53 protein-coding genes, 3 tRNA genes and 2 pseudogenes (1 of these 58 running past the window's edge) are annotated in these 54,368 nt (G+C 65.8%); 27 read left to right on the top strand and 31 right to left on the bottom strand.

Features of this window, described 5'->3' with window-relative positions; all coding sequences use genetic code 11:
- Positions 1–123: 123 nt before the first annotated feature.
- A complete protein-coding gene (locus EC839_RS15450; protein WP_007162137.1) occupies positions 124–594 on the bottom strand; it encodes a MaoC family dehydratase in 471 nt (156 codons plus the stop codon).
- A 259-nt stretch (positions 595–853) separates the two neighbouring features.
- Here EC839_RS15450 and EC839_RS15445 point away from each other — a divergent pair, with 259 nt between their 5' ends.
- The 4 genes from EC839_RS15445 (at position 854) to EC839_RS15430 (ending at position 8,417) form a co-directional block, all read left to right on the top strand.
- Positions 854–2,533, top strand: a complete 1,680-nt coding sequence (locus EC839_RS15445) for a long-chain fatty acid--CoA ligase (protein WP_132832737.1) — start codon at positions 854–856, stop codon at positions 2,531–2,533.
- Positions 2,534–2,685: 152 nt separating this feature from the next.
- Positions 2,686–3,465: an SGNH/GDSL hydrolase family protein gene (locus EC839_RS15440; RefSeq protein ID WP_007162139.1), complete on the top strand. Its 780-nt coding sequence runs from the start codon at positions 2,686–2,688 to the stop codon at positions 3,463–3,465.
- A gap of 143 nt (positions 3,466–3,608) precedes the next feature.
- Positions 3,609–7,634, top strand: coding sequence for an ATP-dependent RNA helicase HrpA (gene hrpA / locus EC839_RS15435; protein ID WP_007162140.1), 4,026 nt, complete (start codon positions 3,609–3,611; stop codon positions 7,632–7,634).
- Positions 7,635–7,691: 57 nt separating this feature from the next.
- A complete protein-coding gene (locus EC839_RS15430; protein ID WP_007162141.1) occupies positions 7,692–8,417 on the top strand; it encodes a Mut7-C RNAse domain-containing protein in 726 nt (241 codons plus the stop codon).
- Here the strand turns inward: EC839_RS15430 and EC839_RS15425 are convergent.
- Positions 8,414–9,247: a DUF1206 domain-containing protein gene (locus tag EC839_RS15425; RefSeq protein WP_007162142.1), complete on the bottom strand. Its 834-nt coding sequence runs from the start codon at positions 9,245–9,247 to the stop codon at positions 8,414–8,416. The two genes, EC839_RS15430 and EC839_RS15425, sit on opposite strands and share 4 nt — an antisense overlap.
- Positions 9,248–9,388: 141 nt before the next feature.
- Between EC839_RS15425 and EC839_RS15420 the strand changes: the two genes are divergently transcribed.
- Positions 9,389–9,862 carry a GreA/GreB family elongation factor gene (locus EC839_RS15420; protein ID WP_007162143.1) on the top strand — a complete coding sequence of 158 codons (474 nt, stop codon included), beginning with the start codon at positions 9,389–9,391 and terminating at the stop codon, positions 9,860–9,862.
- A gap of 266 nt (positions 9,863–10,128) precedes the next feature.
- Here EC839_RS15420 and EC839_RS15415 read toward each other — a convergent pair whose 3' ends face one another.
- From EC839_RS15415 to EC839_RS15395, 5 genes are all read right to left on the bottom strand, one after another.
- Positions 10,129–10,416, bottom strand: a complete 288-nt coding sequence (locus EC839_RS15415; protein ID WP_007162144.1) for a hypothetical protein — start codon at positions 10,414–10,416, stop codon at positions 10,129–10,131.
- A gap of 16 nt (positions 10,417–10,432) precedes the next feature.
- On the bottom strand, positions 10,433–11,458 hold the full coding sequence (locus tag EC839_RS15410; protein ID WP_007162145.1) for a TerC family protein: 1,026 nt from the start codon (positions 11,456–11,458) through the stop codon (positions 10,433–10,435).
- A gap of 143 nt (positions 11,459–11,601) precedes the next feature.
- Complete coding sequence (locus EC839_RS15405) at positions 11,602–12,021, bottom strand: DUF4440 domain-containing protein (RefSeq protein ID WP_007162146.1); 420 nt, start codon at positions 12,019–12,021, stop codon at positions 11,602–11,604.
- Positions 12,022–12,180: 159 nt separating this feature from the next.
- Positions 12,181–12,492, bottom strand: coding sequence for a DUF6482 family protein (locus tag EC839_RS15400; protein ID WP_007162147.1), 312 nt, complete (start codon positions 12,490–12,492; stop codon positions 12,181–12,183).
- Between the two features lie 89 nt (positions 12,493–12,581).
- Positions 12,582–13,484, bottom strand: coding sequence for a LysR substrate-binding domain-containing protein (locus tag EC839_RS15395; protein WP_007162148.1), 903 nt, complete (start codon positions 13,482–13,484; stop codon positions 12,582–12,584).
- A 264-nt stretch (positions 13,485–13,748) separates the two neighbouring features.
- Here EC839_RS15395 and EC839_RS15390 point away from each other — a divergent pair, with 264 nt between their 5' ends.
- From EC839_RS15390 to EC839_RS15370, 5 genes are read left to right on the top strand one after another with little or no spacing between them, the layout of a single operon-like run.
- Positions 13,749–14,507 carry a transporter substrate-binding domain-containing protein gene (locus EC839_RS15390; protein ID WP_007162149.1) on the top strand — a complete coding sequence of 253 codons (759 nt, stop codon included), beginning with the start codon at positions 13,749–13,751 and terminating at the stop codon, positions 14,505–14,507.
- Positions 14,508–14,517: 10 nt separating this feature from the next.
- On the top strand, positions 14,518–15,180 hold the full coding sequence (locus EC839_RS15385) for an amino acid ABC transporter permease (RefSeq protein WP_007162150.1): 663 nt from the start codon (positions 14,518–14,520) through the stop codon (positions 15,178–15,180).
- 7 nt (positions 15,181–15,187) lie between these two features.
- Positions 15,188–15,865: an amino acid ABC transporter permease gene (locus tag EC839_RS15380; protein ID WP_007162151.1), complete on the top strand. Its 678-nt coding sequence runs from the start codon at positions 15,188–15,190 to the stop codon at positions 15,863–15,865.
- 11 nt (positions 15,866–15,876) lie between these two features.
- Positions 15,877–17,376 (top strand): argininosuccinate lyase, encoded by a 1,500-nt coding sequence (argH, locus tag EC839_RS15375; RefSeq protein ID WP_007162152.1) that lies wholly within the window; start codon positions 15,877–15,879, stop codon positions 17,374–17,376.
- Positions 17,373–18,110: an amino acid ABC transporter ATP-binding protein gene (locus tag EC839_RS15370; RefSeq protein ID WP_305955932.1), complete on the top strand. Its 738-nt coding sequence runs from the start codon at positions 17,373–17,375 to the stop codon at positions 18,108–18,110. The genes argH and EC839_RS15370 overlap by 4 nt, the downstream gene beginning before the upstream one ends.
- On the opposite strand, the gene EC839_RS15365 is transcribed toward EC839_RS15370, so the two are convergent.
- The 4 genes from EC839_RS15365 to EC839_RS15350 form a co-directional block, all read right to left on the bottom strand.
- Positions 18,107–19,159 (bottom strand): lipocalin-like domain-containing protein, encoded by a 1,053-nt coding sequence (locus tag EC839_RS15365; RefSeq protein ID WP_007162155.1) that lies wholly within the window; start codon positions 19,157–19,159, stop codon positions 18,107–18,109. The two genes, EC839_RS15370 and EC839_RS15365, sit on opposite strands and share 4 nt — an antisense overlap.
- The gene (locus tag EC839_RS15360; RefSeq protein ID WP_007162156.1) at positions 19,149–21,608 is read right to left on the bottom strand and encodes an FtsX-like permease family protein; all 2,460 of its coding nucleotides are present in this window, start codon (positions 21,606–21,608) and stop codon (positions 19,149–19,151) included. The genes EC839_RS15365 and EC839_RS15360 overlap by 11 nt, the downstream gene beginning before the upstream one ends.
- A complete protein-coding gene (locus EC839_RS15355; protein WP_007162157.1) occupies positions 21,605–22,279 on the bottom strand; it encodes an ABC transporter ATP-binding protein in 675 nt (224 codons plus the stop codon). The genes EC839_RS15360 and EC839_RS15355 overlap by 4 nt, the downstream gene beginning before the upstream one ends.
- 63 nt (positions 22,280–22,342) lie before the next feature.
- Positions 22,343–22,633: a hypothetical protein gene (locus EC839_RS15350; protein WP_007162158.1), complete on the bottom strand. Its 291-nt coding sequence runs from the start codon at positions 22,631–22,633 to the stop codon at positions 22,343–22,345.
- A 255-nt stretch (positions 22,634–22,888) separates the two neighbouring features.
- Between EC839_RS15350 and EC839_RS15345 the strand changes: the two genes are divergently transcribed.
- From EC839_RS15345 to EC839_RS15335, 3 genes are all read left to right on the top strand, one after another.
- A complete protein-coding gene (locus EC839_RS15345; RefSeq protein WP_132832736.1) occupies positions 22,889–23,662 on the top strand; it encodes an FKBP-type peptidyl-prolyl cis-trans isomerase in 774 nt (257 codons plus the stop codon).
- A 150-nt stretch (positions 23,663–23,812) separates the two neighbouring features.
- Positions 23,813–24,277 carry a YkvA family protein gene (locus EC839_RS15340; RefSeq protein WP_007162160.1) on the top strand — a complete coding sequence of 155 codons (465 nt, stop codon included), beginning with the start codon at positions 23,813–23,815 and terminating at the stop codon, positions 24,275–24,277.
- A gap of 5 nt (positions 24,278–24,282) precedes the next feature.
- A complete protein-coding gene (locus EC839_RS15335) occupies positions 24,283–24,654 on the top strand; it encodes a hypothetical protein (protein WP_007162161.1) in 372 nt (123 codons plus the stop codon).
- A 3-nt stretch (positions 24,655–24,657) separates the two neighbouring features.
- On the opposite strand, the gene EC839_RS15330 is transcribed toward EC839_RS15335, so the two are convergent.
- Both EC839_RS15330 and EC839_RS15325 read right to left on the bottom strand, forming a co-directional pair.
- Positions 24,658–26,403, bottom strand: coding sequence for a bifunctional diguanylate cyclase/phosphodiesterase (locus EC839_RS15330; protein WP_007162162.1), 1,746 nt, complete (start codon positions 26,401–26,403; stop codon positions 24,658–24,660).
- Positions 26,404–26,495: 92 nt separating this feature from the next.
- Positions 26,496–28,577, bottom strand: coding sequence for a carboxy terminal-processing peptidase (locus EC839_RS15325; protein ID WP_007162163.1), 2,082 nt, complete (start codon positions 28,575–28,577; stop codon positions 26,496–26,498).
- 237 nt (positions 28,578–28,814) lie between these two features.
- On the opposite strand from EC839_RS15325, the gene EC839_RS15320 reads away from it, so the two are divergent.
- Positions 28,815–29,777: an NAD(P)H-quinone oxidoreductase gene (locus tag EC839_RS15320; protein WP_027597662.1), complete on the top strand. Its 963-nt coding sequence runs from the start codon at positions 28,815–28,817 to the stop codon at positions 29,775–29,777.
- A gap of 117 nt (positions 29,778–29,894) precedes the next feature.
- Here the strand turns inward: EC839_RS15320 and EC839_RS15315 are convergent, their stop codons facing one another.
- The 6 genes from EC839_RS15315 to EC839_RS15290 are packed head-to-tail and all read right to left on the bottom strand — an operon-like array spanning position 29,895 to position 34,996.
- Complete coding sequence (locus EC839_RS15315) at positions 29,895–30,548, bottom strand: HAD family phosphatase (protein ID WP_027601263.1); 654 nt, start codon at positions 30,546–30,548, stop codon at positions 29,895–29,897.
- Complete coding sequence (locus EC839_RS15310; RefSeq protein WP_007162166.1) at positions 30,545–31,534, bottom strand: ABC transporter ATP-binding protein; 990 nt, start codon at positions 31,532–31,534, stop codon at positions 30,545–30,547. The genes EC839_RS15315 and EC839_RS15310 overlap by 4 nt, the downstream gene beginning before the upstream one ends.
- A complete protein-coding gene (locus EC839_RS15305; RefSeq protein ID WP_007162167.1) occupies positions 31,531–32,316 on the bottom strand; it encodes an ABC transporter permease in 786 nt (261 codons plus the stop codon). The genes EC839_RS15310 and EC839_RS15305 overlap by 4 nt, the downstream gene beginning before the upstream one ends.
- Positions 32,303–33,136, bottom strand: a complete 834-nt coding sequence (locus EC839_RS15300; protein ID WP_007162168.1) for an ABC transporter permease subunit — start codon at positions 33,134–33,136, stop codon at positions 32,303–32,305. Before EC839_RS15300 ends, EC839_RS15305 begins: the two co-directional genes overlap by 14 nt.
- Positions 33,133–33,930: an alkaline phosphatase family protein gene (locus EC839_RS15295; RefSeq protein ID WP_007162169.1), complete on the bottom strand. Its 798-nt coding sequence runs from the start codon at positions 33,928–33,930 to the stop codon at positions 33,133–33,135. Before EC839_RS15295 ends, EC839_RS15300 begins: the two co-directional genes overlap by 4 nt.
- 4 nt (positions 33,931–33,934) lie before the next feature.
- Positions 33,935–34,996, bottom strand: coding sequence for an ABC transporter substrate-binding protein (locus EC839_RS15290; RefSeq protein ID WP_007162170.1), 1,062 nt, complete (start codon positions 34,994–34,996; stop codon positions 33,935–33,937).
- A 182-nt stretch (positions 34,997–35,178) separates the two neighbouring features.
- Between EC839_RS15290 and EC839_RS15285 the strand changes: the two genes are divergently transcribed.
- Positions 35,179–35,916, top strand: a complete 738-nt coding sequence (locus EC839_RS15285; RefSeq protein WP_044341329.1) for a UTRA domain-containing protein — start codon at positions 35,179–35,181, stop codon at positions 35,914–35,916.
- Positions 35,917–35,923: 7 nt separating this feature from the next.
- On the opposite strand, the gene EC839_RS15280 is transcribed toward EC839_RS15285, so the two are convergent.
- The 6 genes from EC839_RS15280 to minC form a co-directional block, all read right to left on the bottom strand.
- Positions 35,924–37,213, bottom strand: coding sequence for a M18 family aminopeptidase (locus EC839_RS15280; RefSeq protein WP_007162172.1), 1,290 nt, complete (start codon positions 37,211–37,213; stop codon positions 35,924–35,926).
- An 87-nt stretch (positions 37,214–37,300) separates the two neighbouring features.
- Complete coding sequence (locus tag EC839_RS15275) at positions 37,301–37,879, bottom strand: trans-aconitate 2-methyltransferase (protein WP_007162173.1); 579 nt, start codon at positions 37,877–37,879, stop codon at positions 37,301–37,303.
- A gap of 43 nt (positions 37,880–37,922) precedes the next feature.
- Positions 37,923–38,558, bottom strand: a complete 636-nt coding sequence (locus EC839_RS15270; RefSeq protein ID WP_007162174.1) for an RluA family pseudouridine synthase — start codon at positions 38,556–38,558, stop codon at positions 37,923–37,925.
- 116 nt (positions 38,559–38,674) lie between these two features.
- Positions 38,675–38,929 (bottom strand): cell division topological specificity factor MinE, encoded by a 255-nt coding sequence (gene minE, locus EC839_RS15265; RefSeq protein ID WP_007162175.1) that lies wholly within the window; start codon positions 38,927–38,929, stop codon positions 38,675–38,677.
- On the bottom strand, positions 38,926–39,744 hold the full coding sequence (minD, locus tag EC839_RS15260) for a septum site-determining protein MinD (protein WP_007162176.1): 819 nt from the start codon (positions 39,742–39,744) through the stop codon (positions 38,926–38,928). Before minD ends, minE begins: the two co-directional genes overlap by 4 nt.
- A gap of 134 nt (positions 39,745–39,878) precedes the next feature.
- Positions 39,879–40,634, bottom strand: a complete 756-nt coding sequence (gene minC / locus EC839_RS15255; protein WP_007162177.1) for a septum site-determining protein MinC — start codon at positions 40,632–40,634, stop codon at positions 39,879–39,881.
- A gap of 151 nt (positions 40,635–40,785) precedes the next feature.
- Here minC and EC839_RS15250 point away from each other — a divergent pair, with 151 nt between their 5' ends.
- Both EC839_RS15250 and EC839_RS15245 read left to right on the top strand, forming a co-directional pair.
- The gene (locus tag EC839_RS15250) at positions 40,786–41,721 is read left to right on the top strand and encodes a lipid A biosynthesis lauroyl acyltransferase (RefSeq protein WP_007162178.1); all 936 of its coding nucleotides are present in this window, start codon (positions 40,786–40,788) and stop codon (positions 41,719–41,721) included.
- Positions 41,722–42,858 (top strand): patatin-like phospholipase family protein, encoded by a 1,137-nt coding sequence (locus tag EC839_RS15245; protein WP_007162179.1) that lies wholly within the window; start codon positions 41,722–41,724, stop codon positions 42,856–42,858. It abuts the gene before it with no gap.
- Between the two features lie 3 nt (positions 42,859–42,861).
- On the opposite strand, the gene EC839_RS15240 is transcribed toward EC839_RS15245, so the two are convergent.
- Positions 42,862–43,578 (bottom strand): VacJ family lipoprotein, encoded by a 717-nt coding sequence (locus EC839_RS15240; protein WP_223855461.1) that lies wholly within the window; start codon positions 43,576–43,578, stop codon positions 42,862–42,864.
- 97 nt (positions 43,579–43,675) lie between these two features.
- Positions 43,676–44,986, bottom strand: coding sequence for an alpha/beta fold hydrolase (locus EC839_RS15235; RefSeq protein WP_007162181.1), 1,311 nt, complete (start codon positions 44,984–44,986; stop codon positions 43,676–43,678).
- 269 nt (positions 44,987–45,255) lie between these two features.
- Here EC839_RS15235 and EC839_RS15230 point away from each other — a divergent pair, with 269 nt between their 5' ends.
- Entirely contained in the window at positions 45,256–46,101 is an 846-nt protein-coding gene (locus EC839_RS15230; RefSeq protein WP_371099721.1) for a glycine betaine ABC transporter substrate-binding protein, read from the top strand.
- Positions 46,102–46,143: 42 nt separating this feature from the next.
- Here the strand turns inward: EC839_RS15230 and folD are convergent, their stop codons facing one another.
- The gene (folD, locus tag EC839_RS15225) at positions 46,144–46,998 is read right to left on the bottom strand and encodes a bifunctional methylenetetrahydrofolate dehydrogenase/methenyltetrahydrofolate cyclohydrolase FolD (RefSeq protein ID WP_007162183.1); all 855 of its coding nucleotides are present in this window, start codon (positions 46,996–46,998) and stop codon (positions 46,144–46,146) included.
- A 247-nt stretch (positions 46,999–47,245) separates the two neighbouring features.
- On the opposite strand from folD, the gene EC839_RS15220 reads away from it, so the two are divergent.
- The 3 genes from EC839_RS15220 (at position 47,246) to EC839_RS15210 (ending at position 47,569) form a co-directional block, all read left to right on the top strand.
- Positions 47,246–47,322 (top strand) — tRNA-Arg (locus EC839_RS15220).
- Positions 47,323–47,357: 35 nt separating this feature from the next.
- Positions 47,358–47,433, top strand: a tRNA-His gene (locus EC839_RS15215).
- Positions 47,434–47,484: 51 nt separating this feature from the next.
- Positions 47,485–47,569 (top strand) — tRNA-Leu (locus tag EC839_RS15210).
- A 95-nt stretch (positions 47,570–47,664) separates the two neighbouring features.
- On the opposite strand, the gene EC839_RS15205 is transcribed toward EC839_RS15210, so the two are convergent.
- The 3 genes from EC839_RS15205 to EC839_RS15200 form a co-directional block, all read right to left on the bottom strand.
- Positions 47,665–47,847, bottom strand: a complete 183-nt coding sequence (locus EC839_RS15205; protein ID WP_007162184.1) for a hypothetical protein — start codon at positions 47,845–47,847, stop codon at positions 47,665–47,667.
- Between the two features lie 177 nt (positions 47,848–48,024).
- Positions 48,025–48,153: a hypothetical protein gene (locus EC839_RS24560; protein WP_007162185.1), complete on the bottom strand. Its 129-nt coding sequence runs from the start codon at positions 48,151–48,153 to the stop codon at positions 48,025–48,027.
- A 76-nt stretch (positions 48,154–48,229) separates the two neighbouring features.
- Positions 48,230–48,433, bottom strand: coding sequence for a hypothetical protein (locus EC839_RS15200; protein ID WP_007162186.1), 204 nt, complete (start codon positions 48,431–48,433; stop codon positions 48,230–48,232).
- Positions 48,434–48,598: 165 nt separating this feature from the next.
- Between EC839_RS15200 and EC839_RS15195 the strand changes: the two genes are divergently transcribed.
- From EC839_RS15195 to EC839_RS25010, 6 genes and pseudogenes are all read left to right on the top strand, one after another.
- Positions 48,599–48,961 (top strand): hypothetical protein, encoded by a 363-nt coding sequence (locus EC839_RS15195; RefSeq protein ID WP_007162187.1) that lies wholly within the window; start codon positions 48,599–48,601, stop codon positions 48,959–48,961.
- 117 nt (positions 48,962–49,078) lie between these two features.
- Positions 49,079–49,864 carry a sulfite exporter TauE/SafE family protein gene (locus EC839_RS15190; protein ID WP_132832735.1) on the top strand — a complete coding sequence of 262 codons (786 nt, stop codon included), beginning with the start codon at positions 49,079–49,081 and terminating at the stop codon, positions 49,862–49,864.
- 142 nt (positions 49,865–50,006) lie between these two features.
- Positions 50,007–50,393: pseudogene (locus tag EC839_RS25015) on the top strand (PAS domain-containing protein); the annotation flags it as partial.
- Positions 50,394–50,432: 39 nt separating this feature from the next.
- Positions 50,433–52,481 carry a PAS domain-containing methyl-accepting chemotaxis protein gene (locus EC839_RS15185; RefSeq protein WP_372237660.1) on the top strand — a complete coding sequence of 683 codons (2,049 nt, stop codon included), beginning with the start codon at positions 50,433–50,435 and terminating at the stop codon, positions 52,479–52,481.
- Complete coding sequence (locus tag EC839_RS15180; protein WP_132832734.1) at positions 52,478–53,947, top strand: chemotaxis protein CheW; 1,470 nt, start codon at positions 52,478–52,480, stop codon at positions 53,945–53,947. The genes EC839_RS15185 and EC839_RS15180 overlap by 4 nt, the downstream gene beginning before the upstream one ends.
- A 250-nt stretch (positions 53,948–54,197) precedes the next feature.
- Positions 54,198–54,368 (top strand): annotated as a pseudogene (locus EC839_RS25010) (PAS domain-containing protein) (its annotated part continues 600 nt past the right edge of the window); the annotation flags it as partial.

The following is a 54,368-nucleotide window of genomic DNA, read 5'->3' as shown; positions in this document are numbered from 1 at the left end:
CTGAGGAAGCGGATCGGACTCGCGCTCGAGTTTACAAATGGTAAATGAGCATTCCGACGGAGCTGGCCACCCAGGGCATTTTTAACGCAGTTAGGCCGACGCGCAGCAGATCGTTGCTGAACATCAGCCGACGGTGACGGGGGGCAGTTCGACCTGCTGCACCTGCACCGGCTTGCGCGGGGCGACCACCTTGGCGACCCCGTCGACGACCTTGTCACCGTGCTGGTTGAACACCCGGGTGGCCAGGTTCACGCGAAACTTCGGCAGCTTTTCCAGCACCTCGATTTCCACCGTCAGGGTATCGCCCAGCTTGACCGGCTTTTCGAACGTCATGGTCTGGTCGACATAGAGGGTGCCCGGGCCCGGCAGGTTGCAGGCCACCGCGGCGCTGATCAGGGCGCCACTGAGCATGCCGTGGGCGATGGGCTCGCGAAACAGCGTCTTGGCGGCGAATTCGGCGTCCAGGTGCAGCGGGTTGCAGTCCCCGGAGAGGGCGGCGAACAGCAGCACATCGCGCTGCTCGATGGTGCGGGTCACGGTCACCTTCTGGCCGATCTCGAGGGCTTCATAAGGGATGTTTTCGGTCAGGCTCATGACGCGCTCCGGCAGCTGTGACAAGGCGGCGGACGCCGCGAAGCCGGGCATTCTACCCAGGCTCGCCGCCCGAGGCTAATCGACGCCCGGAAAAGCCCCGAGAGAAGGTGACCATAATTGACCATCTGGTCATTAGGTGACGTTCGGGGCGGATATTGATGCTGTTGCGGGCAGGGCAAAGCTGCTAGGCTCGCAGGGCCGGTTCAGCGCTGATCACGGCACTCCAACGAACAATAACCATAGAGCGGGAGCGGGCTGCATGATGCCGAATTTCTGGAGTGACAAATATCCCGAGGGCATCCAGACAGACATAGACCTGGACCGTTATCGCAACGTCCTGGCGGTATTCCGCGAGGCCTGCCAGACCTACGCCGAGCGCCCGGCGTTCAGCAACCTGGGTCGCACCCTGAGCTACCGCGAACTCTATGAGCTGTCCGGTCAGTTCGCTGCCTACCTGCAAAAGCATACCGACCTGCAACCCGGCGATCGCATCGCCGTGCAGATGCCCAATGTGCTGCAGTATCCGGTGGTGGTCTTTGGCGCCATGCGCGCCGGCCTGGTGGTGGTCAACACCAACCCGCTGTACACCGCCCGCGAGATGCAGCACCAGTTCAAGGATTCCGGCGCCCGGGCGCTGGTCTGCCTGGCCAACATGGCGCACCTGGCCGAACAGGTGCTGCCGCAGACCGACATCCGGCACGTCATCATCACCGAGGTCGGCGACCTGCTGCCGACCTTCAAGCGCCTGCTGGTCAACGCCGTGGTCCGCCATGTAAAGAAGATGGTGCCGGCCTATCGCATTCCCCATTCCATCCGCTTCGTCGATGCCATGACCAAGGGCGAGCACGTCGATTTCGTCGACGCCGACCCGGCGGCCGAGGACGTCGCCGTGCTGCAGTACACCGGCGGCACCACCGGCATCGCCAAGGGCGCCATGCTGACCCACCGCAATCTGGTGGCCAACATGCTGCAATGCCAGGTGCTGATGACCAAGTACCTGGGCGGCGGCGCCCAGGTGATGATCGCGCCGCTGCCGCTCTATCACATCTATGCCTTCACCATTCACTGCATGGCCATGCTGATCCAGGGCAACCACAACGTCCTGATCACCAATCCGCGCGACCTGCCGGCGCTGGTCAAGGAACTGCGGCAGTGGCGCTTCAACGGCTTCGTCGGCCTCAACACCTTGTTCGCCGCCCTGTGCAACAACGAGGATTTCCGCCAGCTGGATTTCTCCCAGCTCAAGGTGACCTTTTCCGGTGGCATGGCGCTGCAGCAATCCGTGGCCCTGCGCTGGGAAGAGGTGACCGGCTGCGGCATCTGCGAAGGCTACGGCATGACTGAGACCAGTCCGGTGGTGAGCTTCAATCCGCTGGAGCGGCGCCGGCTGGGCACCATCGGCGTGCCGGTGCCGGGCACCGACTGCAAGGTGGTGGATGCAGATGGCGTGGCCCAGGGCTTCGATACCCCCGGCGAACTGTGCGTCAAGGGCCCCCAGGTCATGAAGGGCTACTGGCTGCGTCCCGAGGCCACCGCCGAGGTGCTGGACGCCGAGGGCTGGCTGCGCACCGGCGACATCGCCGTGATCGAGCCGGATGGCTATCTGCGCATCGTCGATCGCAAGAAGGACATGATCCTGGTGTCCGGCTTCAACGTCTATCCCAACGAGCTGGAAGAGGTACTCTCCCAGTTGCCCGGGGTGCTGCAGTGCGCCGCCATCGGTATCCCCGACGAGGTGGCGGGGGAGAAGATCAAGGTGTTCGTGGTGCTCAAGCCCGGTGCGTCCCTGACCACCGAGCAGGTGCTCAAGCACATGCACGACAACGTCACCGGCTACAAGCGCCCCAAGCTGGTGGAGTTCCGCGACAGCCTGCCGACCACCAACGTCGGCAAGATCCTGCGTCGCGAACTGCGTGACGCCGAACTCAAGAAGGCGTAACAGGACTTCACTATGTCCCCCGCGCCGCTACCTCTCGTCGACTGGTAGCGGTGCCACCGGTTTCCAAGCATGGTTTTCGCTAGAGGTTCGGGTATAAACCGCAGGCGGCATTTTGCCGTCACCTCTCCGACCTCTTTCCTTGAGGACACACCATGCGAATTAGCGTACGCCAGGCCGTGCTGGGCCTTTTCCTGCTGGGCTCCAGCGTGCTCGGTCAGGTCCAGGCCGGTGAACCCATCCGCGTCCTGTTCGTGGGCAACAGCTACACCTTCGTCAACGATCTGCCGGCGATGGTCCGTCAAATGTCCGTTGACGCCGGTCAGTCGCGCCCGCTGGACGTCAAGCATGTGACCTTCAGCGGCGCCAGCCTCGAGGAACACTGGAAGCGCCACGACGTGCAGGACGAGCTGGCCAAGGCCAACTACGACTACGTGGTGATCCAGGACCACAGCATGATGCCGGTGAAGAATCCGGACCTGACCCGTCAGTACGTGCGCCTGATCGCCGACCTGGCGCGCAAGGACGGTGCCCAGCCGATCCTCTACCTGACCTGGGCCCGGCAGAACAACCCGACCATGCAGGCGCAGCTGGACAGCGTCTACACCCCCCTGGCCAAGGAAACCGGCGCGCTGCTGGCCCCGGTGGGCCAGGCCTGGCAGAAGGCCCTGGCCGATCAGCCGCAACCGGGTCTGTTCCTGCCCGACGGCAGCCACCCGTCCTTTACCGGTACCTACCTGACCGCCTCGGTCTTCTATGCGCTGATCTACGGCACCCGTCCGCCGCTGCCGGCCGCCGGCGAAAAGATCAAGTTCGATCACGCCGATCCCGCCGATCTGCAACAGGACGCCTGGAAGGCCCTACAGTCGCTGGACATGGCCCTGCGCACGCCGCCGGCCAAGTTGAACGTGGCCAGCGTCCAGGCCAAGCGCTGATGTGCTACCGCCCCTGCGCGACCAGACGTCGCGCAGGGGCGGGCAACCCGGCGGTTTTCCGCCCGCCGTTCTTGTAAAGCCCCGCCGCACCCCCCAACTCTTTTACACTTACCGGTCCAAGCGACCGCCGTCGAAAGAGTTTCATGACCGATACCCCCTCCGTTGCCCGTCTCGCCGCCAACCTGGATCAGGCCTTCAACGCCGATCGCCATCGCCTGAGGCGCCAGCTCCAGGCCCTGCAGAAACAGCCTGATCCGGCCCGCGAAGCCCAGTGGCTGGAGCGTTTCCAGGCGTCCTGCGCCAAGGTCGAGGCGCGGCGTGCCAGCGTGCCGACCATCCGTTACGACGACGCCCTGCCGATCGCCGCCAAGCGCGAGGAGATCAAGCGCGCCATCGCCGGCCACCAGGTGGTGGTGATCGCCGGTGAGACCGGTTCGGGCAAGACCACCCAGCTGCCCAAGATCTGTCTGGAATTGGGCAGGGGTGTGCAGGGGCTGATCGGCCACACCCAGCCGCGCCGGCTGGCGGCGCGCAGCGTGGGCGCCCGGGTGGCGGAGGAACTGGGTTCGCCGCTGGGCGAACTGGTCGGCTATCAGGTGCGGTTCGAGGATCAGAGCACCGATGCCACCCTGATCAAGCTGATGACCGACGGCATCCTGCTGGCCGAGACCCAGCACGACCGCTTTCTCGAACGCTACGACACCATCATCGTCGACGAGGCCCACGAGCGCAGTCTCAACATCGACTTCCTGCTGGGCTTTCTCAAGACCCTGCTGCCGCGTCGCCCCGATCTCAAGCTGATCATCACCTCGGCCACCATCGACCTGGAGCGCTTCTCCCGGCATTTCGACGGCGCGCCCATCGTCGAGGTGTCCGGGCGGACCTATCCGGTGGAGACCTGGTATCGCCCCCTCAGCGCCGAGGTGGACGAAGACGGCGAACGGCTGGTGGACGATCTCTCGGTGGACCAGGGCATCCTCCAGGCACTGGACGAGATCGAGGCCCACGAGCGCAGCGTTGGTCAGCGCCCGGGTGATGTGCTGGTGTTCCTGCCCGGCGAGCGCGAGATCCGCGACTGCGCCGAGGTCCTGCGCAAGGCCCAGTTGAAATTCACCGAGGTGCTGCCGCTCTATGCGCGCCTGACGCCGGCCGAGCAGCAGAAGATCTTCCAGCCGCGTCCGGGACGCAAGATCGTGCTGGCGACCAACGTCGCCGAGACCTCGCTGACCGTGCCGGGCATCCGCTACGTGATCGACAGCGGCACCGCGCGCATCAGTCGCTACAGCTATAGAGCCAAGGTCCAGCGCCTGCCCATCGAAGCCATCTCCCAGGCCAGCGCCAACCAGCGCAAGGGCCGCTGCGGCCGGGTCGAGCCGGGCATCTGCATCCGCCTCTACAGCGAAGAGGATTTCCTCGGTCGACCGACCTTTACCGATCCGGAGATCCTGCGCACCAACCTGGCGGCGGTGATCCTGCAGATGCTGCATCTGCGCCTGGGTCGCATCGAAGACTTCCCCTTTATCGAGCCGCCGGATGGCAAGGCGATCAAGGACGGCTTCACCCTGTTGCAGGAACTCTCGGCGGTGGACGTCGAGGGGCGCCTGCTGCCCCTGGGGCGGCAACTGGCGCGCCTGCCCGTCGATCCGCGCCTGGGCCGCATGCTGCTCGAAGCGACCGAGCAGGGCAGCCTCGCCGAGGTGCTGATCGTCACCAGCGCCCTGTCGGTGCAGGACCCGCGCGAGCGCCCCGCCGACCGCCAGACCCAGGCCGATCAGGCCCATGCCCAGTGGAAGGACCCGGATTCGGACTTCGCCGCCCTGGTCAATCTCTGGCACGGTTTCGAAGAGCAGCGCCAGGCGCTAGGCTCCAACGCCCTGCGCAGCTGGTGCCGCAAGCACTTCCTCAACTACCTGCGGCTGCGCGAGTGGCGCGATGCCCATCGCCAGCTGACCCTGCTGTGCCGCGAACTGGGGCTCCAGGCGCGTAAGGCCGACAGTCCGGCGCCGGCACCGGCGGAAGTCGGCAACCGACCTGCGCCGACCACCGACAAGCACGTCAACGCCAAGGCCCAGCAACACGCCGAAGCCAGCGAGGCGGCGGTACGCGCCCGTGGCTATGCGGCGCTGCACAAGGCCATTCTCGCCGGCCTGCTCAGCCAGATCGGCCAGAAGAGCGAAGACGGCGACTACCTGGGGGCGCGCCAGCGGCGCTTCTGGATCCATCCCAGCAGCGTCATCGGCCGCAAGAAACCCAACTGGATCATGGCCGCGGAGCTGGTGGAGACCACCAAGCTGTTCGCCCGTATGGTGGCCAAGATCGAGCCGGACTGGATCGAGCCGGTGGCGGGCCACCTGGTCAAGAAGACGCACCTGGAGCCCCACTGGGAGAAGAAGCGCGGCCAGGTGGTGGCCTATGAACAGGTCACCCTCTATGGCCTGATCGTGGTCGGCCGCCGCCCGGTGCATTTCGGCCCCATAGATCCGCCTGCCGCCCGCGAGCTGTTCATCCGCGAAGGCCTGGTACGCGGCGAGATCAACAGCCGCGCCAAGTGCCTGGCCGCCAATCGGGCGCTGCTGGAGCGGCTGGACGAACTGGAAGCCAAGGCCCGCCGCCGCGACATCCTCGCCGATGAGGAAACGCTGTTCGACTACTATGCTGCGCGTCTGCCGGCGGACGTCTACCAGACCGCCACTTTCGATAGCTGGTACCGCCGCGAGAGCGCCAGGCAGCCCGATCTGCTGATTATGCGGGAGGAAGACGTCCTCGCCCGCGAAGCCAGCGAGGTGACCGCTGCCCAGTATCCGGACACCCTGCGCCTGGGCGAGCTGATTCTGCCGCTGTCCTACGAATTCGACCCGACCCATCCGCGCGACGGCGTCACCCTGCGAGTGCCGGCGCCGCTGTTGCCGCAGCTGCCGCCGCAGCGGCTCGACTGGCTGGTGCCGGGATTGCTCTACGACCGCTGCGTGGCCCTGGTGCGCAACCTGCCCAAGGCGCTGCGCAAGAATTTCGTCCCGGTGCCGGATTTCGTTCGCGCGGCGTTGGACAAGATCCCCTTCGGCGAGGGCTCGCTGCACGAGGCCCTGGGGCGCGAATTGCAGCGCATGACCGGCGCCCGTATCCCCGACGAGGCCTGGCCGGAGGCCGAAGCCGGCCTGGATCCGCACCTGCGCATGAATCTCGAGGTGGTCGATGCCCAGGGCAAGCCGCTGGGCGAAGGCCGCGACCTGGCCGAGGTGACGGCGCGCTTCGCCCAGGAGAGCCAGGCGGCTCTGGCCCTGCCGACGCAGAAACGCCAGGAGCAGCGCCCGGTGGAGGCCAAGGCCTTCGCCGAGGTGGCGGCCAAGACCCAGCAGCAGGTGGCCGGCCTTTCCATGACGGTCTATCCGGCGCTGGTGGACGAGCAGGGCACGGTGCGCGAAGGCCGCTTCGCCACCCAGGCCGAAGCGCGCTACCAGCATCGCCGCGCCCTGCAGCGACTGCTGCTGCAGCAACTGGCGGAGCAGGCCAAGTTCCTGCGCGGCAAGCTGCCCGGCCTCACCGAACTGGGCCTGCTGCACCGCGAACTGGGTCGGCCGGAAGCCCTGGTGGAAGACATCCTGCTGGCCAGCCTGGACGCCGCCATCCTTGCCGACGACGCCGAGCTGCCCCGCGATGGCGCAGGCCTGGCTTCACTGGCCGAGCGGCGCAAGGGCGGCTGGACCGAGCAGGCCGAACGGATCGCGCGCCTGACCCTGGAGATCCTCAAGCTCTGGCATGGCCTGCAGAAGAAATTCAAGGGTCGCATCGACCTGGCCCAGGCGGTCGCCTTGAACGACATCAAGGCGCAACTGGCCAGCCTGGTCTATCCCGGTTTCGTCCGGGATACGCCTCTGGAATGGCTCAAGGAGTATCCGCGCTATCTGAAGGCCATCGAGCAGCGCTTCGACAAGCTCGGCAGCCAGGTGCAGCGCGATCGCGTCTGGAGCGGGGAGCTGGCCGGGCTCTGGGAGCAGTATCGCGCCCGCGCCGCCAAGCATGGCCAGGAGGGCAAGCGCGACGCCAATCTGGAGCTCTATCGCTGGATGCTGGAGGAATACCGCGTATCCCTCTGGGCCCAGCAGCTGGGCACGCGGATGCCGGTGTCGGACAAGCGATTGAACAAGCAGTGGAGTCTGGTGGAGGCCTAGCGCGGTCATCCATCGGAACCCTCCCAGGCCCGGGTCGGCCGCTGGCATAGTGAGGCCATGACCCAGGCCAGCTTTCGCTTCCACGGCGCCCTCGAACGCTTTCTGGCCCCGACCCGTCGCGGCCGGGTGATCCGGGTCGAATGCGCCGCGGTGGCGAGCGTCAAGCATCAGATCGAAGCCCTCGGTGTGCCCCATACCGAGGTGGGTCTGCTGCTGATCAACGGCGAGGCGGCTGCGCTGACGCAGCGACTGGACGACGGCGATGAGGTCATCGTTCATCCGGCGCAGGCCGAGAGCTCAGGCGAATCCGCGCCTGGTCATCCAGGGGCAGGGCGTCCGCGCTTTGTCGCCGATGCACACCTCGGCGCGTTGGCGCGGCGTCTGCGCATGGCGGGCTTCGATACCCTGTACGACAACGCCTATGCCGATCCGGCCCTGGCCGATCTCGCCCGGCGCGAGGAACGTATCCTGCTCACCCGGGATCGTGAATTGCTCAAGCGACGGCAGGTGCTGCATGGCTGCTATGTGCATGCCCTGCGTCCGGAGGCGCAGCTGCAGGAGCTCTACCAGCGCCTGGGTCTGCGTCCCTGGGCGTTGCCCTTTTCGCGCTGTCTGGCCTGCAACTCGAGTCTGCAGGCGGTCAGCCTGGCAGAGGTCGCCGACCGCCTGCCTCCGCGCGTGCGGGAACGCCACCGGCATTTCCTGCACTGTCCGCACTGCGACAAGCTGTTCTGGGAAGGCAGCCACTGGCGCGCCATGCGCGAGCGGCTGGCGCTGGTCTAACGCGGCAATACCTGGCGCAGCGAGCCGCCCACGTCCGGCAGGTCCATCTCGATGCGCCGCCACCAGGCTTCCGCGAAGCTGTAGCAGGCGAAGGCGATCAGGCCGAGGCCGACCACGGACAGCACCAGTCCGCCAAAGGGCAGATTCTGCAGGCCGTTCAGGGCGTCCTTCATGCCCGGCGGATGCAGCGCCTGGTAGCGCGAACCGCTGACCACCAGCAGGACGGCGATCTCGACGAAGGCCACGCCCCGAGCGATAAGGCCGAAGCGACCGACGGGCCGGATCAATCGCAGCTGCTCCGGACTGGCTTCGAGATAACGCTCGAAGCTGGCCTTCCAGCCCTTCACGAAATGGGCGAGGCCCACGCCCAGCGGAATCAGCGCGGCGACGTACACCAGCAGGTTGGAATAGCGCCAACCGAGGAGCGTTTGCAGTAGATCGTTGGTTTCCCCACCCGAGCCACCGCCCTGGCGCAGACCACTGACCAGCAGGCCCAGGGCGAAGAAGGCCAGGGCACCATAGGTGATGCCACCCACCAGCAGGCCGGCGCGGATCACCAGGCCCTTGGGCTTGCTGCCATGGTCATCCACATCGCGGATGGCCTGGAGGATGCGCCAGGCCGCGAAGGCGACCAGGCCGACCACCACCAGGCCGACCAGGAAGTGGCCGAAGGGCTGGGCGAGCAGGGCTTCCAGGCTGTCGTGGCTGTCCGCTGGTTGGCCGGAGCCGCGTGCAGCCAGCAGCGCCAGCACGCCGATGATGAGATAGACGAGACCGCGGGCGGCATAGCCGCCGCGGGCCAGGAGAGTGAGTCCGGTACGGGTGCGCATCTGTTATGTCCTGTTACATCCTGCCTTGTACTGACCGGCGGCCCGCGTACGGGTTCTGGCGGGCGGACAGGCGCACCGGGGATGCTGGCGGGACGTGGCGTTAGGCCTTAGGCTCGCACCCTTTGCCTCGGCGACAGTTTCATGGACAAAGCTCGACTGCTCACCCTCATTCTCCAGGCGCTGGAAGCCGACCGCGAGGTCATCAGCCAGCAATTGGCGGCCAGCCATGAAGCGGCCACCCACAGCGAAAGCAAGGCCGAGAACAAGTACGACACCCGCGGTCTGGAAGAGGCCTACCTGGCCGATGGCCAACGCCGCCGTCTGCACGAGATCGAGCTGGCCCTGGCCGCCTACCGCGCGCTAACTCCCATGACCATGAGCGACGGTGTCCGCGTCGGCGCCCTGATTGAACTCACTACCGCCACGGCCAGCCGCTGGCTGTTCCTCGGCCCGGATGCGGCGGGACTCAAGGTCAGGCTGGATGGTCAGGAGGTGCTGGTGATCTCCCCGCGCGCGCCCCTCGGTCAGGCATTGCTCGGGCGGGAGGAGGGCGACGAGGTGGCGGTGACCGTGGAAGGCAAGGTGCACCGGCAGGAGATCCTGGCGGTGTATTAGCGTAGGGCAGAGGTAACGTCCTATCTCCGTCGTGGCCTTGTTCCGCTCCCATGGACTGGGCAATGACGGCGGATCGCAGGCTTGCCGGTGCCAATGGAGATGAATGCCCGCTCGGATAGCTCCCTCTCCCCTCGGGAGAGGGTTGGGGTGAGGGTGCCCTTCCACGAAGCCCCAGTGGAAAAGGCTACGCCGTTTTCCGCGCTACGGCGCCATGAGACGCCGTTGACGGTAGTCGCGGCCATGGGCCGCGCCTACGGACCCCTCTCTCAGGTCTCCACCCCTTCCACCGGCCGGTTGGCCCTGGGCGGTACGGCCTCTTCCTTGTCCTGCTTCGGCCGGTGCTGATCCAGCCAGGCGCGGCTCTGCTGCTGGGCCTCGTCGACCTTCCTGTTCAGCTCGTCGAGAGTCCCGCCCAGGGTTTCCCGGGCCTGTTCGCGGGCGGCTTCTTCCACCTTGGTGGCGAAGCTGTCCGCTGCCTTCTCGGCGCTGTCGCAGCCGCCGAGGCCGAGCAGCAGAAGGATGCCGGCAAGTCCGAGGATGGCTTTGGTGCTCATGTTCGTCCGCTCCTTGTCATGAAGGCCGCTTCAGCGAATCGCGCGGCTCAGGACCGGCGGCGCTGTGCTTGGCTTCGCCGCGGGTCTTGTACAGCGAGACCAGCACGCCACCGGCCAGCAGGCCCAGGGTCACGCTCAGGGAGATCGCCGGCGGAATCTTGCCGATGATGCCCACCAGGAAGATCTTGCAGCCGATGAACACCAGCACTAGCGCCAGGGCGTACTTGAGGTAGGCGAAGCGATGAATCATCGCCGCCAGGGCGAAGTACAGCGCGCGCAGGCCCAGGATGGCGAAGACGTTGGAGGTGTAGACGATGAAGGGGTCCTGGGTGATGGCGAAGATCGCCGGCACGCTGTCCACCGCGAACACCAGGTCGGCGCACTCGATCACGACTAGCGCCAGGAACATCGGGGTCGCCCAGAGCACCGCTTTGCCACTGGCATCGGGCTGGCGCACGAAGAAATGATCGCCATGCAGCTCATCGGTCACCCGCATTTTCTTGCGCAGGAATTTGATGAAGACGTTGTCGTCGAGGTTGGGCTCTTCATCCACCTTGGCGAACAGCATCTTGACCCCGGTGATCACCAGGAAGGCGCCGAAGAGATAGAGGATCCAGTCGAACTGGTGGATGAGGGCCGCGCCCAGGCCGATCATGATGGCGCGCAGCACGATCACCCCGAGGATGCCCCAGAACAGCACCCGGTGCTGGTACTCGCGGGGGATGGCGAAGAAGCCGAAGATCACCGCCATCAGGAAGACGTTGTCCATGGACAGCGACTTTTCGATGAGGAAGCCGGTGACGTAGTCGAGACTGGCGTCGGCGCCCTTGAGCTGCCAGACGAAGAGGGCGAACAGCAGACCCGCACTGATGTAGCCGGCGGACAGCAGCAGGCTCTCCTTGACCTCGATGGGTTTGTTCTCCTTGTGGAGCACACCCAGGTCGAAGGCCAGCAGTGCGATGACGACGGCGAAGAAGGTGAGCCACATCCAGGTGGCGGTGCCGAGGAAGTCGGCGAAGAAGAATGCATGCAGGGCGTTCATGAGCCCCTCCTTAGTCAAGTTTCAAGACTATGACTCGACATGGCGGCACACGCCGTCAGAGGGGCCCGGGTCACCAGGACAGGATTTCGAACTCGCGCACATTCGGCAAGGATTGCAGTTTTACAAAATGCAACCGCTCTAGCTCAGGCTTCTCGGGAGGAGTGGTGGCCGGTGATCAGCCAGCGGCCGTCGATCTGCTCGAAGGTGAAGAGGAAGCGCGCGGGCACGCTGATGGCCTGCTCGCCTTCCCGATAGTGGAAGACATAGAGCCCGCCGACCACCACGGTGCCGAGCTTGCTGCTGACCCTCTTCTTGAAGATCTGCACATCGCACACCAGCCCGTCGTTGGCGAGGAAGTTGCGGAAGTACTCGCGGCGGCTTTCCTCGTTGTCGCGTACCTCGTTGGAGAGCGTGGGCACCAGGATGGCGTCCGCGGCATAGAGCGCAAGGATGGCCTCCACGTCGCGGGTGGCAACGGTCGCGGCCCAGGTGTACAGCGCGGCCTTGGCGCCGGCCAGGCAGGCGATCTCTTCGTTGGAGCGGGCAGGAGCGGCGATCGACATGACGGAATCCTCGGGCTGATAGGCGACTGTTATAATATAACAATCAATCCCGGGTGGTTGCGCCGTGGCGACCTATCGCTCGAGGGTGACGCCTGCGCGAGGCGTCCGGGGCACGGAGGTGTCGCCGCCGGTTGCCGGCGACGGCGGGGGCGAGGTGGATCAGCGGTTGTCGATCGTCGACCGCAGCGGGATCTCTTCGCGCGAATCGGTCTGGCTCACCGGCTGGCCGACCATCTCTTCATAGACCGCCGGCTGGGCGATGAACAGGCGTACGTCCTTGACGTCATCGAGGATGCGCCGGGCTTCTTCCACCGAGGCCACGTGCAGGGTGGCGCCCTTGTCATCGGCGACCGGGACCGAGGTGCCTTCCACCAGCGCATGGATGACGTAGGAGCCGCCTTCCATGGACACCAGGTTGACTTCCTTGACCGCGCCGGCCTTGACCTGCTGATTCAGCTCTTTGACATTCATCGATACACCTCGGTTATCACGCTAACGAGCCCTGCGCAGCGGCAGGAGTAGGTAAGGATTCGAGGCGGGAGCGGGGGTGGGAGTTCCGGTCATTGCCATTGGCGTACCGCCTCGTGGAGGGTGGCACGCATTTCCGTAGCGAAGGCCAGAGCCAGAGTGCCTGCCGGGCGGTGATCCACCAGCAGCAGATAGCTGGTGAAGCGGATCGCCGGCTGGAAGGGCCGCCAGTCCAGACCGGCGTGGAGATAGTCCTGCGCTACCAGCGGACTGACGATGCTGACGCCCAGACCGAGGCCAACCATGGCACAGATGGTGGCGGCATAAGGCGTCTCCAGATTCAGTCGACGTCGCTCCGCTGGCTCCTGAAAATGGCGATCGATGCGCGTGCGAGTGCTGTCGCCCGGAACCAGCGAGATGAATTCCTCGCCGGCCAGATCCGCCGGCGTTACCTGCTCCAGCTGGCTCAGGCAGTGGCCACGCGGGAAGACGCAGACGCCAGGCACATCGCTGAGCAGCTCCGCCGTGACCCCCGGCAATTGTTCGCCGACGTAGGATGCCAGTCCCAGATCGCAGAACTGCGAGGCTGTCCAGTGCGCCACCGTCGGCGAATCGCTGGTGTGGATGGTGATGGCGGCGTGTGGATGACGCTCGCGAAAGCGCTGCACGACCCGGGGCAGCAGGGTAAGTGACAGCGAGGGTACCGCGGCGATGCGCAGGCGGCCGGTTCCGCCTTGGGCGATAGCGCGCGCCGATGCTTGCAGGCTGTCCAAACCAACGAAGGCGCGCTCGACGTCGCGGAACAGCGCTGTGCCTTCTTCGGTGGGCAGCAGGCGGCCGGCGATACGCTCGAATAAGCGGAAACTGCAGCTGCGTTCCAGCTGGGCAATCAGCCGGCTGATATTGGGTTGCGAGGTATGCAGGGCCTCGGCCGCTGCGGTCATGGAGCCAGACAGCATGGTCGCGCGAAAGGCCTCCACCTGTTTCATGTTCATCCGTTCATCCCATATCAGATTTGTATGGCTACCTAGCGTATTGGCATTTGCCAGCATGACGCCATAAGTCTTACAAAAGAGCCAGGGCGCTATGAACGCCAGGCACAGACGACCCACGCTGCATCTTCCGATCTGCCCTCATAGTCCTGTCTCCGGCTGCTGCCGGCGGTAGTCACCTTTCTTCTAGGAGGCACCATGTCGTATCGCGCGTTTTCCGCAGCCGTTCTGGCGCTTGGCCTTGTCAGCTTCGTTCAGGCTGCCCCCTTGCCCCCCGTACCCGCCACGCTCGCCGAGGCCGGCCTGCTACGCGCCGGGGTACGCTGCGATCAGCCACCCTATGGCTACCAAGACAGCAACGGCGATTTCGCTGGCGTGGAGGTGGAGATGTCCCGGCAGATTGCCGAGTGGGCCCTGGGTTCGCGAGACAAGGTGAGCTTTACCTGTGTCACCGCCGAAAATCGCGTGCCGCAGCTACTCGGCCGCAAGGTGGACATGCTGATCGCCACCCTCGGGGTGACCCCGGAGCGGCAGCGGGTAATCGACTTCACCACCCCCTACCGCTGGGGTGCCAGCGATGTGCTGGTGCGCAAGGACAGCGGCATCGATTCTATCGCGGCCCTCAGGGGCAAGACCCTGGCTACGCTCAAAGGCTCGGTCCAGGCCAAGTGGTTCGAAGACCATGAGCCGGAGGTCAAGACGCTGCGCATGAACAGCGCGGCTGACGCCTTGCAGACCTTTCGCCAGGGCCGGGTCGATGCCTACACCCATGATGCCGCGACCCTGGTGGTGGTCACCGCCCATGACGATGGCGTCCGGCTGGTGGGTGAGCCTTTCCAGATTTCCGATGCGGCCATTGGCGTGCGCAAGAACGAGACGCAGTGGCGTGACTATCTGAGCGCCGCGGTTGCGCGGATGCACGAGGAGCATCTGTTTCGCCCCTGGGTGGAGCGACTGGTCCCGGAAAACATTCGCAGCTACTACCTGAGCGTATTCGAAGAGCCGCGTCCCGCAGAAAACCACTAGGAGCCCGGTCATGGACTTCGACCTCGACTATCTCATGGCCCAGTGGCCGGCGCTGCTCGAAGGCCTGGTGATGACGCTCAAGGTTTCGCTGCTGGCGATCGGACTGTCGCTGGTGATAGGCGTCGTCGGCGGCGCGGTGCGATTGTTTCGCGTCCCGCTGCTGGCACAGCTGGCCACACTCTATGTCGAAGTGATCCGCAATACGCCGATCCTGGTGCAACTGTTCTTCATCTTCTACGGCCTGCCGGCAGTAGGTCTGGGCTTGTCGCTGTTCTGGTCGGGAGTGCTCTGCCTGTCGCTCTGGGCCGGTGCCTATCAAATCGAGAATCTGCGTGGCGGCCTGGCCACGGTGGAGCGCGGCATGCGCGAGGCGAGTCTGGCCCTCAATCTCAAGCCCTGGCAGTACTTCTGCCTGATCGCCTTGCCCATCGCCGTGCGCACGGCCTTGCCGGCGGTGCTCAATACCGCTATCTCGCTGCTGAAGAACTCCTCCTATCTGCAGGCCATCGGGTTGGCCGAGCTGACCTTTGTCGCGGTGGATCGCATTGCCACGGATTTCCGCGCCTTGGAGATGTTCAGCGCCATCTGTGTGCTCTACCTCGGCTTGGTAGCGGTACTAGCGATGGCAACTCAGCGGCTGTCGGCTCATCTGCAACGGCCGTTCCGGCAGTGAGGCACCCATGAGTTTCTTTCTGGAAAACTGGAATTTCGTGGTCAAGGGCCTGCTGATGACCCTGCAGTTGGCGCTGGTCGTGCTGCTCTTCACCACCCTGGTTTCGGTGGTGTTCGGGGTGCTAGCCACGCTGCCGCAGCGCTGGCTAGGCTGGCTCATCCATGGCTATGTGGAGCTGTTCCGCTCGATCCCGTTGATAGTCAACGTCTTCTTCATCTTCTTCGGCGCGCCCCTTCTCGGGCTGGATCTGTCGCCCTTTGCCGCGGTCACTACCGGGCTGACCCTCTGGGGCAGCGCCAACGGCATCGAGATCGTTCGCGGCGGCTTGCAGGCGGTGTCCAGGCACCAGTGGAAAAGTGCCTGGGCGCTGGGCCTGCCGCGCTGGCGCATCTACCTGCACATCGTCGGGCCCCAGTCGCTCAAGGCCATTCTGCCGGCCTATACCGGACTGCTCACCCTGCTGGTCCAGGCCACGTCCCTGGGCGCCTTGGTCGGGGTGGGCGAATTCCTCAAGACCGGCCAGACCCTGATCGAGCGTACCACCATGATGACCGGCGCCAGTCCCGCCTTCACCGTCTACGGCACAGTATTGCTCGTCTACTTCATCATCTGCTCGCTGCTCAGCTGGCTCAGCCGCTACCTCGAGCGGCGCCTGGGTCGTCCGCTGACCCGCAATCCATCCTAGAGAGGCATCCCATGCAAGAATCCAAGGTCAGCCGTCGTCTCCGGGAAGCTACCGCGCCCGAGGTCTGCGACTTCATCTACGCCCCGCGCCTAGCCAATTTCGCCGAAGGATTTCCCTATCTGGGCGACGTCAACAAGGCCCATGTGGTGATGCTCGCCGAACAGGGACTGATCGACCGCGACCAGGCTGCGGCCCTGGCCCGCGGCATCCTCGAACTGGAGACGGCAGGCCCCGGGGCAGTGCCCCTGGATCCGCTGCGCGAGGATGCCTACTTCAACTACGAGGCGGCGTTGATCGAGCGTCTGGGCACAGACGTCGGCGGGCGGCTGCACATCGGTCGCAGTCGCAACGATATCCTCGCTACCCTCGACCGCTTGCGAGCTCGGGATGTCCTCACCGAGGTGCTGGAGACGCTGCAACAGGTTCGAACGACTGCCTTGGAGGGCGCGGAGCGCCACGCCACCACGGTGATGCCGGGGCATACTCACCTGCAGCCGGCGCAGCCGATCACCTATGGCTTCTATCTCGCCGGCGTAGCCCAGGCGCTGGAGCGGGACAGTCTGCGCCTGGCCGCGACCCTCGACAGCATGAATCAGAGTCCACTGGGGGCCGCGGCCTTTGCCGGTACCCCCTTCGCCATCGATCGGGCGCGCACCGCCGAGCTGCTTGGCTTCGACGGCTATCTGGACAATGCCCTGGACGCCGTGGCTTCACGGGATTTCATCCTGGAAGGCCTGTCCCATCTGAGCCTGTTGGCGGTGTTCTGGAGCCGGGTCGCCCAGGATTACTTCGTCTGGGCTACCCATGAATTTGGCCTGGTGGAATTCCCCGACAGCGTCGCCGGCACCTCCAGTATCATGCCGCAGAAGAAGAATCCGGTCGTGCTGGAATACCTCAAGGGCCGCAGTGGCCACATCGCTGGACTGCTAATGGCCGCCACCATGACGGTCAAGGGCACTCACTTCAGCCACAGCGGTGACGCCAATCGCGAAGGCACCCGCGGATTCTGGGAGGCCGCGGAAGAAACCCTGCGTTGCTTGCGGCTGCTGGATCTGGTGCTTCGCACAGCTGAGCCCGACGCGGTGCGCGGGCTGGAGCGCAGCGCACTGGATTTCTCCACGGCCACAGGTCTGGCCGACCTTATCGTGCGCGAGGGCGGGCTGTCGTTTCGCGAGGCGCACCATGTCGTGGGGGCCGTGGTGCGTCAGGCGCTGGATGCAGGTCTGCCGGCCCGCGCCATCGACGGCGCCATGGTGGATCAGGCTGCCCAGGCGGTGATCGGGCGGCCCCTGGGGCTGGATGCCGCCCGGGTCGGCGAAAGCCTGGATCCCACTGCCAACGTTGCCTCGCGGCAATCGCCGGGAGGCCCCGCCGCGCCTGCGCTGATGCGGACCCTGGCGGCTGCGCGGGCGCGCCTTACCTTGGAGCGGGAACGGCAGGAGGCTCGGCGTGCGCGGCAGGCGCAGAGTCAGGCGCGCCTGGATGCCAACCTGCGGGCGCTGACCCAGTGAGCACGCTGCTGAGGGTGCGGGGGCTGAGCAAGAGCTTTGGCGGGCAGCAGATCGTCCGCGGGGTGGACCTCGACGTCACGGCCGGTGAGGTGGTGGTGGTGATAGGTCCCAGCGGCTCTGGCAAATCGACACTCATCCGCTGCCTCAACAGTCTGGAGGAGCCCTCGTCTGGTACCGTGGAGCTGGATGGTGTACCGGTGCATGCCGGCGACCGTCGCGCCTTGGCGACCCTTCGCCAGAAGGTTGGGATGGTGTTCCAGGACTACACTCTGTTCCCTCACCTCTCGGTGCTACGCAACCTGACCCTGGCGCCCGTCAAGCTGGGACGCCTCAGCGCCGCCGAGGCCGATCGCCAGGCGCGGACGCTACTGGAACGGGTAGGGCTGGCGCACAAGGCCGATGCCTATCCGGCGGAGCTATCCGGCGGCCAGCAGCAGCGGGTGGCCATCGTTCGGGCACTGGCCCTGCAGCCGCAACTTCTGCTGTTTGACGAACCGACTTCGGCACTGGATCCGGAAACCGTCAACGAGGTGTTGGCGATCATGAAGGACTTGGCACGCGAGGGCATGACTATGATCGTGGTGACCCACGAGATGGGCTTCGCCCGCGAGGTGGCGGACCGGGTGCTGTTCTTCGACGGAGGACGCATCCTGGAAAGCGGCCCACCGGCGCAGATGTTTGGCGCGCTGCAGGAGCCGCGCACTCGGCAGTTCCTTGCCAATGTACTGCACTAGTATCCCGTCATCTCTAGGTAACCCATCCCCCTGGCGCTGCCCTCCACCCTGACCGGACCTTCCCAGTAGGGCGTGCCCAGGGCCATCCAGGCATCGGGGTTGACTGCCGCGATATGCAGTTCGAGCTGCTGCCCCGGCAGGGTGATGGACCAGCGTACCGGCACCTCGCGGCCGGCGACCCTGTGGGTGAACTCCGGCGCCAGGCGGATATCGCCGGGATGCAGCGGCTGGTTGTGGCCATCCGCGGCGATCAAGTTGCCGAACAGATAATGCTGGCCGTCGGCCTGGCGCAGGCGATAGAGCATCAGCTGGCGACCGTCGTCCAGGTGCAGGGAAAACCAGTCCCAGCCCAGCTGGTCCGCGGCCAGGTGCTGGCTGCTCCATTCGCGATCCAGCCAGGCCAGGCCCCTGACCGGCACGCGCCTTCCTTCGATCTCCAATTCGCCCTGGGCCTGGAAGAAGGGCTGGCTGTAGTAGTAGGACGCCTGGCCGCTGGCCGATTTGCGGCTGACCCCGCCTTCGCCCTGGAGCACCAGCGGTCCGGTGGCGGCGAGCTCCAGCTGATAGGCGAAGCCCGGGCCTCGTGCCTGGACCTGCGCTCGACCGGCCAGGTCGCCCGCGAGGCGCCAGTCGTCGATCCAGGCGGCGAAGGGCGCGGCCGTCACGCCGGCCTGGCCGATACCACCGCGACCCTGGGTCTGGGCAGAGAACTGGCGGGTCTCGGTGGTAAGGCCGGCGTGGCCCAGCCAGAGGTTGCCATTGCTCCAGCCAGGCTGGTCGGCGCCGGGCCGCAGGGCATTGCGGAACAGCGTCCACTGCACGCCGTAGTGATGACCCTCGGCATCGCTGAGATTGGCGGTGACGTACCACCATTCGATGCGGAAATCCGGATGAGCACCGTGATCGGCGGGAAAGCTGAAGACCTTGCCGGGCACGACGGGGGCGAAATTCTCGCTGCCCTGGCCAAGGCCGGCGAAGCCTTCGGAAGCCGGTTGCTGGTCGCAACCGGTAAGCAGCAGGAGTGCGACCAGCAGGGCCCTAGCGTTCATTGCCGAGTTCTCGCAGCAGATCCAGCGGTTGACTGCGTTGCAGCCGCAGCAGCGGCCAGGCGGCCGCCACCAGGGTAGCCAGCAGGGCAATGGCGGAAAGCGCCAGCAACTGACCTGGGAAGACCTGCAGCGGCAGTCGCCAGCCAAAGGCCTGGACGTTCACCACCGCCACCAGGCACCAGGCCAGCAGGATACCCAGCGGCATGGCCAGGGCCAGGGTGAGGAGGGCGAGCCCCAGCAACTGGCCCAGGCTCAGCAGGATCAGCCGCGGTCGTTCGATGCCCAGCGCCCAGAGCGGCGCGAGCTGACCGAGACGCCGCTGTGCCTGGCCGAGCAGGGCGATGAACAGGGCGAGACCGGCCACCGCCAGGGTCAGGGCGTTAAGCGCGGCGGTGGCGCTGAAGGTGCGCTCGAAGACCTGGTCGGCATAGCGCCGCAACTGCCCCTGGTCGATGGAATGACTGGCGTCCAGCCCGAAGCGCTGCTGCAGCTCGCCGCGCAGGGCCTCTACCTGCGCCGACGCCATGCGGATGACGATGCGCACCAGGGCGGCATCCGGCCATAGCGCCCGCAGGCGCGCCTGGGACAACAGCAGGTGGCCACGCGGATTGCCATAGTCGGCGTAGGTGGCGAGCACCGGCGCGGACCAGCGCCCCTGGCTGCCCTGCAGTTTCACACGTTGGCCTTTGGCTACCCCGAGGCGGCGCGCCAGTTGCTCGCTGAGCATCACGCCCTCTCCGGCGAAGAAGGGCGTCCAGGCGTCGCCACCGGCATCGAGCAGCGGCCAGTGCTGGCGATAGAGGTCAGCGTCCAGCACCCCGCTCAGGGTGGACGGCTGGCCTTCAATCCTGGTCTCTAGTTCGTACACCGGGAGCACCGCGCGGACGCTGGATTGCTGGGGTAGCCAGGCGAGCAGGGCCGCGGCCTGGGTAGCATCCTGCGGGCGCAGATAGAGCTCGGCGGCCAGGCGCTGGTCGAGCCAGCCATCGAAGGTGCGGCGGAAGCCTTCGGTCATGCTGCCCGCGCCAACATTGGCCGCCAGCGCCAGCAGCAGCGCCATCAGCGCCTGGGACAGCCCGGGCAGCTGCTGGCGGGCGTCGGCCAGGAACCAGCGTGAAAGCGGGCGCCGGGCCTGCTTGAGGAGCAGATCCAGCAGGGCGCTCAGCAGCGGCGGCAATGCCAGGGCCGCCGCCAGCAGCAGGCAACCGAGCAGGGCCAGGCCGCTGGCCAGGCTGTTGCCACCCAGCCACAGCCCCAGCGCCGCCAGCCCCACCAGCAGGGCGCCCAAGGCCTGGCGCTGGAGCCAGCGGCCATGGGCGGCGCGCCAGGCCTCACCCTGGGCCAGCGCCAGCAGCGGCAGCCGCGCCGCGCGCCAGAGGCCGTCGGCACCCGCCAGCAGGGCACCGCCCAGGCTGAGGCCGAGGCCGGCCAGCCACCAGGCCGGGCTCAGGGTCAGGCTGCCGGCGATCTCGGCGCCATAGAGGCCGCGCAGGCTGGCCGCCACGTCGGGCAGCAGCAGCGCCGCCAGCAGATAGCCGCTGGCAACTCCCAGGGCGCCTGCCACCAGGGCGATCAGTGCCAGTTCCAGGGTCAGCGCCAGCACCAGGGTCGCGGCCGACAGACCACAGGCGCGCAGGGTGCGCAGCAGGGCGCGGCGTTGCTCAAGCGCCAGACCGGTCGCGGCATGGACGATGAACAGGCCGACGGCGAAGGCCAGCAGGCCGAGCGCCAGCAGGTTGAGGTGGAAGCTGTCGGTCAGGCGGTCCAGTTCGGCGCCCTGGTCGTTCTCCATCCGTTGCAGGTCGACCCCGTCCAGGGTGGGCAGGGCGCGCTGAAAGGTCTTTGGCAGGATCAGCCGGGAAAGCTGGTCCGGTGCGTCCAGCAGGCGCTGGGCCTGACCGATGTCCATGACCAGGGTGCCAGGCGCCAGGCCGGGGCGCGGCTGGAGCGGTGGTAGCGCCAGGCCATCGGCGCGGTGCAGCACCTCACCGGCCTGGAGCCGCCATTCACGTAACGTTTCCGGCGCGATCCAGGTGGTGCCAGTCGGACCGAGAAAGTCGAACAGGGCCTCGGGCGAAGCGCGGGCCGCCACCCCCCGGTCACTGGGCAGGGTGACCGGCTCGATGCCCAGCAGCGGCAGGGCGCCCTCGCGCTCGGCCAGGGTCAGGCGGCCCTGCAGGACGGGCGACACCGGCCAGCCCTGACGACGCAATTCGACGAACACCGCCTGGGGAAAGCGTTTGCCGTCACGGGCTTCCAGACTCGACTGGTCGGCACCGAAGAAGGCGCTGGCCTGGGCATAGCTCTGGCGGGCCTGGGCATTGAGCGCCAGCACCCCGATCAGCAGCGCCGTCGCCAGCCATAGCCCGGCTACGAGGCCGGCCAGTTGCAGCGGATGACGCCGCCAATGGCTGGCCAGGCTGTGCAGACTCCAGTAGAGCAGTCTCATGGCTGGCCCACGGCTGCGTCGCCGAGACGCCCGCGTTCCAGTTGTAGGGTGCGATCCAGATGGCTGGCGATGCGCGCGCTGTGGGTCACCATCAGCAGGCTGCTGCCGGTCTCGGCGACCAGTTCCAGCAGCAGAGCCAGGGCTTGGTCGCCACTGGCTTCGTCGAGATTGCCGGTGGGTTCGTCGGCGAGCAGCAGGGGCGGCCGGGAGGCGAGGGCGCGTCCCAGGGCCACGCGCTGCTGCTGGCCGCCGGAAAGCTGTTCCGGATAGCGCTCCAGCAGGGCGGTCAGCCCCAGGCGCTCGGCCAGCTCGGCTTGCCAGCGCGGATCATGGCGCCCGGCCAGGCGCGCCTGGAAGGCGAGATTGTCGGCCACCGTGAGGCTGGCGATCAGATTGAATTGCTGGAAGATCAGCCCGATGCCCTCGCGGCGCCAGGCGGCCAGGGCCCGTTCGTTGAGACTGTCGAGTGCCTGGCCGGCGGCCTGGATGTGGCCTCGGTCAGGCCGGTCGAGGCCGGCGACCAGGTGCAGCAGGGTGCTCTTGCCACTGCCGGATTCGCCCATGAGCGCCAGACTCGCGCCCCGCGCCAGGCTGAGGTCCACGCCGCGCAGGACCGGCAGCGGGCCCTGGGGCGTCGGATAACTCTTGTGCAGATCGGTGATGGTCAGCATCGCGCCTCCAGCGCCGGTCGTGGTCTGCAATCGACCGGGCGGGGGCGGCGACGTTCAGCGCGGCTAGCGGCGCTTGGCCTTGCCCTTGCCGGTCTTCTCGTCTTCCTCGCGCTGCAGACGCTCGCACTTGCGCACCATGGTGAGGTAGTACACGGCGCTGCCGGCGAACAGGATGATGGGCAGTGCCAGGGACATCTGCAGCAGGCTGCCGGGGAAGGCGCTGGGCACCCAGTGGTGATAGAGCAGGATGCCGATCGCCAGCAGCACCGAGTACAGCAGGCCGTAGCCACCGGCCTTGCGCGATTCGCGGGCGAGGTCGAGAGGTGGGCGATTCAGATCGTTGGGCTCGAACATGGAGGTCTCTGGCAGGCTCTGAAGAAGGCGCTAGTTTAGCGCCTGGACTCGCGCCGGTCGCCACTGCCCGGGCACCCCGGACAAGACGTCGCAGGGATAGCCCGCCGCTCGTTCACGCGATGTTCAGGCAGACATAAGCTTGAAATCTTATCCTTTGCAGCCATTTAGAGGCCTGGCGATGGCAAGCGAGCAGGTCTCCTTGTAAGCTCGATCAGTTATTTGAACGCGCACAATGCGCACGGATAAGGAATCAACATGAAACAGTATCGGTTGGCAGCAGCGGTGGCCCTGGTGGGTCTGGTTCTGAGCGGCTGCGACTCCAAGCCCAAGGTCGAGCTGGAAAGCCCGGCCCAGAAGGCGTCCTACGGCATCGGCCTGAACATGGGCAAGAGCCTGGCCCAGGAAGGCATCGACGACTTGGATCCCAAGGCCGTTGCCCTGGGTATCGAGGACGCCGTTGGCAAGAAGGACCAGAAGCTGACCGATCAGCAGCTGACCGAAGCCTTCTCCGCCCTGCAGAAGCGCGCCGAAGAGAAGATGACCAAGGTCAGCGAAGACAACGCCAAAGCCGGCAAGAAGTTTCTCGAAGAGAACGGCAAGAAGCCTGGCGTGATCACCACCGCTTCCGGCCTGCAGTATGAAGTGGTCAAGAAGGCCGATGGCCCGCAGCCCAAGCCCACCGACGTGGTCACCGTGCACTACGAGGGCAAGCTGGTCGACGGCACCGTGTTCGACAGCTCCATCAAGCGTGGCACCCCGATCGACCTGCCGGTCAACGGCGTGATTCCGGGCTGGGTCGAGGCGCTGCAACTGATGCACGTCGGCGAGAAGATCAAGCTGTACATCCCCTCCGAGCTGGCCTACGGCGCCCAGAGCCCGAGCCCAGCGATCCCGGCCAATTCCGTGCTGGTGTTCGACCTGGAACTGCTCGGCATCAAGGACGCCGCTGCGGCGGACGCCGAAGACGCTCCGGCCGCTCCGGCTGCCGAGGCGCCGGCCGCTGCCGAAAAGGCTCCGGCCAAGAAGTAAGCCGCACTCTTTGTGCCGAACGCCCTGCCTAGCAGGGCGTTTTACATTGGACGGCGGGAAACCCTGCCGCAGCGGTGCGATCCAAGCAAGGGCGCAAAGACCTGTGGTTTACGGGTCTCTGGCCAATGCTCTCTCCTGCTCGAGGTGTCCATGAAGCCGCCGAAGAATTTTGATCGCTACCTTGGTATCGCCCAGCGCCTGCTGATCCGTGGCCGCCTGCCCGCACTGTTGCTCGGCGTAGCGCGCAAGACCAGCAAGCGCGGACTCAAGCTGGGCGAGGCCCGCGACACCCTGAGTCTGTTCCATCAGCTGTTGCTGGCCTGGTGGCGAGGCGAATACCGCGGCGTGAGTCGCAAGACGCTGCTGACCGTCGCCGGCGGTCTGGTCTACTTCCTGCTGCCCATCGATCTCATTCCCGACTGGGTGCCCATGTTCGGTCTGTTCGACGACCTCGCCGTGCTGGCCTGGGTCGGCAAGGCCTGCAGCGATGAGCTGGACGGCTTTCGGGCCTGGCGCGCCAACCGCACCGCGAGCCAGCAGGCGGCCCTGGCGGCCCTGCCCGACAAGCACGAGCGGCCGGCGCCCGGCGTCGCCCTCGATCAGTTGCGGGATTGAGGGATTTGAGCGTACGCATCAGTCGCCAGCACTGGCTGGCCTTGCTGGATGAACTGGAGAGCGCGCGGCGCAGCCGCAGTCTCCTGACCTACCGCTCGGTGATCGAACGGCTGGGGCTGCCCCAGCCGGCGATGGTCACCCTGACCACGGCGCTAGAGTATCTGGCCGCCCTCGATCGGCGCGAGGGTCGGCCGCTGCGCAGTGCGCTGGTGGTCAGCCAGAGCGGTACGCGTATCCCCCGTGAAGGTTTCTTCGACTGTGCCCTGCGCCTGGGCGCCCTGGAAGGTTCGCCGCCCGTCACCGACGCCATCAGCTGGCATGCGGCCGAAGTGACCCGGGTGTTCGATCACCGCTATCCCGACCATCGCCAGGAATAGGCGTCAGGCCCGCATCAGGTGCAGGCTGTAGCCGGGCACCCTTTTGGCATTGCGCTTGGCCTCCGAGGCCAGCGCCGCCACTCCGCTGGCATCCACCCGCTGGCCGGCCTCTCGGTCCAGTTCCACCACCCCCAGGGACAGCGACAGCAGCGGATACTCGCGCCGGCGGCCGTCCCTGTCGTAGGCCAGGAAACAGCCGGCCTCCAGGTGCTCGCTGCGATAGAAATGTCGGCAGCGCTCCTGGAAGGCCGCCATCAGGCCATTGAGGCGCCGCCGCCAGTCCGCCGACCCCAGCACCACCAGGAAGTCGTCACCGCCGATGTGGCCGACGAAGTCCTGCTGTGGATCCAGGCGCTCGGACAGGGTCTGCGCCAGGCAGAGCAAAACTTCGTCGCCCTTGGCGTAGCCATAGAGGTCGTTGAAGGGCTTGAAGCCGTCGATGTCGACGTAGCACACCACGGCTTCGCGCTGCTGATCCAGCAGCCGGGTCAGGCACTGCTGGATGGGCACGTTACCGGGCAGCTGGGTGAGGGGGTTGGCATGCTTGGCCTGCTGGATGCGCTGTTCGGTGATCAGGCGCAGCACGTCCATCACCCGTCCGACGCCGACATAGCGACCGCCTTCGGTAATGATGAAATCCTCTTCGATGCGCTGGCGTGCTCGGGCGGTGAGCAGGCGGCTGACCTGCTGCAGCGACTGGCCGGATTCGGTCGCCAGGAAGTCCTGGCTCATCAGTCGGGCGATGGGCTTGCGCGCGAACACCTCGTGGGCGAAGGGCTTGAGCAGCGCCGAACTCAGTTCGTGATGGTGGACGATACCCACCGGGCGATCGTCTTCGTCCACCACCGCCAGGGTGTTTAGGCTCGGCTGCAGGCGGAAACGCTCCAGCACCTCGGGAATGAGCATGTCCTGGCCGACCGCGACCTGCTCGACCCGGAGACTGGCAACGGTGGTCGATTCTTCGGCAAGCTCGGAGCTGCGGACCTCCATGACTGGCAGCAGGGTCTGGATCTCGCGCGGTGGGGCGGCGGTCGGTCGACCCAGCAGATAGCCCTGGACCAGATCCACGCCCATGTTCGCCAGGGTCGAGAGCTCTTCGTGGGTCTCGATGCCTTCGGCGATCACCTGGGCGCGGGAAGCTTCGGCCATCTTCAGGATGGAGCCGACGAATTCGCGCTTCACCGCATCGCGGTGGATGGACTCGATGAAGTGACGATCGATCTTGACGAAGTCCGGGCGCAATTCCGACCAGCGCCGGAGACTGGAATAGCCGGCGCCCAGGTCGTCGAGGGCGATGGAAAAGCCCATGGCGCGGTAGTGGTGCAGGGCGGTGGCCAGGAGCGCGAAGTCGTCGATGGGCGCCTGCTCGGTGAGTTCGATCACCACCTGGGCCGGGGAAAGACCCAGGCGCTGCAGTAGCTTGAGGGTCTGGCCCGACTGGTGCGCCGGTTCCAGCAGGGTTTCCGGACAGACGTTGAGAAACAGCAGGCCATCCAGCGCCAGCTCGCGAAAGGTCTGGCAGGACTGCTGGCGTGCGGCGATTTCCAGTTCGGACAGGCGACCGGCCTGGCGGGCGGTGGCATAGAGGGGCAGGGGGGATTGCAGCGGAGTATTCGAGGCGCCGCGAATGAGCGCCTCGTAGCCGAGGATGCGTCGCTCGCTCAAGGACACTATGGGTTGAAAGAGCGAATGCAACTCGCGGTTGGCGAGAATGCGATCCAACACCCCAGCCTGGTCGTTAAGCGTCATGATAAGCCTGCAGGAACCCGGAAACGAAAATGCCCGGGGGTCGCAGGTGGCGACCCCCGGGCATTTCACGACAGAGATGTGACGTTTTGATGTCAGCGCTTGGGCGGCGTCTGGCTCAGGTCCAGGTAGTCCAGCAGCACATGGCCGGACTCCATGAGATAGGCGTCGTCCTGCGGCTTGGTCTTGTCGTCGTCGATCGCCGGGTTGTCCTCGTCGATCTTCTTCAGCTCCTTGAGCGGGGCTTCGCCCTTGCCCTTGCGACGCTGGTTTTCCATGGCCAGCTGGCGCTCGTCCAGCGCGGTCTGCTCGGCGCGGCGCTTCTTCTCGTCGAGGCTGACGGTGGTATCCGCCGCCAGTTCCTGGGCCAGCTTCAGGCGCTCGCGGGCAAAGATGAAGTCGGGATCCTTCTGCACCCGCACGTCATGGCGCTTGACCAGTTCCGGCAGGTAGTTGGCGAAGGGATTGCTCAGACCGGTCACCGCCGGGGCGATGGTGTCCCAGGGCATGGAGTCGGGCAGGGCGCTCTCGCCGATCTGCTTGGTGTCCACCACCGCCGGATAGTCGATGTCCGGCAGTACACCCTGGTGCTGGGTGCTCTGGCCGGAGACGCGGTAGAACTTGGCGATGGTCAGCTTCAGCTCGCCATGGTTGAGCGGCTGGATGGTCTGGACGGTGCCCTTGCCGAAGGTCTGGCCGCCGACGATCAGCGCCCGGTGATAGTCCTGCATGGCGCCGGCGAAGATCTCCGAGGCCGAGGCGGACAGGCGATTGACCAGCACGGTCAGCGGGCCCTTGTAGAAGGCGCCGCCTTCGTCGTCGGCCAGCACCTCGACCTTGCCGTCGCCATTGCGCACCAGCACGGTGGGACCCTGGTCGATGAACAGCCCGGTCAGTTCGGTGGCTTCCTGCAGCGAGCCGCCGCCGTTGTTGCGCAGGTCCAGGACGATGCCATCGACCTTTTCCTTCTGCAGCTCGCCGATGAGCTTCTTCACGTCACGCGTGGTGCTCTTGTAGTTCGGGTCGCCGGCGCGATAGGCCTTGAAGTCCAGATAGAAGGCCGGTACGTCGATCACGCCGAGCTTGTAGTGCTTGCCCTCGTGGGGCACGTCGATCACGTGCTTCTGCGCCGCCTGCTCTTCGAGCTTGACCGCTTCGCGGGTGATGGTGACGATCTTGGTCTTCTGGTCGTTCGGCGCATTGCTCGCCGGGATGACCTCCAGGCGGACCTTGGAGCCCTTGGGTCCGCGGATCAGCTTGACCACCTCGTCCAGCCGCCAGCCGATGACGTCGACCATCTCGCCGTCGCCCTGGGCGACGCCGACGATCTTGTCCGCCGGCGCGATCTGCTTCGACTTGTCGGCCGGGCCGGCCGGTACCAGGCGCAGGATCTGCACGTAGTCGTTGTCGTTCTGCAACACTGCGCCGATGCCTTCCAGCGACAGGCTCATGTTGATGTCGAAGTTTTCCGCGCTTTCCGGGGAGAGATACTGGGTGTGCGGGTCGTAGGACTCGGCGAAGGCGTTGATGTAGGTCTGGAAGACGTCTTCGCTGCGGGTCTGGTTGAGCCGTGCCAGTTGATTCTTGTATCTCTTGGTCAGCTGCTGCTGGATCTGCTGATCGGTCTTGCCGGACAGGCGCAGGCGCAGGACCTCGTCCTTGAGCTTGCGGTGCCAGAGATCGTCCAGCGCAGCGGTGTCCGCCGGCCAGGCCGCCTTCTCGCGATTGGTGTTGAAGGATTCGTCGACGGTGAAGTCGAGCTTGCCGATGCCGGCGTTGAGCAGGCCCAGGCCGTAGTTCAGCCGCTCGGTCATGCGCTGGGCATAACGACGGTAGATGGCGAAGCCCGGTTCGAGGTTACCCTGCTTGAGGTAGTCGTCGAAGCGGGTCCGCGAGGCGTCGAATTCGCGAATGTCGGCGGCATTGAAATACAGCCGGCCGGGATCAAGCATCTTCAGATAGCTGTCGTAGATCTTGATCGACTGGGCATCGTTGAGCGGCGGCTTGCTGTAGTGGTGCCGCTTGAGCAGCTCGACGATGTTGAGGCTGGCGATGACCTGGTCGCGATCGGGTTGCAGTTTCTCGGCGCCTACCGGCGCGTTGGGCTTGGCGAAGAGGGGCGTTGCGCTGACGCCAAGCAGGACAACGAGGGCGGTACGGGACAAGAGCTGCTTCATGTGTATTCGACTAATGCACGGAAAGGAATAGGCTATAGGCCCTTCCCGGCCCGGGCGGTTCCGCGGCCAGGGGAAGTATGACGGGCGCTGACGAAAGTCGTCTGACGGCGGTCTTAAGGGTAGCGGCGATCGGAGGGGAAGGCTGTGACAGCCCCGCGTCTTCCGGTCCGCTCGACTCCCGCAGAACCCGCCGGCGCAGGCGCTTTTCGTCAAAGCCTGAGCCACTATGGAGGCACCGTGAACGCATTGCAAGGTATCGAAGGGCAACTGGAATGGCAGTCACTGAGCGCGCGCGCGCTGGCGCCTGGGGAAATTCGCATCAAGGTGGCGGCTGCCGGTCTCAACCGCGCGGACCTGCTGCAGCTGGCGGGCAACTATCCGCCGCCGCCCGGCGCGCCGGCGACCCTGGGCCTCGAATGTGCCGGGGTGGTCAGCGAGACCACTGCGGATTCGCGCTGGCAGGTCGGTGACCGCGTCTGCGCGCTGCTGGCTGGCGGTGGCATGGCCAGCGAGGTGGTGGTGGACGGGCGTCAGGCGGCCTCAGTGCCGGAAGGCCTGTCGCTGATTGAGGCCGCGGCGCTGCCCGAGGTCTGGGCGACTGCCTGGAGCAACCTGTTCGATCTGGCCGCACTGCAGCCGGGCGAAAAGGTACTGCTGCATGCCGGCGCCAGCGGCGTCGGCTCGGCCGCCATCCAGCTGTGCAAGGCCTTCGGTAATCCCTGCTGGGTCAGCGTCGGCTCCCAGGATCGCCTGGCGCATTGCGAGCGCCTCGGTGCCGAGGGCGGGGTGCTGCGCAAGACCGATCTGGAAGGGCTGCGCGATTTCGCCCCCTTCCACGTCATCCTCGATCCGGTCGGCGCGAACTATGCGTCGCTCAATCTGGATCTGCTGGGCCAGGACGGACGCTGGGTGCTGATCGGCCTCATGGGCGGTCGCCAGGCCGAGATGGATCTGGGCAAGGTGCTCGGCAAGCGCATCCGCATCATCGGCTCGACGCTGCGCAACAGATCCGTGGAATTCAAGGCCAAGACCATGAGATCCCTGGAGGCCAAGGTGTGGCCGCTGTTCGCCGAAGGCAAGCTGAACGTCAACCTGGAACGCCGCTTCGCCGCCCAGAACGCCGAAGCCGCCTTTGCCGCCCTGGAAAGCAATGAGGTGAACGGCAAGGTGGTGCTGGTGCTGGACGAAGGGCTGGAGTAGCGCCCACGGCCAGGGTTATCGCGGCCATGGCGGTCTGCCGCTACGGCCGCTCCTACGAGGGGTGATGCTTCTGTAGGAGCGGCCCATGGCCGCGATAACATTCGTGTCTGATTGACTCTACCGCCAGCTGAGGATCGGCCAGCCGGCCTGTGCCGCGCGCTCGCGCAATACCGGATCGGGGTTGACCACGTGCGGCTTGCCCACCGCTTCGAGCAGAGGCAGGTCGTTGCGCGAGTCGGAGTAGAAGCTGGCGCCAGCCAGCAGGCTGCGGTCGCCGCCGAGCAGTTCCAGCAGGCGGGTCAGCTTGCCTTCGCGAAAGGTCATGACGCCTTCCACCTGGCCGCTGTAGACGCCATGATTGACCTGCAGGTCGATGGCCAGCACCTCTTCCACGCCGAGGCGTTCGGCGATGGGCTCCACCAGATGCACCCCGGAAGCCGAAACGATGATCACCCGGTCGCCGGCCGCTCGGTGGGCGGCGATGCACTTCATGGCGTCGCTGAAGATCAGGGGTTCGATGACGTCCTCGACCCAGGGCCCGACCTCGAAATCCACTTCCTCGGGCGTGCGGCCCACCAGGGGTTCGAGGTGGAAGGCCATGTAGTCTTCCATGGCCAGCTCGCCCTGGGCGTAGGCCGCCATCAGCTCGCTGTCGCGCCGCACGAAGGACTCGCGGTCGACCCAGCCGAGCACGCCCATCTGCTGGCTCCACAGGCTGGAACAGTCACCGTCGATAAGGGTTTCGTCGAGATCGAAAATCGCCAGGGTCATGCCACTTCTCTCAGGCTGTCGGAATCGACGGCCAGGGTGACGGCTGTGCCGTTCGGCTGCAAGGCCGTCGGCCCATGGTTGAGAACGTCGACATTGAGTTCGCAGGCTTCGGTGGCGATCCGGTAGCGGATCACGTTGCCCAACAGGCTGTGACCGACGATGCGGCCGCTGAAACCGCCGGCGACGCCGAGTCGGATGGCCTCGGGGCGAATCGCCACCTGCCCCCGGAAGGTCTGGCCGAACAGGCGGCTGGCCTGGTCGGCGCTGAGCAGGTTGTAGTTGCCGATGAAGCCGGCGGCGAAGGCATCCACCGGTGCGGTGTAGAGGGTCTCGGCATCGCCGCTCTGGACGATGCGCCCCTCGCGCATCAGCACGATGCGATCGGACAGGGTGAGGGCTTCTTCCTGATCGTGGGTGACGAACACCGTGGTCAGGCCCAGCTCCTGCTGGATGGCGCGGATCTGTTCGCGCAGGTGGCGACGGATGCGGGCATCCAGCGCCGAAAGGGGTTCGTCCAGCAGCAGCAGCCGCGGCCGCACGATCAGCGAGCGCGCCAGGGCCACGCGCTGGCACTGGCCGCCGGAGAGCTGGTGCGGATAGCGCTCGGCGAAGCCCTGCAGTTCTACCAGGGTCAGGGCCTCGCGCACCCGCTGCTCGATTTCGTCCTGCGCCAGGCGCTGCATGCGCAGGCCGAAGGCGACGTTCTGCGCCACGGTCATGTTGGGAAACAGCGCATAGCTCTGGAACACCATGGCGATGCCACGGCGCTGCGGCGGCAGGTGGGTGATGTCCTGCCCCGCCAGCACGATGGCGCCGCGATCGACCTCGGTGAGCCCGGCCAGGCAGCGCAGCAGGGTGGACTTGCCGCAGCCGGAGGGGCCGAGCAGGGTCACCAGTTCGCCCTGTTCCGCATGGAATTCGATGTCGGTGAACAGGGTGTTGGCGCCGTAGCGCTTGTGCAGTCCCTTGACCGCGAGATAGCTCATGTCCGCTCCCGATTCAGGCGATTGGCGATCCAGGTCAGCAGCAGGACCGCGAGGAAGTAGGAGATCACCAGGGCGCTGGTCAGGTGGCCGCTGCCGTTGCGCAGGTTGTACAGATAGATCTGCAGGGTCTCGTAGCGCGTCCCCACCAGCAGGTTGGCGAAGACGAATTCGCCGATGAGAAAGGAGAAGGACAGGAATAGCGCCACCATCAGGCCGGTGCGCAGATTGGGCAGCACCACCACCAGGGCGGCGCGCCAGGAGCTGGCGCCGAGCAGGTGCGCGGCGTCCATCAGGTCACGCAGATTCAGCGCCTGGAGGTTGTTGCTGATGGCGCGGTACATGAAGGGCAGGGCGATGGTGAAATAGCAGAACACCAGGATCCAGGGCGTGCCGGTCAGCGGCAGCGGCCCGCTCGCATAGAGCTGCAACAGGCCCACCGCCGAGACCACCGGTGGCACGGCGAAGGGCAAGAGGATCAGCACGTTCATCAGCGCATCCAGCCGGGGGAAGTGATAGGCGATGGCGAACATGGCCGGCAGGATCAGCACGCAGGACAGCGCCAGGGCGCCAAAGCAGATCGCCAGGGAGCGACCGAAGGCGGCGAGAAAGCGCGGATCGCTCCACAGCTGCAGGTACCACTTGAAGGTGAAGCCCGCCGGCAGCAGGGTCGCCGACCACTGGGTGGCCAGGGAATATATGAGGGTCGCGGCGAGGGGCGTGAACAGGATCAGGAACAGGATCCAGACCACCAGCCGATGGTAGAGGCGCTCAGCTCTGGACATGACGACTCCGCCGCAGCAGCCATTGATGGACGAGGGTGATCAGGGTCATGAAGGCCACCAGCAGCATGGCCAGCGCCGCGGCCAGGTTGGGTTCCAGATAGATATCGCCGGAGACCAGGGCGGCGATGCGCACCGGCACCACGTTGAAGTTGCCGGTGGTGAGGGCATAGACCGTGGCGTAGGCGCCCAGGGCGTTGGCGAGCAGGATGATGAAGGTGCCGACCAGCGCCGGACTGAGCACCGGCAGGCCGATGTGCCGCCAATATCGCCAGGTGCCGGCACCCAGCAGCGCCGCCGCGTCGCGCCAGTCCTGCTTCAGGGCTTCGAAGGCCGGGAACAGCAGCAGCACGCCCAGGGGAATCTGGAAGTAGGTGTAGATGAGGATCAGGCCGCCCTTGGTGTAGAGGTTGAAGCCTTCGATCAGCCCGAATTGCTTGAGCGCCAGGGTCAGGCAGCCGTTGATGCCCAGCAGGATGATGAAGGCAAAGGCCAGCGGCACCCCGGCGAAGTTGCTGGTCATGTTGGTGAAGGCCACCACGAAACCGCGCAGCCGCGAGTCGACCCGGGTCAGCGAATAGGCGCCGAGCAGCGCGATCAGCAGGCCGCAGACGCTGGACCAGAGCGAAATCTCCAGGGAGAAGCGGATGGCCTGCAGGTAGAAGGGCGAGCCGAGGATCTCGGCGTAGTTGCCCAGGCCCCAGCCGCTTTCGCTGGAGTTGAAGCTGTTGAAGGCTATCCAGGCCAGGGGCGCCAGCTGGAAGGCGCCGAACACCAGCAGGAAGGGCAGGATCAGCAGCAGGGCGAGCCGGGGCCGCTTCATGCCAGCAGCTCCCGGCACAGGGGCTTGTCATGGGCGAGGCCCAGCAGCGTGCAGAGGGTGCCGCAGAGCTCCACCTGCAGCGGCGTCGCCTCGCCCAGGGAGAAGCCCGCGCCAAAGACGAACAGGGGCACCTCGCGTTCTTCCGGGAGCGTCCCGCCGTGACTGCGGTCGTCGTTCATGCCGTGATCGGCGGTCACCAGCACCTGGTAGCCGGCGTCCAGCCAGGCGGGCAGGTAGTGGGACAGCAGGCCGTCGGCGCGGCGCGCGGCATTGCGGTATTCGGGGCTGGAGAGCCCGTGCCGGTGACCGGCATCGTCGATGTTCATCGGATGCACCAGCAGGATGTCCGGATCATGGGCCAGGCGCAGGTGCTCGGCGTCGTCGAACAGATGGGAGTCCGGATAGTGGTCGGCGTAATAGAAGTGGCCGTGCTGGATCGGCAGGGCAGTGTCACTGACGTGCCTGTCCCGCGCCCGATCGAAGGGGCTGCGATTGTAGAGTTCGCTGACCCAGTGATAGGCCGCTGCCGCCGTGGTGAGGCCGGCGGCTCGGGCCAGGTGGAAGAGACTGGTCTGGTTGGACAGCCGGTCCACGCCGTTGTGGACGATGCCGCTGCGCACCGGGGGCACCCCGGTGAGCAGGCATTCGTAGAGTGGACGGGAGAGCGAGGGCAACTCGCATTCCAGCCGGTAGAGGCGACCCCGGCCGGCCAGGCAGAGCGCCTGGAGGAAGCCGAGTCCGTGTTCGGCGACCCTCAGGGCGAGTCCGTCCAGTACGACCAGGATGACCTTCATGATGTCACTGCTGCATGTTGATCAGAACGTGTTCCTGCCAGAGCCGCGGCAGGCGCTTGGAGGTCTCTTCCCACGCCTTGGCGTCGGCAATGGGACGGGCCTTGGCGTATTGCGCCTGGGGCAGCAGCTTGGCCTGGACATCGGCCGGCAGGGTCAGGTGCTCCGCGCGGATCGGTCGGGCATAGCCCTGGGCCAGGTTGATCTGGCCGGCGTCGGAGAAGATGTACTCGCGGGCCAGCTTGGCGGCGTTGGGGTGCTTGGCGTACTTGTTGATGATGGTGGTGTAGCCGGAGGTCACCGAGCCATCGGAGGGGATCAGCACCTCGAAGCGCGAGCGATCGATCTGGTCGCGATAGTTGAGGGCATTGAAGTCCCAGACCACGCCGACTTCCACTTCACCCTTCTCGAGGTTGGCCACCACCGGGTTGGTGAAGGCCAGGCGGCCCTGCTTGGCCAGCTTGGCGAAGAAATCCAGCGCCGGCTTGATGTTCTTTTCGTCGCCCCCGTTGGCATAGGCCGCCGCCAGCACGCCGCTCACCGCCTGGGAGGCCGCGCTGACATCGCCGATGGTGACCTTGTAGTTGCCCTTGAGCAGGTCGGCCCAGGAATGGGGAACGTCCTTGACGGTCTGCTTGTTGACGATGAAGGCGATGGTCCCGGTGTAGGCCAGGGCCCAGTGACCGTCGCTGTCCTTGGCCCAGCTCGGGACCTGGTCCCAGGTGCTGGGTTTGTAGGGCTGGGTAACGCCCTTCTGCACGGCGATGGGGCCGAAGGAAGCACCGACGTCACCGATGTCGGCGGAGGCGTTCTCGCCTTCGGCGGCGAACTTGGCGATCTCCTGGGCGGAGCTCATGTCGGTATCCTGGTGCTTGAGTCCGTACTTCTGCTCAAGGTCCTGCCAGGTGCCTTTCCAGTTCGCCCAGGTATCGGGCATGCCGACGCTGTTCACCTCGCCTTCCTTGCGGGCGGCGGCTTCGAGGGCTTTGAGATCGACGGTATTGGCGAAGGCGGTACCGGCCTGTACCGCAACGGCTGTGGCCAACAGGGAAGCAAGCAGACGGGTCATACGGGCGCTCCAGGGATTAGGGCTTGGTCTAGGTCAGCAAGACACAGGCCAATCTAGGACCGGGGTATGACGATTTGATGGCAATCCGCCCAGGTTCTCTGCTGGCACGGGCGCTGCAGTCGTCACCAAGCGGTCATCTGGCCGTCTTAGTCTCCAACCAAACCCTAGTCGAGGCGTTACGGGTGCACCAATCTGAAACTGGTCTAGTCCAAAGAAGTGCGCCAGGTGCCGGCGCCATCCGCCAGGCTCTGCAGGAGCAGATCGCCCATGGGCTGCTGCCGGCCATGGAGCGCCTGCCGTCCGAGCGCCAGCTGAGCGAACTCTTCGCCACCACCCGCATCACCCTGCGCGAAGCCCTGCTGCAGTTGGAGGCCCTGGGGCTGATCTATCGCGAGGAACGCCGCGGCTGGTTCGTCGCCCCGCCGCGCCTGGCCTACAACCCTCTGGCGCGGACCCATTTCCATGCCATGGTGGAAGCCCAGGGTCGCCGACCGGCTACCGAGGTCCTGGCGGCGCGGCAGATGCTGGCCTCGGCGGAGATCTGCCGCCTGCTGGAGTTGCCGGCGCTGTCCAGCGTCTATCAGATCCGCCGGGTCCGCCGCGTGGATGGCCGACTGGTGCTCTATGTCGAGCACTACCTCAATGCCGCCTATTTCCCGGGCCTGCTGGAGCACGACCTGCAGCGCTCTCTCACCGAGCTGTATCGCGACCGCTACGATATCCGCTACGGCGAGGTGCGCTTCGAGATCCTGCCGACGGCGCTGCTACCGGAAGCGGCCCAGGCGCTGCGGGTGGCCCAGGGCAGTCCGGCGCTGCACATCACCCGCATCAACCACGACCAGCAGGGGCGACTGATCGACTGCGACCTGGAATTCTGGCGGCATGACGCCATCCAGGTCAGGGTCGAGGTACCGGACTAGTCCGGCATCAGAGCGGCAGTTCGCTGCTCGAATAGAAGGCCGTCAGCACCTTGATCAGATGGCCCAGGTCGTGGCTGCCGGCCAATTCGCGGATGGAGTGCATGGCGAAGGTGGGCAGACCGATGTCCACGGTGCGCACGCCCAGCTGTCCGGCGGTGATGGGCCCGATGGTGGAGCCGCAACCCATGTCGCTGCGCACCACGAAACTCTGCACCGGCACCCCTTCACGCTGGCAGAGATCGCGGAAGAAGGCCGCGGTCTCGCTGCTGGTGGCATAGCGCTGGTTGGCATTCACCTTGATGACCGGTCCGGCGTTCAGTTTCGGGCCGTGGTTGCCATCGTGCTTGTCGGCATAGTTGGGGTGCACGCCATGGGCGTTGTCAGCCGAGATCAGCAGCGAGCGCTGCAGGGTGCGGGTAAAGGCATCTCCGGCGGGCAGCAGGCGCTGCAGCACCTGTTCGAGGAAGGGACCGTCGGCGCCGCAGCAGGAGGTGGAGCCCACTTCCTCGTGATCGGTGCAGACCAGTACGGCGTTTTCGTCGCCCTCGTCGGCCAGCAGGGCTTCCAGACCGGCATAGCAGGACAGCAGATTGTCCAGGCGCGCGGCGGCGATGAAATCGTCTTCGAGGCCGACCAGGGCAGCGGGCTGGACGTCATAGAAGCTCAGTTCGAAATCCAGCACCTCGGCGTCGTCGAGGCCGTGCTCCTGTTGCAGGCGGGTGGCCAGCAGGGCGCGGAAGTCGCGCCGCTCGCCGGCCGGCACCTGGGCCAGGATCGGCGGCAATTCGTTCTGGGCATTGATGGCCCAGCCCTGGTTGGCTTCGCGATTGAGGTGGATGGCCAGGTTGGGAATGATCGCCAGCGGCTTGCGGAAGTCGATCAGTCGACTCTGCACCCGGCCACCGGCGCGAAAGGTCACCCGGCCCGCCAGGGACAGGTCGCGGTCGAACCAGGGCGCCATCAGCATGCCGCCGTAGACCTCGACGCCCAGTTGCCAGAAGCCCTGCCGCTGCAGCTCCGGCTGCGGCTTGACCTTGAGGCAGGGGCTGTCGGTATGGGCGCCGACCAGGCGCAGACCGCGCTCCAGGGGTTGGGCGCCCAGGCGTACGGCGATCAGCGAGGAATCGTTGCGGGTGACGTAGTAGCGACCACCCGGCTGCACGGACCAGCTCTCGCGCTCGTCCAGGCGCTGGTAGCCGGCGGCTTCGAGACGGCGGGCGAGGGTGGCGGTGGCATGGAAGGGGGTGGGGGAACTGGCGAGGAAATCGATGAGGCCTTGGATCTGATCGGTACGCATGGACGACTCCGGACGACAAGGCGTCCAGTCTAGGTTCTGGACCCGGGGGAGTCGAGCGTAGCGCCGGGTCCGGCGGCACCGCCATGCTCAGCGGCGTTGCAGCACCAAGTGGTGGATGTGCCATTGCTTGGGCCGCCCGACCGCGGTATGGCCGTCCTCTTCCTCTTCCCGGTGCAGGAGGACGTCCCAGTCCTGGAGAAACCGCCGCAGGGCCGCGGCGTCGACTACCGTCACGCCCTTGCTGGCCCAGCTGTCCCGCTCGCCGAAGAGCTGGCCACAGAACAGACCACCCGGACGGACCGCCGCCGTGATCCCGTTCCACAGCGCGGGGAAATGGGCCGGTTCACAGAAGGGCAGGGCGAAGCTGGAATTGAGGAGGTCGCAGCGGGGGAGGGTGACCGTCTCGAAGCGGGCCTGGCGGGTTTCCAGGCGCCCCTGCAGCAGGGCCGGCGTGCGCTCGCGCAGCGCGCTCAGGGCCTCGGGCTCGGCATCCAGGGCCAGCACCTGCCAGCCCTGCTCCAGCAGCACCAGGGTGTCGCGACCGGTGCCACAGCCCAGGTCCAGCGCCAAGCCTGGCGGACTCGACCAGGACGAGAGCGCCTGCAGCAAGGTCTCACGCGGACCGCCTGCGGCGGTGGCGGTGTAGTAGGACGTCCATTGCGACAAGCGGCGTTCCTCCGGTCGAGTGCCTCAGTAGGCCAGCGAAGGATCAGAAAGGCGCGGGACTGGTAAAGCTCATCCGCTCGCCCGAGACGGGATGGGTCAGCGTCAGCAGGCTGGCGTGGAGGCAGAGGCGGGGCCGGAGCGCCAGCGCCTCGCCCTGCGCATAGAGCTGATCGCCCAGCAGCGGATGACCGATGCTGAGCATATGGACGCGCAACTGGTGGGAGCGGCCGGTGATGGGGGTGAGTTCCACCCGGCTGTAGTGACCGTGACGCTCCAGCACCTGCCAGAAGGTCAGGGCATGGCGCCCCAGTTCGTGATCCACCACGTGGCGCGGCTTGGTCGGCGGGTCGTAGCGCAGCGGCAATTCGATGCGACCGCTGTTGGCCTCCGGCTCGCCCCAGCAGAGGGCGCTATAGGCCTTTTCCGTTTCCCGGTCATGGAATTGCCGGGACAGCTCGCGGTGGCTGTCGGCATCCCGCGCCAGCACGATGACCCCGGAGGTCTCCCAGTCCAGGCGGTGGACGATACGGGCCTCCGGATAGCCGTTTTCCTGTAGGCGGGTCACCAGGCAGTCACGGTTGTCTTCGGCGCGACCGGGGACCGATAGCAGCAGGGTGGGCTTGTCGACCACCAGCAGGGCGTCGTCCTGGTGAATGATACGGATGTTGGAGAGGGGCATGGGCTTCCTGGGGGCCTGCTTGCGAAGCCGGCCCGCGCCTGACGGGCGCAGCGGATTCGACATGGCTTAAACGCCAACGGCGGCCCTGGGGCCGCCGCTGTCCTGCAAGACGCGCCTTAGCGGTCGGGCAGGGTGATGTTGAGTTCGAGGATCGAGCAGCTGCCCTGGTTTTCCAGTTCGACCTGGATCTGGTCCTGCTCGATGGGCACGTACTTGCGGATCACTTCCAGCAGGTCCTTCTGCAGTTGCGGCAGATAGTCCGGCTGCTCGTGGCGCCCGCGTTCGTGGGCCACGATGATCTGCAGCCGCTCCTTGGCTATCGAAGCGCTGTTCTGCTTCTTCCGATCGCGAAAGAAGTCGAAGATGCTCATTCGCCACCACCCCCGAACAGACGTTGCAGGAAGCCTTTCTTCTTCACGTCGAGGAAGCGATAGGCCACTTCCTTGCCGAGCAGTCGCTCCACGGTATCACTGTAGGCCTGACCGGCGTCGCTCTGTTCGTCGAGAATCACCGGAATACCCTGGTTCGACGCCTTGAGCACCGCCTGGGATTCGGGGATCACGCCCAGCAGGCGAATGGACAGGATCTCTTCCACGTCCTCGACGCCGAGCATTTCGCCCTTGGTCACGCGCTCGGGGTTGTAGCGGGTCAGCAGCAGGTGTTCCTTGATGGCTTCCTCGCCCTTTTCCGCGCGCCGCGACTTGCTGGCCAGCAGGCCGAGCATGCGGTCGGAGTCGCGGACCGAGGAGACTTCGGGGTTGGTCACCACGATGGCCTCGTCTGCGAAGTACATCGCCAGGTGGGCGCCCTTCTCGATGCCGGCGGGGGAATCGCAGACGATGAAATCGAAGGTCTGCTTGAGTTCATTGATCACACGCTCGACGCCATCCTGGGTCAGGGCGTCCTTGTCACGGGTCTGGCTGGCGGCCAGCACGAACAGGTTCTCGAGACGCTTGTCCTTGATCAGGGCCTGGCTCAGGGTGGCTTCGTTGTTGATCACGTTGACGAAGTCGTACACCACGCGGCGCTCGCAGCCCATGATCAGGTCGAGGTTACGCAGGCCGACGTCGAAGTCGACGATGACGGTCTTGTGGCCGCGCAGGGCGAGACCGGTACCGATGGCGGCGCTGCTGGTGGTCTTGCCGACGCCGCCCTTGCCGGAGGTGACTACGAGTACTTTGGCCAAACTGATTCACCTTGATCGAAAGTAATAACTGAAGCGACTCGGTGCCCTCGGTGACGAGATTGCAGGCAGTGTCGCGCTTCGTGTTGCCGTTGGCGGCTTAGGCGCCAAGTGCGAAAAATTCGCGGAAGTATCCGTTAAAGACGGGTGATGTTCAACACATCTCCCACCAGGCTGACCTGCACCGGATTGCCCCATTGTGGATGGCGTCGCAGGTCTTCGGCGACCTTGTACTGGCCGGCGATGGAAAGCAGTTCCGCGGTCAGCTGCTGGCAGAAAATCCGCGCTTTAGTATCACCTTTGACGCCGGCCAGTGCCCGGCCGCGCATGGGGCCATAGACATGGATGTTGCCGTCGGCGAGCAGTTCGGCGCCCGGGCTGACCGGTGCCAGCACCACCAGATCACCGGCCGGGGCATAGAGCTGCACGCCGCCGCGCACCGGTGCGGTGATGATCTTGGTCGGATTGATCGGCGGGGCGGGCGGTATGACCGGTTTGGGCGGTTCCGCCGGCTTCACCGGTTCGCGATCGCGCGGCTCGACCTGGCGCTCGCGGCCACCGGAGCTGGGCGGCAGGATCGGCAGGTCGTAGTCGTTGGCGGCGGCCAGGTCCCCGCTGCGGCTGGCACGCAGGGCCAGGGTGCGCAGGCCGTGGCGGCGGCAGAGGTCGAGGAGGGCGCCCAGGTCGAGCGGGCCGGCATCCTCGGCAAGCTTGTCCAGGCCCAGCACCAGCGGCGTTTCCTGGAAGAAGTTGGGGGCCTGGGCGACCTTCTGGGCCAGTTGCCGGTCCAGGCGCCCGAGGTCGTTGCGGAGAAGCTCCAGCACGGTCACGGCGAGCATGTTGCCCTTGAGCTGGAAGACGGAGTCGCTTTCGGAAGGATCGGCTGCGGTCATGGTGGGTACTTGTGCTTGGATGGCGGGACTTATAGCGGGATGCCCCGCGTGTCGCAACCCTCACCGGGTGCGGGGGGCCGTGACTGTGAAGGCTACGGGAAATCTGCGCGAGGCCTGTAGAATGGCGCGACTTTTTCATGCAGGAGTTCCGATGGAGCGGCCGTCTTTCCGCCTCGCCTTTCTCAATCCACGTTATTGGCCGCTCTGGCTGGGGCTCGGTCTGCTCTGGCTGCTGGTGCAACTGCCCTACGCCGTGCTGCTGCGTCTGGCCCGGGGACTCGGCTGGATCTTCTATCACGTCGCCGGGCAGCGCCGGGCCATCGCCCGCCGCAATCTGGAACTCTGCTTTCCCCAGCTCGACGAACAGGCGCGTGACCTGTTGCTCAGGCGCAACTTCGCCAGCAGCGCCATGGCCCTGCTGGAGATGGCCATGAGCTGGTGGTGGCCGCGGCAGCGCCTGGCCCGGCTGGCCCATATCGAAGGCCTCGAGCACCTGCAGGCCGCCCAGCGCGACGGGCAGGGCGTGATCCTCATGGCGCTGCATTTCACCACCCTGGAAATCGGTGCGGCGCTGCTCGGTCAGCGGCATACCATCGATGGCATGTACCGCCAGCACAAGAATCCGGTGTTCGACTTCATCCAGCGCCGGGGTCGCGAGCGCCACAACCTGGACGCCACCGCCATCGAGCGCGAGGACGTGCGCGCCATGCTCAAGGTGCTGCGCGCCGGTCGCGCCATCTGGTACGCGCCCGACCAGGACTACGGCGCCAAGCAGAGCCTCTTCGTGCCGCTGTTCGGCATCCAGGCGGCGACGGTGACGGCCACCACCAAGTTCGCCCGACTGGGGCGGGCCAGGGTGCTGCCCTTCACCCAGGAGCGGCTGGCGGACGGTTCTGGCTATAGCCTGGTCGTTCATCCGCCGCTAGCCGACTTCCCTGGCGACAGCGAGGAAGCCGACTGCCTGCGCATCAACCAGTGGGTGGAGCACTGCGTCAGCCAGTTGCCCGAGCAGTACCTCTGGGCCCACCGGCGCTTCAAGACCCGCCCGGCCGGTGAGCCCAAGCTCTATCTGAAGAAGAAACGCTAGATGAGTCTGGGCGGCGAAGGGCGCACGGGGCTGATTCTGGCCGGCGGTGGCGCGCGGGCCGCCTATCAGGTCGGGGTGCTGCAGGTGGTCGCGGACACCCTGGCGGTACGTTCCGACAATCCCTTTCCGATTCTCGTCGGTACCTCGGCGGGGGCGCTGAACGCCGCCGTGCTGGGCTGTGGCGCCCTGGATTTCGGCCGCGCGGTGGATCGCCTGGCGGCGGTCTGGGCAGGGCTGGACACGGCGATGATCTATCGCAGCGACTGGGCGGGGGCGACCCGCCAGGCCGCGCGCTTCGGGCTGCAGACGCTGTTCGGCGCCTGGCGCCAGGAGCCCCTGGCCCTGCTCGACAACGCCCCGCTGCGAGCCCTGCTCAGCCGCGAGCTGGATTTCTCCGGCATCACCGCCGCCTTGCGCCAGCGCGCCCTGCGCGCCGTGGCAGTCACGGCGTTCGGTTACGCCTCGGGCCAGGCGATGACCTTCTATCAGAGTCATGGCGCCCTGGATCCCTGGTTTCGCCATCGGCGCGTCGGGGTTCCGGCGCGGCTGGCGGTCGACCACCTGCTCGCCAGCACGGCCATTCCGCTGTTCTTTCCGCCGGTGAAGGTGGGGCGTGAATACCTGGGCGATGGCTCGGTGCGGCAGACGGCGCCCATCAGTCCGGCGCTGCATCTGGGGGCGGATCGCATCCTGGTCATAGGGCTCGGCGCGCCCGGGGGGCACGAGCACGGCCTGCAGGGTCGGCCGCCGACGGTGGCGCAGATCGGCGGCCACCTGCTCAACAGCACCTTCGTCGATGCCCTGGACAGCGACACCGAAACCCTGCGGCGTCTCAATCTGCTGAGCAGTGCGCTGCCGGCGGGGGATCCGGTCAGCGGACGGTTCTGCCGTCCCGTGGAGATGCTGGTGATCTCGCCCAGCCAGCCGCTGGCGGATATCGCCACCCACCATCGCAAGCGCCTGCCGCCGGCCTTGCGGCAGTTGCTGCGCGGCGTCGGGGTGAACCGGCCTTCGGGCAGTGCACTGCTCAGCTATCTGCTGTTCGAGGCGGCCTATTGCCAGGAACTCATGGCGCTGGGACGGGCCGATGCCCAGGCCCGCCTACCGGAGCTGCGGGCCTTTCTCGCCGGCGCCTAGGCCTTATTCGGCGATCTGCAGTTCCCGCGCCTTGGTGTAGAAGTAGCGGATCTTCTCGTACTCGAAGGGCGAGTTGAGCTGGCCGTATCTCATGTCGGTCACGTACCTGAGGTTGATGCCGCGCAGCACCATGATCTCCGGATGACGACTGCTCTCGTCGCTGACGTTGAGGAAGTTGATCTGCGCCTCGGCGGCGAAGTCCACCGCCAGGCCACCGGTGTCGCGCAGGTTGGACGGGCCGAGGATCGGCAGCATCAGGAAGGGACCGTCACCCACGCCATAGAAGCCCAGGGTCTGGCCGAAGTCTTCCGGCTGCTTGATCAGCCCGACGCGGGTCGCCGGATCCCACAGGCCGAACACCCCCACGGTGGTGTTGAGCAGCAGCCGGCCGGTGGTGTCCAGGGCGCGGCGGCCCTTGAACTGCAGCAGGCTGTTGAGCAGGTTGTTGACGTCGCCCAGGTTGCTGAAGAAGTTGCTCACGCCCGAGCGGACGAAGCGCGGGGTGATATAGCGATAGCCATTGACCACCGGCAGCAGGACCCACTCGTCCAGCCGATAGTTGAAGTGGTAGACGTGGCGGTTCCAGGATTCGAAGGGGTCGTAGACGTCCAGCGCCACCAGTGACGCCCGTTCGAATTCGCGCTGGTCCAGCCCCGGGTTGTACTTGAGGGTCGACAGCGGATTGCTGAAGCCGTCGGCGCCCACGGGCGCGGCCGGCATGGTGTCCGAGCCGATGGTCAGGGTGGAGGAGGGCGGCGGGCTCGATTCGGCAGCGAATACCGAGGCACTGGCCATCAGGAGAAGAGCGAGCAGGGACTTAACCACGGGCGAAGAACTCCAGCATGGCGTTCGCGTTGACGCGGTAGTTGAGATTGCCGCAATGGCCGCCGTGGGGATAGACGGTCAAGCGATCGCCAAAGGTCTTGCGCAGGAAACCGAGGTCGCCCGGGCCGAGGATGATGTCGTCGGCATTGTGCATGACGCCGATCTTCGGGCTGCTCTTCAGATAGTCCTCCAGCGCGGTGAGGCTGGACTTGCGCGCCAGATCGTCGAGGTTCTGCCCCTTGAAGTTCTTTTGCCAGAACGGCATCACCTGCTCGGTCATGTAGCAGTCGAAGTCGCACTGCAGCGAACGGGCGAAGAAGCGCGTCAGGCTGGTGCCCTCGCTGATCGGGTAGGTCGGCGGGGTGATCAGGCCGCGACGGTTGATCAGGTCGGAGGTAAAGGCGATGTCGGCTGCCGAGAAGCGGAAGGACGATCCGATCAGCATGGCCAGTTCTTCGTTGCTCAGCCGCTCCGGCGAGCGCTGGAAGTCGCGCACCACGGCGTCGTTGAAGTCGACGTAGCCCTTTTCCTGGAAGTAGCGGGTCAGCTTGGACAGGATCAGCTCGTAGAAGGTGCGGTTGTTGGTGACGCCCTTCACCTCGGTCTGCACCAGGCGATCCAGGTTGCGTACCGAGGTAAGCAGATTGACCGGCGGATTGACCATCAGCACCTTCTTGAAATTGAAGCTGCGCTGGCTTTCGTCCAGGTAGGAGACGAAGGCGGCGTCCAGGCCGCCCAGGCTGTAGCCGGTCAGGTAGTAGTCGGTGACGGGCAGCTTGGGATGCTGGGCGCGCACCGCCTGCATGGCCCGATAGAGGTCCTCGGCATCGTGCGGGGTGTAGCCCGGGGTGGCTGTGCGCGACACCGACACCATGAAGTCCCAGCTGGTGGGCGAGGACAGCTGCACCACGTGGTAGCCGGCCGCGTAATACAGCCGCTTGAGGTATTCCTGGGTGCTAGAAGAGTAGTTGGCCCCGGTGCCGGCGATCAGGAAGATCAGCGGCGCCGGATGGTCCTGGCGGGCGAGGCGGTAGTGGAATTTCTTCACCGGCCAGAAGTTGCCGGGCATCTGGTATTCCCGCTCCGGACGCAGGTTGAGACTGTAGTCATCCTGGTCGATGGTGCTTTCGGGCGGCAGCTCGGGGCGGAATTTTTCCGGCGTGGTGACGATGGTGGCTTCGAAAGGATTGACCAGTGGATAGCCATAGGTGGCGGCATCCACTTCGGCGGCCGCGTGCGCGGTACCCCAGAGGCCGGAAAACAGCGCGCCCAGCAGGGCGGCGACGCGCAACGGAAGACGCATGGACAGAGTCCTTTCAGAGGGCTTGAGAGCGTAGGTAAGACAACGACTCGCCGATAGGTTGCATCGGCAAGCGAAGGTTTCTGCGAGGCGTCGATTACAGAGCGGTCGACGGGCTGCGTCAAGCGACATCGGATGTCGCGAAAAGTGCAGCTCTTGTCGCTAACCGGTCGTTATGCGTCGTCCAGGCGGTAGTGGCCATCTTGCATTGCCCGAATGATGGGGGTGGGGCAACCGCCCGACTTCCATAGCGAGAGGACTGCTGCATGAGCATGGTGAAGAAACTGTTGGGAATAGGACTCGGTGTTGCGCTGACCTCGGCCATGAGCCTGGCCCAGGCGGCCAAGCCGGAAATCACCATCGGCTATGTCGATGGCTGGGCCGATAGCGTGGCCACGACCCATACCGCAGCTGAAGTGATCCGCCAGAATCTGGGCTATGAGGTCAAGCTCATGCCGGTCGCCGCCGGCATCATGTGGCAGGGGGTCGCGCGCGGCAAGCTCGACGCCATGCTCTCCGCCTGGTTGCCGGTCACTCACGGCGCCTACTACGAGAAGATGAAGGACCAGGTGGTCGATCTGAACGTCAACACCCCCGATGCCAAGATCGGTCTGATCGTGCCGGAGTACGTCAAGGCCAACAGCATCGCCGATCTGCAGGCGCAGAAGGCCGACTTCGGCGGCCGGATCGTCGGTATCGACGCCGGTGCCGGGGTCATGCTCAAGGCCGACCAGGCGATCAAGGACTACGGCCTGGACTACAAGCTGGTAGCCAGTTCGGGCAGCGGCATGATCGCCGAGCTGACCCGGGCGGAAAAGGACCAGAAGCCGGTCGTGGTGACGGGCTGGGTACCGCACTGGATGTTCGCCAAGTGGAAGCTCAAGTTCCTCGAAGATCCCAAGGGCGTGTTCGGTGGCTCCGAGCATGTGGACACCGTGGCCAACCCGGCCCTGGAAGCCAAGGCCAAGCCGGTCTGGGATTTCTTGAAGAAATTCGCCTGGCAGCCGGGTGAGGTGAACGAGGTGATGCTGGCCGTGGAAGAGGGCAAGAAGCCGGAAGAGGCCGCCAAGGCCTGGATCGCTGCCCATCCGGATCGCGTGAAGTCCTGGCTGCCCTGAGGGTTGGCCGAATGAAGAACGGGCCCCGCGGGGCCCGTTTTGCTAGCTGTGCAGCTGCTCGGCCGCGTACAGCGTGTTCTCCAGCAGGCAGGCCCGCGTCATGGGGCCGACGCCACCCGGGACCGGGGTGATCCAGCTGGCGCGTTCGCAGGCGCTTTCGTATTCGACGTCGCCGACCAGGCGGCCATCGGCCTGACGATTGATGCCGACGTCGATGACGATGGCGCCGGGCTTGATCCATTCACCCTTGACCAGTCCGGGCTTGCCCACGGCAACCACCACCAGGTCGGCCTGGCTGACATGGTGCTCGAGGGAGCGGGTGAACCTGTGGGTCACGGTGGTGGTGCAGCCGGCCAGCAGCAATTCCAGCGCCATGGGGCGGCCGACGATATTGGAGGCGCCGACGACCACCGCATCCAGACCATAGAGGTCGACGCCGGTGCTGTGCAGCAGGGTCATGATGCCCTTGGGCGTGCAGGGGCGCAGCTGGGGATTGCGCTGCGCCAGCCGGCCCAAATTGTAGGGGTGGAAGCCGTCCACGTCCTTGTCGGTGCGGATGCGCTCCAGCAACCCGGTGGCGTCCAGGTGGGCGGGGAGGGGCAGTTGCAGCAGGATGCCGTCGACGCCGGTGTCGTCATTCAGACGATCGATCAGGGCTTCCAGCTCGGCCTGGCTGGTAGTGGCCGGCAGGTCATGGGCATAGGAGTCGAAACCGACCTCTTCGCAGTCCTTGCGCTTGTGCGCCACATAGACGCGCGAGGCGGGATCGTCGCCGACCAGGATGACGGCGAGGCCAGGGGCGCGCAGTCCGGCGCTACGACGTTGAGAGACTCGCTGGGCAATATCCTGGCGCAGGCGGGCGGCAATGGACTTGCCGTCGATCAGTTGGGCGGTCATGGGCGATTTCTGGTGGTGACGGAAAAGGGTCGGCCATTTTCGCATGGACGGGCCCGCTCGCAACAGAGAAGCCTCTGCGGCGGCTAACTCATTCTTCTGCTTAAAAATTTTTAAAAAATTAGTTGACGGACCTGCGCGAGCTTTATAACATTCGCCCCGCTTGCCGAGCACAGCCCAAGTCACTGACAAGGGCCAGGCAAGAGGCTTCTCACCAAGGAAGTCTCTGCTAGGGCAGCTGCCGTAACAGGCGCCCGTAGCTCAGCTGGATAGAGCATCCGCCTTCTAAGCGGATGGTCGCAGGTTCGAGTCCTGCCGGGCGCGCCATTGGCGGTTCGGCGACGGCAAGCAGGTAAGATATGGTGGGCGTAGCTCAGTTGGTAGAGCACAGGATTGTGGCTCCTGGTGTCGTGGGTTCGATTCCCATCGTCCACCCCATATTTAGCGAACGCCAGACCTTGTGTCTGGCGTTCGTGTTTCAAGCGTCTCGCGGACGTGGTGGAATTGGTAGACACACCAGATTTAGGTTCTGGCGCCGCAAGGTGTGAGAGTTCGAGTCTCTCCGTCCGCACCAATCAAGATGCACAGCAAAAGACCGGCCCAGTGCCGGTTTTTTTGTGCCCGCGATTTAGCGGGCGGCCAGAGGATCGCTAGCGCCGGCGCCGGACCTCAGTGCAGATGCCGCAGCAGCGGCGCGCAGAGGGCGAAGGCCAGCGAAGTGCCGAACAGCAGGGCCCGGGTCCAGCGTTGCGCTGTGCGCCTGTGGCACACGGGCGGCGGCGAGCCTGCCGTGGCGGACTGATCGATGGCGCTGTCGAACAGGGTGATCGAGCGGGTCAATTGGGTTCGCATGATCCGACCTCTTGCCGTATGCACTAATTGTTATTGGCACCTTCAAGATAATGCGCTGGGCGGGTAATGCAAGATGCCTGGAGAGCCCGGACGAGTGGCGGCGCCGCCGCTGGCCACGCGGCCGGTCAAGGACGGCCGCGCCCCGGGGCGGGTCAGGCGGGAGGTGGCGACCAACGGTCAGTTGAGTGTTGAGGTCAGCAGGAAGAAGGCGCCGCCGAGGGCTCCGCCACTGATCAGGACCAGGCTGATCAAGGCGCCGCCCACGAACTGGGCGATGTCATCACTGATTTCGTATTCCGCTTTCATGCTGGGCTCCAGAAGGTAGATGCCGCAACAGATAGCAACCGCGCGTTACAGCGCGACGACACCGGTCGCATCAAGGCTAGCTGTTCGCCCAGTTCAGCCAGAGCGTCTGTTCTTCGCTGAGCTGACCCACTTCGCGCAGCGCCTGTTCCAGGTCTTCGCGAACCCGGCGCTTGAGATCGGCGTTGAGATCGACCTGGGCGCTCTCCGCCAGCCGATCGGCGAGCGAGAGATCCGCACTGAGCTGGCGCAGGCGGGGCCCGATGAAATCCTTCTGCTGCATGAGCCGCTCCTATCTCCTGACGCTTCGGAGTGTGGCATGGGGGAGCTTCGACTGAACACAGGTGGGAAAAATATTGTCTGACTTGATTGGTCAAAAGTCGGACTTTCGGCAGCTCATGTCGTTTTCAGGTCCGAGATGTCAGCTTTATAGAGGGAAGAACAGATCATGAGCGGGAATTCGACGCGCAAGTTGCTGGTGCTGACCGCAGGTTTCGGCCTGCTGGTGATCGCCGCGGTGGCCACTACCCATCGCAGCGACTCGACCGGCAGCGAGCCGGCCGTGGTGGCCACCACCACGCCGCCGGTAGCGGCCCATGCACCCACCACGGGTACCCATCCCGTCGCCGACGAACACAAGCAGGATCTCGCGAGCTTCCTGGCCCAGGCGGCCCTGACGCCGTGCGGGTCCACCCTGCCAGCGACCATCACCGACCCTGCCTGTCGCGCCGCCATCGAAACCCATGCGCGGCGCGCCGGCTATGGCGACGACGAGGTGGCGGCCTATCTGAATGCCCACCAGGGCCGATGATCCCCTGGTTTAGCGTTTTCGGTTATAAGCAAAGACTCTTTTCATATAGGTCGGCATAACCTGAGTGGTTATCCTGTGCGGCCGCAAGATGAGCCGACAACGGCAATTGGGGCTGTAATGGAAGTAGGGTCGATGGGCTTCGTGGTCGCGGGGCTGGTGGTTGGCTTCATCGTCGGCATGACAGGGGTGGGCGGTGGCTCGCTGATGACGCCCATCCTGCTCTGGTTCGGGATCAATCCGGCCGCAGCGGTGGGGACCGATCTGCTCTATGCCGCCATCACCAAGGCGGGCGGAGTCTTCGTCCACCAGCGCAATAGCAACATCGACTGGAAGGTGACCGGTTGGCTGGCCGCCGGCAGCGTGCCCGCGGCGGCCCTGACGCTGCTCGCCCTGGCCCTGCTACCCGGTGATCAGCAGGCGACCAATACACTGATCAAGCATGCCCTCGGCATCGTGTTGCTGCTGACGGCCCTGGCCATCCTGTTCAAAAAGCAGATCTTCGTCTTTGCCAGCCGCCATGCCGGCGACAGATTCCACCTGAGCGCCGGGCGGCTCAATGCCCTGACGGTCCTGACCGGCGCGGTACTGGGCTTCATGGTGACCCTGACCTCCATCGGCGCGGGTGCCCTGGGTACGGTGGCGCTCTTTCTGCTCTATCCGCTGATGGCGACGCGGCGTCTGGTCGGCACCGAGATCGCCCATGCGGTCCCCCTGACACTGGTGGCAAGGCTGGGACACGCCGGCCTGGGCAATCTGGACTGGCATGTCCTGGGCTTTCTGTTGCTGGGTTCGCTGCCGGGCATCTTCCTGGGCAGTCATCTCTCCGGACGGGTACCGGATGCTGTCCTGCGGCCCTGCCTGGCGGTCATGCTGCTGGTCATAGGCACCAAGCTGGTGGTCTGAACCTAGATGGAAAACTTAAGGTCGTTCATCGGACGACTACTGGCGATCCGCTAGTGCAAAACATCTCTAGGATAGGCGGTATTAAAACTGTTATCGCGATTTCCGATAACCTGATCGCCGAGTCCTTTCCTGGAGCTGTCCCATGTCCTCCGCCACTGCCGAATTCGCCGCTGTTGACGATGCCTCTGCCTATCACGTGCTGCGCCAGGCGCTGGACCGCTCCCTGGCGGTGATCGAATTCGATCTGCAGGGCAATGTGCTGCACGCCAACGACAACTTCCTGGAGACCTTCGGCTATCGTCTCGAGGAGATCAGTGGGCGGCATCACCGGCTGTTCTGCCCGCCCGGGGTAGCGGAAAGCGACGACTATCAGGACTTCTGGGCAACGCTGGGGCGCGGCGAATTCCATAGCGGCGTCTATCGCCGCAGGCACAAGGACGGCAGCCTGAAGTGGATCCGCGCCACCTACAATCCGTTGCTGGATGCGCAAGGGCGCCCGCAGCGCATCATCAAGTTCGCCACCGACATTACCGAGGCGCGCCTGCAGGCGGTCGAGTACGAGGGCAAGATCGAGGCCATCCATCGTTCCCAGGCGGTGATCGAATTCGATCTGCAGGGCAACGTGCTCTGGGCCAACGACAATTTCCTTGGCATGACCGGCTATGCGCTGGAAGAGCTGCGCGGGCGTCATCACAGCCTGATGTGCCCGGCCGACTATGCGCGTTCGGCGGAATACGCCCTGCTGTGGAATCGCCTGGGGCAGGGCGTTTTCGATACCGGCGTCTACAAGCGCATCCGCCGCGATGGCCGGCCGATCTGGATCCAGGCCACCTACAACCCCATCCTCGACAGCGACGGTCGGCCCTACAAGGTGGTGAAGTTCGCCACCGATGTCACCGATGCGCAACTGCAGGCCGCGGAGTTCGAAGGCAAGATGGCCGCCATCGATCGTGCCCAGGCGGTGATCGAATTCGATCTGCACGGCAATATCCTGACCGCCAACGAGAATTTCCTGTCGGCCATGGGTTACAGCCTGGACGAGGTGCGCGGCAAGCATCACCGGATCTTCTGCGAACCCGAGCACGCCCGCTCGCCGGGCTATCGGCTGTTCTGGGAGAAGCTCGGCCGCGGCGACTTCGATACCGGGCTGTACAAGAGACGCGCCAGCGACGGCCGCCAGGTGTGGATCCAGGCTACCTACAACCCCATCCTCGATGCCGAGGGCAAGCCCTACAAGGTGGTCAAGTTCGCCAGCGACGTCACCGAGAGTCAGCTGCGCAACAGCGACTACGAAGGCAAGGTGGCGGCCATCGACCGCTCCCAGGCCATCGCCGAATTCTCCCTCGACGGCACGGTGCTCACCGCCAACCGCAACTTCCTGCTGGCCCTGGGTTACCAGGCCGATGAAGTGGTGGGCAAGCACCACCGCATCTTCTGTCCCGACGACTATGCCCGTTCCGCGGAGTACCGGTTGTTCTGGGATAAATTGGCGCGGGGCGAATTCGACGCCGGGGTGTACAAGAGACGCAACAGCCGGGGCGAGGAGATCTGGATCCAGGCCACCTACAACCCGATCTTCGACGCCGACGGCAAGCCGTGCAAGGTGGTGAAGTTCGCCGTGGACATCACCGAAAGCCAGATTCGCAACAGTGACTATGCGGGCAAGGTGGCGGCCGTCGACCGCGGCCAGGCAGTGATCGAATTCGACCTGACCGGCAAGATCCTCGACGCCAACCGCAATTTCCTGGCGACCCTGGGTTATCGCCTGGAAGAGATCCGCGGCCAGCATCACCGCATCTTCTGCGAGGCGGAACACGTCGCCTCCGGCGAGTACCGCGAGTTCTGGGCGCGGCTGGCCCAGGGCGAGGTGTTTGGCGGACGCTTCATGCGGCTGAGCAAGTTCGGCCAGCGCATCTGGATCCAGGCCACCTACAACCCGATCTTCGACGCCGACGGCCAGGTGCACAAGGTGGTGAAGTTCGCCACCGATATCACCCGCCAGGTGGAGCTGGAGCAGCACCTGCGGCAGAAGATCGAGCAGATGAATCTCTCGCTGCATGCCCTGACCCGCTCCATCAACCAGATCGCCGAGACCACCGACGACGCCAACCGCATGGCCCGACGCACCCTGGAGGAAGCCGAGCGCGGCTCCCTGACCCTGGGCCGCTCGCTGGACGCCATGGAGGCCATAGGCACCACCGCCGGGGGCATCCAGGACATTGTCCAGGTGATCAGCGACATCGCCAACCAGACCAACATGCTGGCCTTCAACGCGGCCATCGAGGCGGCCCGCGCCGGCGAGCACGGCCTGGGCTTCTCGGTGGTGGCCGACGAGGTGCGCAAGCTGGCCGAGAAGTCGTCCCAGGCGACCAAGGAGATCAACAAGCTGATCCTGGAGTCGGTCAAGAGCATCGCCCAGGGCAGCGAGATCTCGCGCAGCGTGGGCGAGGCCTTTGGCCTGATCGCCGAAGGAGTGGGCAAGACCCAACAGTCCATCGAGGCCATCAACGGCTCCACCGCGGCCCAGCTCGAGGATGCGGCACGGGTCAATCAACTGATCCAGGAGCTGGACGCGGCCACCACGCTCACGCCGGTGACCGGGGGAGCGCGATCGTGACCGCGACCCAGGGCGTCGTGCGGATCGGCGAACTGGAAGTCGCCCTGTCCGCCCAGGCCCTGGAACGCGTGGTGCCCTGGCCGGAGCGGCTGGCTGCTCATCCGAGTCCGGTGCCCTGGCTGCTCGGCCTCTTCGAGCTGGGCGGCCAGCCGCTGCCGCTGGTAGACGGTCATCGCCTGCTGGGGCTGCCGGCGGGCGCGGGCGAGCGGCGGATCGCCGTGATCCGCCATGGCGGTGGACGCTTCGGCCTGGCCATCGATGGCGTGGTGGATCTCCTCGGTCTGACGGATGACGTCGTCGTACGGTTGCAAGGCGCGCCTGGACGCCTGCTGGGGCAGGTGTACCTGCGCCCGGACAGCGGCCGGCTGGTGCATCTGCTGGACCTGGACGCCCTGGCCGCCTTGCCGGGCTTCGAGGTCAGTGCCGACGTGCCGCCGACGCGACAGCAGGTGGCCGGCGGCATGGAAGGGGAGCGCCTCTATCTGCTGTTCGAGTGCGACGGGCGCCGCCTGTGCCTGGACGCGGCGGTGGTGCAGGAGCTGGTGGATCGACCGCAACTGACCCCCAGCGAATTCGCCAGCGACAGCTGTCGCCACCAGGTGCAGCTACGGGGCCAGGCCTTGCCGGTGCTGGAGCTGTCCGAGCTGCTCGGCCTCACCTCCTGCGCCAACGGTCACCATGAGCAGCTGCTGGTGCTGGCGGCAGGTGACCAGGGTCAGTATCGGGTCGCCTTCGGCTTCCAGCGGCTGCTCGGCATGTGGCGCCGGGATCCGGCGCAATGCGCGCCACTGCTGGGCTTTGGCCTGGAGCAGCCGGGGCTGTTACGTGGGGTATTCAGCGCCGCCGGTGGCGAGGCGGCGATCGTGATCGATCACCTGGCCCTGGGGTGCCAGGAGGCCGCGGTCGCCTATGCGCGGATCTATCGTACCGATCGCGACCTGTTGCGCGAAGAGCGCCGCCAGGTGCGGCGTCAGCCGTGCCTGACCTTTCTCGCCGAATTGCTGTTCGCCGTACCGCTGGAGCAGGTGGCCGAGGTCCTGCCGCTGCCGGCGCATTTCCTGCGCCTCGGTCAGCGGGACCCGCGGTTGCTGGGATTGATGGAGGTCCGCGGTCAGCAGATTACCCTGGTGTGCCTGCGCACCCTCGCCGGCGCAGTGGCGGTCGAGCCCGGCCCCGGCGATCAGGTGATCGTGGTGGAAGGGCAGCGTCAGCGCCTGGGCTTCGTGGTGCAGCGGGTGGAGGCCATCGAGGCCTTTACCGAATTGCGCGCCGATGCCCTAGCGCGCAGCTGGCAACTGCCCGGGGAGCGCGGCGCGGTGCCGGCGCAGCGGGCGCAGAGCTGGGTAGGCGTAGGGTCTCCGGGCAACAGTCGCCAGGCGACCCTGATCAATCTCGGCGCGCTGGTGCAACGCCTGGAAGGTCAGGCACGCCAAGCCCTTGCGGAGCGAGTGGCCGCGGCAATTTAACGGGACCGCCTGTCGCTTCGTTGAGCGGTCGGGCAAGGGCTTGCCAGTGCCTCTGTCGGGCTCCGGTGGGGGCTATCATCTAAGCGATAGGGGCAGGCTAGAGCCCACGACGTTTTCCAACCGATACCAAGCCGGGCGCGTCACGGGCGCTGCCCTTGCCGAGTGCGGGTCCTGGCTTTCATCAGCAATTTGTCAAGAAATCTTGCGGCGCGTCGAACCAGAGAGAGACACAACTTTCCTGGGTGATCCCATGTTCAACGCCGCACTCAAACGTCGCATCGCCGAACTCGAAGCCGAACTGGCCGATCATCGTCAGCTGCGCACTGCGTTCTGTAACGATGCGCTCTGCCTGCTACTGGACGCCCAGGGCCGGATCGAGGATTTCAACGAGAACTTCGGCCGGTGTCTGGGCTATGCGCCT

It is taken from the genome of Pseudomonas sp. JUb52 (assembly GCF_004341115.1).
Taxonomy (GTDB): Bacteria; Pseudomonadota; Gammaproteobacteria; order Pseudomonadales; family Pseudomonadaceae; genus Chryseomonas; species Chryseomonas oryzihabitans.
The sequence above is the reverse complement of the archived record's forward strand: the minus strand, read 5'-3'. Positions and strand labels throughout refer to the sequence as shown.

Excerpts from the sequence above, each read along its gene's own strand:
- EC839_RS15205 (WP_007162184.1), bottom strand. The coding sequence starts at position 47,847 with ATGCGAACCCAATTGACCCGCTCGATCACCCTGTTCGACAGCGCCATC.
- EC839_RS15410 (WP_007162145.1), bottom strand. The coding sequence starts at position 11,458 with ATGAACGCCCTGCATGCATTCTTCTTCGCCGACTTCCTCGGCACCGCC.
- EC839_RS15345 (WP_132832736.1), top strand. The coding sequence starts at position 22,889 with ATGAAACAGTATCGGTTGGCAGCAGCGGTGGCCCTGGTGGGTCTGGTT.
- EC839_RS15420 (WP_007162143.1), top strand. The coding sequence starts at position 9,389 with ATGGACAAAGCTCGACTGCTCACCCTCATTCTCCAGGCGCTGGAAGCC.
- EC839_RS15365 (WP_007162155.1), bottom strand. The coding sequence starts at position 19,159 with ATGAACGCTAGGGCCCTGCTGGTCGCACTCCTGCTGCTTACCGGTTGC.
- EC839_RS15355 (WP_007162157.1), bottom strand. The coding sequence starts at position 22,279 with ATGCTGACCATCACCGATCTGCACAAGAGTTATCCGACGCCCCAGGGC.
- EC839_RS15395 (WP_007162148.1), bottom strand. The coding sequence starts at position 13,484 with ATGAACATGAAACAGGTGGAGGCCTTTCGCGCGACCATGCTGTCTGGC.
- EC839_RS15405 (WP_007162146.1), bottom strand. The coding sequence starts at position 12,021 with ATGTCGATCGCCGCTCCTGCCCGCTCCAACGAAGAGATCGCCTGCCTG.
- EC839_RS15300 (WP_007162168.1), bottom strand. The coding sequence starts at position 33,136 with ATGAAGCGGCCCCGGCTCGCCCTGCTGCTGATCCTGCCCTTCCTGCTG.
- EC839_RS15425 (WP_007162142.1), bottom strand. The coding sequence starts at position 9,247 with ATGCGCACCCGTACCGGACTCACTCTCCTGGCCCGCGGCGGCTATGCC.
- EC839_RS15450 (WP_007162137.1), bottom strand. The coding sequence starts at position 594 with ATGAGCCTGACCGAAAACATCCCTTATGAAGCCCTCGAGATCGGCCAG.
- EC839_RS15270 (WP_007162174.1), bottom strand. The coding sequence starts at position 38,558 with ATGCCCCTCTCCAACATCCGTATCATTCACCAGGACGACGCCCTGCTG.
- argH (WP_007162152.1), top strand. The coding sequence starts at position 15,877 with ATGCAAGAATCCAAGGTCAGCCGTCGTCTCCGGGAAGCTACCGCGCCC.
- EC839_RS15310 (WP_007162166.1), bottom strand. The coding sequence starts at position 31,534 with ATGAGCTATCTCGCGGTCAAGGGACTGCACAAGCGCTACGGCGCCAAC.
- EC839_RS15240 (WP_223855461.1), bottom strand. The coding sequence starts at position 43,578 with ATGCCGGCCGCGCCCGTGGGCGCCGACGGCTTCAGCAATCCGCTGTCG.
- EC839_RS15440 (WP_007162139.1), top strand. The coding sequence starts at position 2,686 with ATGCGAATTAGCGTACGCCAGGCCGTGCTGGGCCTTTTCCTGCTGGGC.
- EC839_RS15340 (WP_007162160.1), top strand. The coding sequence starts at position 23,813 with ATGAAGCCGCCGAAGAATTTTGATCGCTACCTTGGTATCGCCCAGCGC.
- EC839_RS15235 (WP_007162181.1), bottom strand. The coding sequence starts at position 44,986 with ATGCGTCTTCCGTTGCGCGTCGCCGCCCTGCTGGGCGCGCTGTTTTCC.
- hrpA (WP_007162140.1), top strand. The coding sequence starts at position 3,609 with ATGACCGATACCCCCTCCGTTGCCCGTCTCGCCGCCAACCTGGATCAG.
- EC839_RS15245 (WP_007162179.1), top strand. The coding sequence starts at position 41,722 with ATGAGTCTGGGCGGCGAAGGGCGCACGGGGCTGATTCTGGCCGGCGGT.
- EC839_RS15230 (WP_371099721.1), top strand. The coding sequence starts at position 45,256 with ATGGTGAAGAAACTGTTGGGAATAGGACTCGGTGTTGCGCTGACCTCG.
- minE (WP_007162175.1), bottom strand. The coding sequence starts at position 38,929 with ATGAGCATCTTCGACTTCTTTCGCGATCGGAAGAAGCAGAACAGCGCT.
- EC839_RS15200 (WP_007162186.1), bottom strand. The coding sequence starts at position 48,433 with ATGCAGCAGAAGGATTTCATCGGGCCCCGCCTGCGCCAGCTCAGTGCG.
- EC839_RS15190 (WP_132832735.1), top strand. The coding sequence starts at position 49,079 with ATGGAAGTAGGGTCGATGGGCTTCGTGGTCGCGGGGCTGGTGGTTGGC.
- EC839_RS15295 (WP_007162169.1), bottom strand. The coding sequence starts at position 33,930 with ATGAAGGTCATCCTGGTCGTACTGGACGGACTCGCCCTGAGGGTCGCC.
- EC839_RS15305 (WP_007162167.1), bottom strand. The coding sequence starts at position 32,316 with ATGTCCAGAGCTGAGCGCCTCTACCATCGGCTGGTGGTCTGGATCCTG.
- EC839_RS15195 (WP_007162187.1), top strand. The coding sequence starts at position 48,599 with ATGAGCGGGAATTCGACGCGCAAGTTGCTGGTGCTGACCGCAGGTTTC.
- EC839_RS15430 (WP_007162141.1), top strand. The coding sequence starts at position 7,692 with ATGACCCAGGCCAGCTTTCGCTTCCACGGCGCCCTCGAACGCTTTCTG.
- minC (WP_007162177.1), bottom strand. The coding sequence starts at position 40,634 with ATGACCGCAGCCGATCCTTCCGAAAGCGACTCCGTCTTCCAGCTCAAG.
- EC839_RS15330 (WP_007162162.1), bottom strand. The coding sequence starts at position 26,403 with ATGACGCTTAACGACCAGGCTGGGGTGTTGGATCGCATTCTCGCCAAC.
- folD (WP_007162183.1), bottom strand. The coding sequence starts at position 46,998 with ATGACCGCCCAACTGATCGACGGCAAGTCCATTGCCGCCCGCCTGCGC.
- EC839_RS15290 (WP_007162170.1), bottom strand. The coding sequence starts at position 34,996 with ATGACCCGTCTGCTTGCTTCCCTGTTGGCCACAGCCGTTGCGGTACAG.
- EC839_RS15445 (WP_132832737.1), top strand. The coding sequence starts at position 854 with ATGATGCCGAATTTCTGGAGTGACAAATATCCCGAGGGCATCCAGACA.
- EC839_RS15325 (WP_007162163.1), bottom strand. The coding sequence starts at position 28,577 with ATGAAGCAGCTCTTGTCCCGTACCGCCCTCGTTGTCCTGCTTGGCGTC.
- EC839_RS15360 (WP_007162156.1), bottom strand. The coding sequence starts at position 21,608 with ATGAGACTGCTCTACTGGAGTCTGCACAGCCTGGCCAGCCATTGGCGG.
- EC839_RS15385 (WP_007162150.1), top strand. The coding sequence starts at position 14,518 with ATGGACTTCGACCTCGACTATCTCATGGCCCAGTGGCCGGCGCTGCTC.
- EC839_RS15315 (WP_027601263.1), bottom strand. The coding sequence starts at position 30,548 with ATGACCCTGGCGATTTTCGATCTCGACGAAACCCTTATCGACGGTGAC.
- EC839_RS15400 (WP_007162147.1), bottom strand. The coding sequence starts at position 12,492 with ATGAATGTCAAAGAGCTGAATCAGCAGGTCAAGGCCGGCGCGGTCAAG.
- EC839_RS15250 (WP_007162178.1), top strand. The coding sequence starts at position 40,786 with ATGGAGCGGCCGTCTTTCCGCCTCGCCTTTCTCAATCCACGTTATTGG.
- EC839_RS15415 (WP_007162144.1), bottom strand. The coding sequence starts at position 10,416 with ATGAGCACCAAAGCCATCCTCGGACTTGCCGGCATCCTTCTGCTGCTC.
- EC839_RS15350 (WP_007162158.1), bottom strand. The coding sequence starts at position 22,633 with ATGTTCGAGCCCAACGATCTGAATCGCCCACCTCTCGACCTCGCCCGC.
- EC839_RS15380 (WP_007162151.1), top strand. The coding sequence starts at position 15,188 with ATGAGTTTCTTTCTGGAAAACTGGAATTTCGTGGTCAAGGGCCTGCTG.
- EC839_RS24560 (WP_007162185.1), bottom strand. The coding sequence starts at position 48,153 with ATGAAAGCGGAATACGAAATCAGTGATGACATCGCCCAGTTCGTGGGC.
- EC839_RS15280 (WP_007162172.1), bottom strand. The coding sequence starts at position 37,213 with ATGCGTACCGATCAGATCCAAGGCCTCATCGATTTCCTCGCCAGTTCC.